Raw genomic sequence first — 57,671 nt, forward strand, 5'->3', positions numbered from 1 at the left:
ACGCCGAATTCGGCGAAATGAAGTATGTCTTCGCCTTCTTCACCAATGAATCCAAGCAAAAAGGGGCCTATAATGATGCCGGCTAACAGAAAACCCAATACGGAACTAAGGCCAAGCTTTTTGGCCAGGGGAACGCAAATAATCGCTGCGGTGAGGTAAATAACGGCTTCTAATAAGATGGATTCACTCATGATTGATCTTGTTAGGTAGTTTCCGTCATGTCATTTAGGAATTGTAGATCGCTGACATTAATCTGCGATAAGTCCTTATTCGAAAGCCAATGCAACACTTTACTATATTCTTTTTCACAAAAGCCAACTTCCCGCGTCTTGAGTTGATTAGCACTGGTTATGGCAAATGGAGGTAAATAGTGCATACCGCAAAGACTTGCTGTTTGCTCAAAGGGACGCAAAAACTCATTGATGGTGTACTTATTTTTCCCTTCTGGTCCATAGATCTCGCGTGAACCTCCTGCTGTGATGGCGTTGAGGCAGACCTTGCCATTTAAGGCAAAGCCATAGGGACCATAAGCCCAATTGTATTGAAGGACCATGTCGATCCATTGTTTGAGTAAGGGCGGGCAGCTGTACCAGTATAAGGGATGTTGCCATATGACGATGTCGTGCCCGAATAACGTCTCCTGCTCATGGACTACGTCTATGTTAAAATCCGGATATAACTCATACAGGTCATGAACGGTAACATTAGAAAAGTTCTTAGCCGTTTGAATAAGGCGTTTATTCAACCGTGACGATTCAAAATTAGGATGAGCAAATAGGATGAGCAAATAGGATGAGGATGTTGTTCACATGCAATGGTCTATCGCATAAAAATAGAAAAACACCTCATTGAAAGAGACTTTATGTACTAAATCTTCTCTTGCTTTTAGGCCCAAAGTTTCTGATACTCCCCTTTGGGGTCGTACATCCCTTTTTGCCTTTCGATGTTAAATTCTCTTCCTCCTCTTGGGTCGTTGCCCACACCGGCAATGTAGATCCAGTTTCCATAGTTTGAGCAAGGATCATAGTCGATCAGCATTTTTTCAAAATACGCTGCACCAAGTCTCCAATCGATTTTCATCGTATGCATCAAGTAAGAGGCAACGTTCTGTCTTCCTCGATTGCTCATAAAGCCGGTTTGATTCAGCTCTCTCATGTTGGCATCAACAAAGGGTTCTTTGGTTTTGGCATCTCTCCATAAATGAAACAATTTATCCGACCGCCAGGTGATTTTTTCCTCTCCGCTAATTCCTGAGCGTTGGTAGATCCTCGCTCCGTACTTCAGCGCTACAAAGTGAAAATAGTCTCTCCAGATCAATTCAAAAATGAGCCAGTAGGTTGAGCTATTCTTTTTAATGTACCGTTCGAATTTCTTCACCTGCCAATAGACTTGTCGTGGAGAAATGCAGCCCAGTGCCAACCAAGGCGAGAATTTACTGGAGTAATCACCGCCGATAAGTCCATTTCTAGTTTGCTTATAGTTAGCCAGAAGTTCGGATCTCCAGAGATAGTAGTCCAGACGATCAGATCCGGCTTGTGCACCTCCTTTAAATTGGATCACCGTTCGTTCGTCGAGTGTCGGGTGTTCAAAACCTAGCTCATCTAGGGAAGGTATTTCCGTTCCGAAATCTGCAGGACTATTTAGATGAACCGGCGCCTCGAATGCCTCTCGTACGGCAGATTTCTTTTCAACTAATTTCCGAAATGTGGTAAAAGTATCGGGTAGCTCCGCTAAGCTGATGGGTAGATCTTGTAGATGATATAGCGTTTCGCCCCAGATGAAATGGACGTTGAGCTGCTTGGCGAGTTCTTCTTCCAAAGAGGTCTCCTCATAAGCACTTGCGGCTTGAGCATATAGTGTATCGCAAGAGAAGTCTTTGCTTACTCGTAGAATTTCCTCTTTGGGATCTCCAATGCAAAAATGAAGGTCTGATCCTATTTGAATAAGGGATTTTTTCAGTTCGGTTAGCGATTCGAGCAGGAACTGAAGTCGAAAGGCTCCCATACGCTCAATACCCAATTGTTTTCCATGAAGTAATGTTTCGTCAAGGACATACATGGGAACAACTTCTTCGGTTGCCGCTGCTGCTTTCAACAGTGCTTCATTGTCCTCTAGGCGTATGTCGTTTCGAAACCAATAGATCGATCTGCTCATAATGTTGCTATTCTTTCAAGATAATGAGCTGCCTGTTCAATCAATTGGTTTTTGGACTCAGGAGAATTTTTATCCCAAACACGATAGATCATGCTCATGCGCTGATTTTTTTCCAGTTTTTCCCTATGCTCCTCAATGAAATTCCAGTAAAGGCTATTGAATGGACAAGCCTTATCGCCAATTTTCTTCTTATGATCGTAGGTACATTGGGTGCAATAATGACTCATCTTGTGCATGTAATTGGCGGAAGACACATAAGGTTTTGTCGCCACAATCCCGCCATCTGCAAATTGGCTCATGCCCCGCGTATTGGTGATCTCTACCCATTCGATCGCATCGATATAAATGCCCAGGTACCATCGGTCAACTTCATCTGGATCAATTCCTGCCAGAAGGGCAAAGTTACCGGTGACCATCAGGCGCTGGATGTGATGGGCATAGGCATGATCCAGTGACTGTCCGATGGAGTGAGAAAGGCACTTCATATCGGTTTCCCCAGTCCAAAACCAGTTGGGTAGTTTTCGATTATGATCAAAAAAGTTTTTATCCGCATAGTCCGGCATGTGCATCCAGTAAACGCCCCTCATGTACTCTCTCCAACCTAGGATTTGTCTGATAAATCCTTCAATGGCCGATAAGGGAGCGTGTTCAGGTCTGGTGTCATATACTTCTTCTATTTTGCGAATGACCTCTAGCGGGCTGATCAATTTGGCATTCAAGGCGAAGGAAATCCTGGAGTGAAATAAAGACCAGCCTTGAGTAGTCATGGCATCCTGGTAGGCTCCGAATTGTGGCAGGCACTCTTCGATGAAAAAGTCCAGTTGGGCGAGCGCATTTTGACGACTGGTGGGCCAAACGAAATTTTTTTGGTCAATATGTCCAATCGTTTCAATTCCCTTTTTTCGGATGAGTTCAACCAAGTGCGTAACATCCGTATGAAAAGAATTGACTGGAGGAAGTGATGTGCCTTTCGGCATTTTCTTCCGGTTCTCATGATCATAGTTCCATTGGTCACCAACAGGTTTTGTTCCATCCATCAGCACGTCATGTTTCTTTCGCATATGGCGATAGAAGTTCTCCATGATCAATTGCTTTTTGCCTTTAAAAAAATCTCTGAGCTCATGTCGCTCGGTAAGAAAATGCTCGGTATCAACCTCTTGGTAAGAGATGGCTAACGACTCGCAATACTCCTTTAATTGTCGATCTAGTCTGTATTCGTCCGGTAATTGATATTCGAACCGTTCAATCCCATGGGTTTCTATGATCCAGCTAAGGTTTTCGGTCAGAGATTGTTTGTTTCGTTCATCGTCTAAGGGGAGGTAAAGCACCTGATGCCCATTTGTTTTGAGGTGCTCAGCGAAGGTGCGCATGGCGGCAAAAAAAGCCACTACTTTTTGGATATGGTGAGTCACATAGCTTAACTCTTGTTCCATTTCCATGATCACATAGAGCACCTCTTCTGAGCTTTGATCATACCAGCTGTGGGTATGATTCAGTTGGTCACCTAGTATGAGTCTTAATTTTTTCATGAGGGTATTTGTGATTGGTAGCTCGCGAGAGGATCAGTTCAAGCTGATTTTTTATTTCTTCTACATCTCTCGCTACAGTAGACGACTTCTTCCCAACAGCTTTTCCATTTTTTCCGCCATTCAAAAGGACGATGACAGACTGGGCAAGTTTTGGTCGGTAGTTGACCTTTTTTCATGATAAATTAACCATAACATGAGCCCAATGTTTGCCTCATTGCATTCTCCTACCTGGAAGGGTATGCCTGGAGAGAATTCTATAGTTTTCTTTTCTCACTTCAGGATGCTTCTTATGTGTCCAAAGCGATTTTCTAGCCTTTTCTGATGCTTTTTTTACATCGACAATGGGTTGTAGTTCTTCAGGATTTAGGCCTAATAGGCGAAGGTCAATAGGGGGCATGAGCCAAGGTTCATGAATGTACTCCTTTGGGACTTCACGAAGTTCAGGCACCCATTTTTTAATGAAGGTTCCATCAGGATCATGTTCTTGACTTTGCTTGATCGGATTATAGATACGGATGGTGTTGATGCCGGTCATGCCTGCTTGCATTTGAAACTGCGGGTAGTGAATGCCTGGTTCAAAATCAAGGAATTGTGACGCAAGGTAAACGGCTCCTTCCTTCCAATGTTGCCATAAATGATGGGTCAAAAAACTGACAAGCATGGCACGCATACGAAAGTTAATGTAACCCGTTTCATGAAGGCAGCGCATACAGGCATCGACCAAGGGGATTCCGGTCTTTCCGTTTTTCCAGGCATCCAGTAAGTCTTGCTGAGGTGTTTTTTGCAATAGGTCGTAACCCCGGTTGATGTTTTCGAACTCATAGCGTTCTTCCATTTCAAACTTCTGGACAAAATGATCGTGCCATTGTAATCTAGAACCGAAACTTGATGACTGTTTTTTGAAGCCAAATCTTTCTTTGGCGTTTAGACGTACCTGGTACACTTCTCGAATACTCAAATTGCCCCAGGCCAGGTAAGGTGAGAGTCTGCTGCAGCCTTTTCGACTCGCTTCAGGTTTAGATATAGAGGCAGCATAATGTGCAATACGTTCTGACAGAAAGCTCTTGAGGTATCTTCTACCCGTAGTAGTGCCTCCCTTCTGAAAGTTAGGGTTTGGGATTTGGAACTGTTTTGGGACGGGTTTTCCAAATTGCTGGTGTATGTCATGATCCAATTCAATGGTGCTTAACGCCTTCAAATCTGGATGTTCCATTGAGGCATTCATGAGCCCATGCCAGTGCTTTAGCCAGTGTTGTCTGTTCTTTGCTCCTCTGAGCACCCCATTGTACATGAATTCTTTCCAGACAATGTCCTTTGAAAGACAAAACTGATGCAGCCATTTGTCAAGGTCGTAGGTCACTTGTATTCCCGTTTCTTCATGCGAGTAGATCGTCAGGATATGGTAGTGTTCTGATAGTGTGGCCAGGAGTTGACGAAAAGGAGCAAAAAAGATAGTCAGTTGATGACCCAATGGCTTAAGCTGCTGATTCATATCCGCTAAGGACTCCCACACAAATCGCCAATGCCTGACGTCATAGTGCGGGTCATTGATGAGCAGCGGATCAAAGCAGTAGAGGAGCAAAAGCCTATCGCCTGATGCAATGGCGGTTTTCAGGGGTTGATGATCTGACAAACGCAGATCTCGCTTAAACCAGACGATAGATAGCTTTGGCTTTTGCACGTAGATTAATCACGTGCAGAAGTGAATTGTTTATCTTTTCTAGCCGGTAATCCCTCTTATTGCTCGTTAAAGAAAAGAAGTGAGGTGTTCCTGTACCCGTTGTTGTCTCCATACCAATCTTTGTAGACTGTACCTGAGCTGATCGACCAATCCACGAATTTGGTATATCCTTGATCGATCCGTGCTCTTTCCACCGGATACCTGAAATTATGTATGATATGAATAGCCCAGGGTAGGTTATTCTTGGTCTGATACGTTTTGCCCGCATTAAAATCAGTGTCATCTTCGAGTGTACCGAATAATGCGTTGTTCGCGAGTTGAGTGGGTTGTTTTCCGGCAAGATGAATTTCCTTACCTCGCTCGGTGCTCTTGAAAATAAAAGGGTTGAACGGCGCTTCTCCTAGCAGCGTGGGGTCAATGGGTTGAGTGAATTCAATAATGATTTCAAAAGGGACGTTGGGAATCACAGATTCAGTAGGTTCTGTATTGACAAATCGCTCCCCAGCAGCCGGTTGCACATGATTGTATGAGTCGTTAAAGACGATTATTGTTGCTTTATTCTGTCCACTTTCAAGTCCTTTTTCATTGATTGTGGTATTATTTCCCAGCGTACTAAAGCCGCTGACTGAAGCAATGAGGGCAGGATCAACATCAAGTTCAATACCAAAACCACTGCGTTCCCCAGCGCCAACGGCTTTCAGCACAAAATTCATTTTCAATCGCACGCTTTGATTTGCACTATTCAAAACGTTCGTAAATCGATAGCTTACCACCATGTCGTTGAAATCGTAGTCTCCAAGCTTTGGCCAAAGATCTTCAAATGCAAAAGAGCCCATTCCCAGAGCAGAAGGTGTATACACATCGGCAGCTGCCTCAGGATCGTTCGGATAGTCGTCTAATTCGTCAATGACCCCGTCATTGTCGGAATCGACTTGGCCTAAATCTTCTGCTGCACATTTCCAGGCAGTCAGGTCATTGATCTTTTTATCAAAGGTTTTGACAATGCTGTAAGCGCCATCTTCTTTACTGATCTGGATGAGATTGGAGTTGGCATCATTCGTTCCCACAAAAATTCGATCTTGGCGATCAATGGCCATGGAGGTCAATTGAAAAGGGAAGTTTTCCGCACTTATTCTGACGATCTCAGCAGTGCCGTTTTCGTCATTGATTTCCGTGAACTTATAAAGTCCCGAAAAGCAGGCAAGGTAAAGTTCTCCGTTCGAGTCAAAAGCCAGGTCACCGCCACCACTGTTATTGATAAAACCATTAATATCGTATGACGCGACAACCTCATTGGTTTCGGCAAGCACTTTATACATCTTGGTGTTGTTCGACATGTAAAAATGACCTTGATAAAACTCCAGTCTTGGGTAGCTTCCGTTGAACGGATTTGATGTATGCTTGATGTTGAATTCTTGCGTTGCGATATCATAGGCATAGAGCGTTTTTCCCACATTGATGTAAACCATGTTGTTTGCTTGGTCTAATGCATTGGCTATCGATCCTCCGGGTAAAGTGGGTAAGGCCACTTCGTTGAAATCATTGGTGCTCACATCTATGGAAAAGAACTGAGCATTGTTATTGACGGCATACAAATGGTCATAACAATTGGCTGAAGCAGCCTCTGAGGCATAGGAAAAAATGTCTAGGCGAGCAGTGGTGCCCAAGATGTCAATTGGAAAAACTTGCGAAGCATTCGCTTCAATTTTAATGACTTTGATCTTTGTGGTGCTTGTGGGAACGGTAAACTGGACATCAAGTCCATTTGGCTGCTTGACATAATTACCGATCGACTGCTCAAGCCCCTCAAGTTCATAGGTTAAGGCGTATTTTGCTGAAGAACTCCCTTTATCGTTGATTAGCAGTTGGACCGTTTTACTCGTTTCAAAGGTGAAATCTTCAGGAAAAACAATCTCCTGTATAGCATTCGCATCTTCTTGAATGATCTCTGGTTCTTGAATACATCCAACCAAAAAAAGTACGGCTAGACCAAGGATAAATTTCTTCATATAGCAAAAGTCCTGGAAATTCCTTGAAGAATAGCAGAGGTTCGATAACTCGACAGATTTCATCGATTAATCGCATATTTCATCGATAAATGATTTTGTAAAAAGTGTCTCTATTGAGTCAAATGCTTATTCGATCGGATCTTTTGAGAAGTTCGGCGACTCTTTTTGCTGCCTCGACCGCTCCATCCATGTAGCCGGGAAAGGAAGGTGCTGTTTCACTACCCGCTTGAAGCAGTTTTCCTTCAAAAAGTGGCTCTGCTAAAAGGGGGTTGCCATTATTTTGATGAGGCATAACTGGAGTTGGGTATGCCTTAAACGTAAAAGGCTCAGTTGACCAGTCCATCTCTGCATAATCACATGTAGCGATCTTTTCTTTTTCGAAAAATCGGGATAGCTGATTTCTAACGGCTTGCTCCCGAATCGTAGCAGGCTGTTGCGCCCATTGCTCATGGACAAAACCTTTTAGGGCGTAGCCTTTTTCGTTGGAGTGATCATACATTTCTGTAACAGGTCCTTTCTGGGAGTAAATAGTGCCTACTTTCATGTGCTGCCAGAACGGGTCTTTTGAGAATAAACCTACTTTGATGGATTCACCCATCCAAGTATGTGTAGTTCCAAACAGCTTTACTGATGCTGAGGGTAATTCGGGAATACACTTGATGGTCTCGGCAAAAAGATGGGGTGGAAGGGTATTGACGACAGTTTGAGTTGTGAATGACCCTTTGTTGGTTTCAATGTTGACTTGTGTGTCTTGAAAGCGTAAACTGAGTACCTGATGATCGAATGCAATTTGGTCTTTTGAAAGCATGCTCTGCAACGCTTGGATCAATTGGGCCGTACCTCCCTTGATGCGGTAACTTGTTTCTGTTTGATTCGGCAATTCGTATAATTGGGCATGTCCATCTGGCTGCTCATAGACGGCATATTGACCATAGTCTTGCTCGACTATCCCAATACCCAGTTCTTGGATAAGGTTGATGAGATGCTGGTGTTTGTCAGCAAACCAAGTGGCTCCAAGTTCTAGCGTGGTTCCACTTTTGTTTAGTGTATGAATTCTACCACCAGACCGGTCTCTCGCTTCTAATATGAGGGCTTCAGTTCCACTCTTCTTTAATTCATAAGCCAATGTGAGCCCTGCTAGTCCTGCACCCAGTATGATGATTTTGTTGTCGCTCTTTTCCACCTTGGTTTAACCCCTTATGGCATAAATTGATTCAACTATCTACACTTTTTCCAGCGTTCTGATCGCATAGATACATGCGAGAGTTTATGTTCAATGTAGTTTGATGAGTAGCAAATTCCTGATTAATTTCAGGCAATGCAGCTTGAATCGAAACTCCCTGAGGTAGGCGTGACCATCTTCACCAAGATGTCACAAATGGCAACACAGTATAATGCGATCAATCTTTCACAGGGTTTCCCTGACTTCCCAGTGGATCCTCAGTTGATCGAGTTGGTCAATCATTACATGCAAAAGGGACACAATCAGTATGCGCCCATGCCGGGCCATCACGCCTTAAGAATGGCGATCGCCACCAAAACCGCGAATTGCTCAGGATGGAAACCTTCTGTTGAGGAGAACATCACCGTCACTTGTGGCGCAATCGAGGCGATCCATTCTACCATTGCCGCATTAATTGGACATGGCGATGAGGTGATCATTTTGGAGCCAGCCTACGATGCTTACGAACCCATCATCAACCTGCATGGTGGCGTGGCTGTTGGCGTTCCTTTACGGTCATCTGATTATTCCATTGATTGGGAATTGGTTTGGGATGCGATCAATGAACAAACCAAGCTATTGATCATTAACTCACCGCACAATCCTAGTGGGGCTATCTTGACTCAGGAGGGCCTTGAATCCTTGGAAGGTATCATTGAAGAGACAGGGTTGTGGCTACTTTCAGACGAAGTATATGAACACATTGTCTTTGATAAGGCCGAGCATTTGTCGGTTTTGAGATCTGAAATCTTGCGAAAACATGCCGTAGTCGTTAGTTCTTTCGGGAAAACGTTTCATGCCACAGGCTGGCGACTTGGTTACTTTGTAGCACCTGATCTTTTAACCAGAGAAATCAGAAAGGTGCATCAGTACAACACCTTCACCATTCATACACCTTCACAGTTGGCCTTGGCCGAGTACCTAAAAGAGTCTGAACGCTACCTCGGGGTATATCGACTGTATGAAGAAAAGCGTGACTTCTTTTTATCGGCTATGAAAGGATCGAAATTCAAGCCTATTCCCTCATCGGGTACTTATTTTCAGTTAATGAATTACGCTGATCTTAGTGATGAACATGACGTAGACTTCGCAGAACGGCTCACCAAAGAAGTGGGTGTGGCTTCGATACCGACCTCTGTCTTTTATCAAGATAAGCAAGACAATAAGGTGCTTCGCTTCTGTTTTGCAAAAAATGAAGAGACCTTAACAGCGGCCGCCGAAAAATTATCCATGCTCTGATATTGCTGTGCAAAGACATATAGAGCGGGTCTTCTCCTTATATTTGTTTATGCAGCAACTCAAACTTGCACTCATTCAATCCGAAATACACTGGCATGAGATCAATGCGAACTTAGCCATGTACGAAGAAAAGATATGGCAGCTCAATGAGCAGGTGGATGTGATTGTTCTTCCTGAAATGTTCCAGACCGGCTTTACCAAGGAAACGAGTCTTGCCGAACCGATGAACCTGACCACCTTCAAGTGGATGAAGCAAATGGCGGCCCAGACGAAAGCCGCAGTGACGGGTTCTTACATGGTCAAGGAGAATGGAAAGGTATTCAATCGCCTTTTATGGATGCAGCCAAATGGGCATTACGTGAGTTACGATAAGGCGCACCTCTTTCGCATGTCAGGCGAAGATCAATACTTTGATGAAGGCAATGAACGTCTTATCGTGGAGTGGAAAGGCTGGAAGATCTGTCCAATGATCTGTTACGATCTAAGGTTTCCTGTGTGGTCTCGCAATACAAATTTGGAATATGACCTGCTGCTCTATGTTGCCAACTGGCCGGCTGTGCGCATAAGCGCTTGGGATGCCCTCTTGAAGGCGCGGGCAATAGAAAATTTAAGCTATGCTGTGGGCGTAAATCGAGTAGGGGATGACGGGAATGCCATTGCTTACAATGGCCACTCCGCTGCGTTTGATCCAAAGGGGGATGTGATGGTTTTTTCTGAACAGGATGAACTACTAATTCTTACCTTGAACAAACTGGATTTGGTAACCTACCGTGAAAAATTTCCAGCACAACTGGATGCTGATGCTTTTACTCTATCGTCAAAAAGTTTTTGATCAATTCAAGATCTCCCTCCTGATGAATTTCTGTGTCGAACAGGCTGAGCATCTTTGCTAAAACCGGATGCTCTCCGTCAAATATTGTCATTATCGGTTGTTCTTTTTTGCGTAAAGCTTCGAATAGTCCTGCCAAGACACCTATCCTGACTTCTTTATTGCCTTCGATCCAAAGGACAACTTTTTTGGCTTCTTTGATCAGGTCTTTGCCAATAGCCAATTGGTATTGATCGGAGGCTTGATCGGCTTCGAATAGGGTTAGTCCGGGAAAGTTTTTCTTTAGCTCATTACGAAGCGGATGAGTATAATGAATCTCCTCTATGGGTTTTGCCTGAAGGTAAATGAAGAGCTGCATTATTGAATGATCACTTTGGTGCTTTGTGTTTGTCCATCTTCATTAACGACACGGAAAATGTAAAGACCACTGGCCAATCCATTGGTCGCTAGGCTTACTTCATTGCCGGGAGTGATGGGGAGGCCTTCAATTATCCTTTGCCCGTGCATATTGACAACCTCTAAAACACCGTTTGCATTGGTCAGAACCTTGATCTCCGTTTCTGCAGGATTTGGCCTCACCCTCAAGAGAATGGTTTCTTGATTGCCATTATTTTCACTGATGTTGTCCAGCATCAGCAATCCGCCTTTGATAGAGCCTAATACCAAAATAGGTAACCCTTTCCCGAAGATATCGGCTGAGGTCATGGCCTGTTGTATTCCCAAGGAAGAGCTACGCGTTCTTTCATTGTCAAAATAAATGCTCGAGATAGGATTTGTTGCCAAAAAATCTAGATCGATTGGCCCTCTATACGCTCTTAGTTCACCGCTTAGGTCAGTCGTAAGCAAGTCGTCGATACCGTTTCCATCAATATCAGTGACCAATACATTTAAATTGAGTCGTTCGAAATCATCAATGATCCCGGCAAAGGCTCTTTGCTCAGGACTGAAAGTAAAATTTCCTTCATTGATAAAAAGAGAAAGTGAACCGAACTGTTTGCCCAACAGCAGGTCAGGATCTTGGTCTCCATCGATGTCATACCAGAGGGCGTGGTCGTTGGCGGCAATGTTGATGGATAGGCTAAGGGCAGGGGCAAAATTTTGGTTACCTGTGTTTTGACGAAAGTAAATGGCTGAGTTGCCTAACGGATCCGTGCCTTGATAACATAAGTCCAGATCGCCGTCTAAGTCTAGGTCAACAAACCGGGGTTTGATGAAGGTCAATTCTTCACCCAGCAGGCTCAAGTAATTCTCATCCACCAGCTCAAATTGAGGAGCTACAGGGTTGCCTACATTTTCTAAAAGCAGCAGCTTGGCGAAAAAGCCGGAAGACTCCAGTCGTCCTTTATTCCCAATGATCAAGTCCTGATCTCCATCCTGATCGATATCAACAAATTCTGGGTAGGCGTATTCACCGAAATCGAGCATTTCATTTTGAAGGAAGGGTTGTGCGTTTTGATAGTCAGGAATTAGCGCATTGCCTACGTTCGGAAAAACGTTGACATGAGCGGCCAATTCAATTTGATTGCCAATGTTTTCATCGGCATTCGTTGATATCAATAGATCCAACAGTCCGTCTTCGTCAATATCTTCCAAGAAGGCACTTGGAAAGAAAGGAAAACCCACTGGATCGTTCGCTGGAAATCTTTGAATACGGGTCATCAGGGCATTGTTGGCATCCCCTTCATTTTCTATGAAATAGAGTGTTTCACAGGTTTCGTCAGAGGTGATCAGGTCTTGGTCACCGTCATTGTCTGCATCGAAAAGTAGGATGGTTTTACCGCCGATATGGGCAATGGCTTCGCTCTCATTCTGCTCTTGGATACTCATGCTTACGTTGCTGGTCGGACAGGCTTGCCCAAAGACAAAGTCATTGCACCCGCATTCCTCAAAATTCCCCCATCGCCGTTCACTGCGCGTGAACTCTAAACTCCCGCAGGTTCCGGTGTTCAGGTAAAGGTCAATGGAGTTGGCATTGCCAAACCGGAAAGTGAGGATGTCAAGCGCCCCATCGCCGTTGACATCGGCAATACCAGGGATATCGGTTGGTGCCATTTGTATGTTGGCACCATTGTCAAAGGTGAGGAAGTTTTTGGCCAAGGCCCAAGAGATCGCATCGCTAGTGCTGGTGTTGCGGTACACTTTGATGCCTAAAGAAGTTGTGGTAAACAGGTCTTTTTTGCCGTCACAATCAAAGTCTTTTAAAAGGAGTAAGGAACGAGTATCTGCTGGGAAGACATTGTCGAATTGAGGAGAGCGCACGTATCCCTCCGTTGTTCGTAAGTAGGTGGTGATGTCACGCGAGATGCGATGATAGATGACCAGGTCTTGAACGTTGTCTCCATTGAGGTCAAGTGTTTGAAATTGGGCTGCGTTCAATCCTCCTTCCCAAGCCCGAGATAAGGGGATTCCATTTGCTCGAACCGGTACATCAAATTTGGGCTGAAACCGGAATTGTCCGATCATGGAACCGCTACAAAAGAGAAGGAACAAAAAGATGAGTACTTTGCTCATTGCCTGCAATCTAAGCTGAAAACTTTCTCCATTCAAGGTACTATAACGCAGTTTTTTGCATTAGTGTATTAACTTTGATCGAACCTTTCCAATATGATCGAATCACTCTATCAAGCCTATCTTTCGAGTAGTGGAATCTCTACCGATACCCGTACAATTGAAAAAGACAACATTTGGTTCGCCCTGAAAGGACCAAATTTTAATGCCAACAAATTTGCAGCGCATGCCCTTGACAAAGGCGCCTCCCTTGTGGTGGTCGATGATGCTGCTTATCAAAAGGATGAACGATATTTTCTCGTTGATGACGGGTTAAAGGCACTGCAAGTCTTGGCGATGCACCATCGTCAGCAGCTTAATATCCCCATTTTAGCCATCACGGGGTCTAATGGAAAAACCACGACCAAGGAATTGGTTCGAGATGTGTTGGCGAAGAAATACAAGGTGTTGGCAACGGTGGGTAATCTCAATAACCACATTGGTGTTCCGCTTACCTTATTGCAGATCGATGATGCCGTTGAATTTGCGGTGGTCGAAATGGGGGCTAACGCCCAACAGGAGATTGCCATGCTATGTCAGATCGCAAAACCAGATTATGGCTTGATCACGAATATTGGTAAGGCCCATTTAGAAGGGTTTGGAGGTGTGGAAGGCGTCTTTAAGGGAAAGACAGAAATGTATGATTTTTTGGCAGCCTCTGGCTGTTGTGTCTTCGTGAATACCAATTTCCCGCGCTTGGTTGAAAAGCTTCAAGTCTTAGGTATTGAACATACTTCTTACCCCAATCCAGGGAATGATTTGGAAGTAGAACTCGTCTCCGAAAAGCCGGCATTAGAGATCAAGGTGTATGATCAATTAGTGACCACCACATTAACCGGGGGCTACAACGTAGATAATATTGCTGCCGCACTGTGTGTAGGGCAATATTTTGGCGTAGCAAAAGAAGATGCACTAACAGCAGTGCGCACCTATGACCCTGACAACAACCGATCACAGGTTATGCAGAAGGGTAGCAATCTCATTGTGCTTGATGCCTATAATGCGAACCCTTCTTCCATGCGCGAGGCCTTAGTCAGTTTTGACAAGAGAGATGCAGAGCACAAAGTCGTTATTTTGGGTGATATGCTTGAATTAGGAGAAGCATCCGAAGAAGAGCATGAGGCTATCGGTCGACTCACCACAAGTTTGAAGAAGACAGAGGTCCATTTTTGTGGTAAAGAGATGCGAACGGCATTGATTGGTAATCCTGCTGCACATTATTGGCCTACGAAAGAAGCGCTCTCGGACTACTTAAAGGCCCATCCTTATGAAGAAGTTCAGGTATTGATCAAAGGTTCGCGTGGAATGGCCTTGGAAACCCTACTCGAGGTGCTATAAAAAAAGAGGGATGGCACCACCCATCCCTCAACCTCAACCTAAGAATTGGCGACCTGGTTAACTAACCAGTTTGTTTGTCACCTATTTTCTCACCTTATTTTCTCGTGAATCTGATGGTTTTTCCATCTTCAGAGATTTCGGCATCTATACTTTTTATCAACTTCAATAACTTGATCGCTGCATTAAGATCGTCAGTTGGCAATGTTGCCGTTAGCGGTTCTTCAAGCGTTGTTTTATCAAAGTCGTTGGTAATGACAATGTTGTATTGTCTTTCTAATTCCTTGAATACGGCACTCAGTGACATGCTTTCAAAGTCAAATTCTTTATTGCGCCAAGAAGCAACACGGTTAGGATTGATTTCAATCACATCGCTAAATTCCCCTTTCGTAATGGCTACCATTTCCCCAGGTGTGATGGCGACCGTTTCTTGACCATTGATTTTGTTTACAGCTACCTTACCCGTTTTACAGGCTACATTCAGCTCTCCTTCTCTTTCTCTTACATTAAAACTCGTGCCAAGGACGGTTACCGTACCGAGACTCGTTTGCACAGAGAATTGACTTCCTGGTTTTACTTCGAAAAAGGCCTCTCCCTCAAGTTGGACTAGCCTGTTTTCTTCCCATTCTTGTGGTGAAAAGGAAATAGAGCTCACCGCATTTAGGTGAACAGTAGAACCGTCTGGCAACATGACCGTACGGTTTTCAGCCAAACTGGTCGTAAAGACTGAGGATTCATTACTCAGATTTTCGTTTGACGGAAGCAGAAAAAAAGCACCTAAAGCTAAGATGAAAGAGGCCGCTACTCCGATCAACCAATTTCTTCTCGAAATGGAGATCACTTTAGGTGAATGTTGGGTTTGAGAGATTTTCTTTTCCAGTTCTTGCCAAGCGATTTGTTTGGATTTGTTCGACGGAACCTCCAGCTGCTTAGCACCTTCAACGAATTTCTCAAAAGCATCAAAATCGTCAACAGCAGCTTTCTCAGCAGCCTCTTTACTAGAGATCTTGCCTTCTAACCACTGCTGCTCCCAATTGATATGGTGCTTTTTTTCTTCCATTATGCTTTATTTACCCGCACTAACATACATACCCTACCCAAATTAGAAATATAAATTCAAAAATATTGAAGGGGTTAAGTCAAGCAATACCAAGTCCCGATAAAGTTCATCAGGGACCGTCGCTCCAGCCACCCCATTCAGCACATCTTCCAAGGCATCGGTTTTTAGTCTTCTGCTTTGCACGTTGATGCGGTTATATGCATTCAATACCGATAAACCGAATTCTCCTTTGAGGTGTTTGTTGCCAAACTTCAGTGCAGCCGATAGATCCAATCGATGGTATGCAGGAAGTCGCTCTGCAGTTTTATTGGTGTTAATGATCTCATAGTTAATCACATTTCCCTGGTTGTCAGAAATGAAATTGATCTCAGGAGCTAAGAACGGACGACCACTACCGTATATCCAGGACGCCGATAGTTTCCACTTGGGTAGATCAAGTAGATGCACGAATTTCAGTTCGTGCCGTTGATCAAGTCTAGCGGCAATTTCTGCTCCGCTGTTGATATTATCCAGCCTGTTAAAGGCACGTCCATAACTGTAGGCTAACCAACCCGTGTAGTTGCCTTTTGATTGTTGGATCAAAAAGTCAATGCCATTGATGTAACCATTTCCTCTAGCAAAGGTCAATTCGGGAGAGCGTTCATTGGTCAATGGGTCAACTAAGTGAGAAACCAGAAATTCATTGATCCCATCATTTTCCTTTCTGAAATATTCCAGATCCAAGATGAGCTGATCCTTTTTGTATTGCATGCCGACAATGTAGTGGTCTGATGTCATGACATCGATATCGAAGCCATTGGTTCTGGAGGCATTTTCAGCACTTAGGAACGAACCGTTTTGAACATTTGAAAAAGGATCATCAAAAATGACTTCTTGTAAGAGCTGAACATATTTGCCATAGGCAGCTTTTAGACCAAAGTTTGGAAGGAATTGATAATTGAATGAAATTCTTGGTGTCAAATAATTTTGCGTACTGATGTCGTTCACATTATACCGTAGCCCGGCTTTTAGCTGGAGTTTATCACCTATGTTAAAATTGTCTTCAAGGTAAAAGGACATGGTATTTCCTTGATCGGTCGGGTTGGGGTTTGTCTGCCCTCTACTTCGTTCTTCTTCAATGATCGATCTGTTTTCGATCTGTAGATTAGAAAAGTTGATACCTGCTGCTAAACGATGTTTTTTAAAGGAGTTGATTTCATTGTGAAAATTAACCTGTAGGTCTTTGACGTCATTATTTCTGACTAAGCGGTAAAGGCGCGTTTGGTCTCCGATGCTGTTGAATTCTTCGTCTTCAAAGAAGTAGTTGAAGTAATGATCCGATTCGGCAATTTGAAGGCTCGAGTAGTAGTTTGTGCTCCAGTTCCTGGACCAATTCAGTCCTAGTCCTCGATTACCCCATTCGGCTATTTCTGTGAAGGTGTTGACACTAAGGATGTCATTGGGGTCGTCAGGCGCTCTATCGATAATGTCGTAACTCGTATCTAAATTGTCTTTGCCATTGTATAAGCTAAAGCTTAGGAGGTCCCGTTGCGTTAGTTTATAGGAGGCCTTGAGGTTAAGGTCATAAAATGAAAAATCCGGACGGATAAAATCATCAGAGGTTTGGTCTTGAAGTTGATTTGACTGTTCCCTGTAATTGGCATAAAGCTTCTCAAATAAGTTACCTCTGATGATATCAGTGTAGGCTCTTCTGACATTGAAATGCAAAGCTCCTCTTCCAGCTGGCAAGCGGTACATTGGCATTGAATTTTGCACTAAGGAGATTGATCCCGAGGCTGTAATTAGGCTCGAGGTAAGAGCCGGTGTTTCCTGTCATGTCTACAACACCTGAGATTCTATTGCCATATTTTGCGCCAAAGCCCCCTTTATAAACCTGGATATCTCGAATGGCATCCGAATTCATTGCACTAAAGACACCAAAGAAATGATCTAATCGGTAAATGGTGAAGCCATCGAACAAGACCAGGTTGTGGGATGAAGGGCTGTTTCGGATGGACAATGCCGATGAGGTTTCATTGGTAGCACTAATGCCGGGCAAGAGCTGCAAGGCCCAAAAAACGTCAAGCTCGCCCAGACTCGGTAAAGAAGCCAAGGACTTTGGGTTGATGGTCATTTGAGAGATGGCATCACCATAGCTCACGGAATTAGGAACGGTTTCAACAACTTCGAATTCAGATAATTCCATGGTGGATTCCACCATCAAGATCTGTACAGTTTGGCGTGCTTTTCCTGGACTAAGCTTTACTTTTGAATCTTGATAACCCACATAGCGCACTTCAATCGTACTGGTGTCGGTAGGGATCGAAGGCAGCTTGAAAAAGCCATCCCTATTGGAGATGGTTCCTTGATTTCCGCCTTCAATTCGAATCAATGCATTGGGTAGACTTTCACCGGTCATGGCATCACGAACTACACCAAAAAGGGTGATGTCAAATAAACTAGGCGTATTGACATCTACACTGATTCTTTTTGGGACCAAAATGATGTTCTTGCCAACGATTTGGTAGTCAATTCCCGCGTTTTTGAAAATGCCGTTCAAAAATTCAGTCAGCGGAGTGTTGGCAAAGTTACCACTAACATTTACTCCCAAGATCAAGGCATCATCGTAGGACACATTGATGTCGTATTTGTTCTTAAGCGTCCTGATCACCTTGCTCAGCGCAGTGTTGTCGAAAACCTCATTAATGCGCGTAGCCTCTATGTTCTGACCAAACAAGGTAGTCGTCATGAATAAGAAACCGATGGCAACTAAAATTCGCACAGTGTAATGATGAGGGTTCTTTGGCGTAGTTCATACGGACAACGGCGAATCTCAGCAGATTTAGATCTTGTGCCCGAGATGCTGACGTATATGATTCAAGGCGCCGTGCATGCGTTTTTCTATGGCTTTAACGCTCAACTCCAGTCGCTCGGCAATTTCTTGATAGGTCATTTCATCAATGCGGTTCATCAGAAAAACTTCTCGCTGTTTTTCCGGCATTTCTCCGATCACCAGATCCAATTTGGCTTTGAATTCCTTCTCTTCAAGTTGGTATTCGGGAGATTCTTCTTCTTGTTGGATTTGGTGCTGTTCGGCAAAATTCATTTTCACCTTTTCATGCCGAATCTTGTTCAATAGCATGTTGTTGGCAATGGTGTAGAGGTAGCTCTTGACGGTTTCACTTTTTACTTGATCACGTTTATCCCAAAGTTTCATGAATACGTCTTGGCAGAGGTCTTCACTTTGGTCCATATCACCACATTTATAATAGAGGAAATTCCGAATGGGATCGTAATAAGTGTCAAAGAGTGCTTTGAATTCGTTGACCTCCATGAATTCGTGAATAGTAGCGTTAATGCAATTTAAATAAATCTGAATGAGTAGAAAGGCTTGGGGAGATTATTCGTTTGTTAAGAAATAAATGAAAATTATTTGAGAAGGTTGTTTGCAATAATAAAAACGAAAATTACCTTTGCAGACCCAAACAGAAAGATGGGTGTCAAATGGCACAATAAATCTTGAAAGTTGGTTCCCAAAAAAAGTTTGGGCGCTTAGCTCAGTTGGTTCAGAGCACCTCGTTTACACCGAGGGGGTCGGGGGTTCGAATCCCTCAGCGCCCACATCAAATACAAAGCTGCATCGAGAGATGCAGCTTTTTTCGTTTCTAGACCAATAGAAGCTTGCTTCGTTTTGGGCTGGAAACGAAAAAAGGCAAAAGCATAGCTTTTGTAGCTTTGATTTGCAGGAGTGGTTTCGCTCAGGGATCACCGCAGGTAATCCCGTTCATTATGTTTGTTGGTGACAACACCAAAAAGGGCAGAAAAAAGGAGAGCAGCAGAACTGCGTACTTTTGTATTTGTGGGAGTGGTTTCGCTCAGGGATAACCGCAGGTAATCCTATTTATTATGCTTGTTGCTGACAACACCAACAAGGGCAGAAAAAAGGAGAGCAGCAGAGCTGCGTACTTTTGTATTTGCAGGAGTGGTCTCGCTTGGGGATCACTGAAAGTAACCCCTCACAATATGCTTGTTGGTGACGACACCTACAATAGCTGGTTTTTGAACACCGCCCCATTTGACTGCCATCCGCAAGCCGTTGTGCTTTCATAAAAACCACACGATTCGTCTATGGGGCTCATTAGTGGATAACATCAATGGCCTGGACATTTAATTATGCTATTGGAGGAGTGAGAGCCGGAACTAATGGCAATTATGTGGTGACCTTTTTGAAGTTATAGTCAGTGATTAGTGAACCCAGTGAGTTAAGCTTACTAGAAATTGGAAAAGAACCACTGATCAAAATTGGGCGATGATCTCATCAACAAAAGGTCCCGCTTGGTTTTCCATCATGTCTCCAACATTGTTAAAGTTTGAGTGTAAATACTTGAGTTGTTTTTCATACCATTCAAACTCAGTTTTCATCGAACCATCCTTAATGAAAAGATCTCCCCATTGTAAGCCATAAAGCTTGTTTATCGCTAGTTGGTTATAATTATGTGTCATTGTTTCCAGCGATTGGACATAGTCATAACCTCCTATTAAACTTGCGGCCAAATCTGGGCTTAACTGAACGAAAACATCGGCGTTGAGCCCTGCTTGGGTAATGAGCAATGATTCATTGAACACTAGGTTGACTGGATAAAAACCTTCTTTTCTTTTAGAATCATCAAAGCTTTCTATCTCTGCCAATTCTTTCTCGATGGATCGCTCCACTTGTCTAACGCTGGCAATGAGCTTATTCAACTCTGACCGGAACGTGATGAAGTACTTCTCTCTGATTTCGTTTTCCCTTTGTACTTGCTGATAACGATTTAATTCAAAAGCACCATAAACACCGATGAAGACAATGATCAACTCGAAAATAAAACGACCAATCGTAAGTTTTTTCTCTGTTCTCAAGAGTTAGCTATTTTCACTGTTTACGCAATTTCCTGAAATGAGTTATTGATCAGCAATGGATACACCGACAAAAGAATCTGCCGTACCATAATAAAGCAACCATTGGTTCTTAAATGGCACCAGGGCTTCCAGGAAAGTTGTCCCTGCCTTGTATTGCCCCGTTACCTCATGCGTCAAAGTCGGGCAGATAAAGGGCTCATCAAGCCTGCTGATGAATTTGGATGGGTCAGATAAGTCAAACAATGCTTGACCTCCACAATATGTGCCTTTTGGGATGTTGTCAGCTGCAAGATCACCCTCGTCATTTTTGCCATTGTAGATGAGTAAAATGCCTTGATCAGTGACGAGAGCGGGAGGGCCGGGTTCGGTCAAGAAACTGTCGAAATATCCTTCCCTGGTTTCCATCACAATGGCCAATTCATCGCCATTGGTCAGAGGGGTCCAATCCAGAAGATCATCCGACCAAGCAAGGTTTACACCTCTTTCGCCAAAGTACATCCAGTATTTGCCATTGATTTTTGTCGCGATCAATTCATCGCCTTCCCTTCGGCAAACGATAGAACCCGATTTGCTCCACGTATCTAAGAATTGACCATCAAAAGCAGCTTCTAATGCTGGTCCCTCTTTTTGCCAAGTATACAGGTCATTACTGCGCGCAATGGAAAGTCTGGCGACATCTTGATTCCAGGAGGTATAAGTCATGATATAGCTTCCGTCCTCTGCTTTGACCACTCTCGGGTCTTCGCAACCTCCAGGGTAGTCGAATGCCAAATGGCGCGTTGAATCGGGGTAAAGGACAGGCTTTTCGAATTTGTTGAAGTTTAACCCATCCGTACTCCATGCCAGGCCAATACGAGAAGTTCTTCCTCCTAAGTATGCCTTTGGATTGTCTTCGGCTCGAAAGAACATGAAAATGGTATCGTTGCGATTGATAGCAGCAGGGTTAAAGATGTCTGCTTTTTGCCAAGCCACTAAGGTATCCGTGATTGGGTCGATGAACCTGTAGCTAGCATCTGCACGCATGATGGGGTTTTGCTCAGGTTTTTCAAAGCCTTGGAGCCATGGGCTTTTCTCCTGACATGCGAGAAGTGTGATGAATAAAAGGGGAAGTAATCGTCTCATGACAAAATTTAGTCAAATTTAGGCTAGGACTACGGTCTGAAATCATTATTCATTTCGTAAATAGAAATATGACGATCAGCGTGATCATTCCGACCTTAAATGAGGCAGCCCTAATTGCGGACCAAATTGTCTCTATTCGCGAGAAGGCTTTAGCGCATAAGATCGAAATCATTGTCGTGGATGCAGAAAGTGAAGATGGTACCGCATTGTTGGCTAAAAAGGCAGGGGCTAAAGTCATTTCGATTCAGCGGAGTTGCCGGGCAATTCAAATGAATGAAGGCGCCAAGGTAGCGAAAGGAGATGTTTATTTCTTTCTCCATGCTGACCTGACCTTGCCTCATGGTTTTGCCGAGGACATTAGGCAGGGTGTAAATGCAGGAAGGTACTATGGATGCTATCAAGTACGGTTTGATACAGAAAATAAAGGATTGGCATTCAATAGTCGACTTTCGAAATTTCAGGGAATTTTCTTTCGAGGAGGTGATCAAACACTCTATTTGACCAAAGCCTTTTTTGAGTTGATCGGCGGCTTTAATGATGAGATCGTCATCATGGAAGATTATGAGATTCTGCTGCGGGCAAGGAAATATCAAAAGATCAACATCATGCCGAAACACGTGATCATTTCATCAAGAAAGGTCCAAGAGAATACCTATCTCAGAGCAAATCTGACCAACCTCTTAGTTTTTGTCATGTTCTTTCTGGGCTTTTCTCAGAAGACCTTGGTGAAGGTGTATCGGCGCTTTGTAAAAGGAACGAAATACAGTATCAAATAAAAAAAGCAGCCATCACTGACTACCTCCTTTATCATGATATGTTCTATGCTTAATTCAATGCAGCAAGCTTTTCTTCCAGCGTTTTGATCTTTGCTTCCGCATCGGCCTGCTTTTTCTTTTCATTGGCGACCACTTGCTCCGGTGCATTATTCACAAAGCGCTCATTGCTCAGTTTCTTCGCGACTGAATTCAAGAATCCTTTTGCATAGGCCAGTTCTTTTTCCATTTCTGCTTTTTCTGCTTCCACATCAATGGCGCCTTCCGTCATCGGGATAAAGAATTCGTCCGAAAGAATAACAAAGCTGAGGGCATGGTCCACTTTTTCTTCCGTAAATCGAATTTCTCCTACATTAGCCAGTTTTTTAATGGTACCCGCAAAAGTGTTGTAGGTGGACTTGTCAACTGTTTTGATGGCTAGGTCTAAGGTGTCCTTTGGCGAGATTCCCTTGCTGCTTCGCGTATTTCTGATCTGAGAAACCAGTTCAAAAACCTTTTCCGCATGCTTGATCATTTCATCTTCGACTTCGCTGACTACAGGCCAGGTTGAAACGATGATGTCTTGCCCTTCTCCACGTTCCCTCAATTCAGACCAAACCTCCTCTGATAAGAAGGGCATGAACGGATGCAATACCTTCATGATCTTCTCGAAGATATTGATCGTTACTTCTAATGTCGCGCGATCTATCGGTTCACCATAAGCCGGCTTGATCATTTCCAGGTACCAGGAACAGAAGTCGTTCCAGATCAATTTGTAGGTGGTCATTAAGGCATCGGAAATCCTGAACTTGGAGAAATGGTCCTCAATTTCAGTAAGGGCTGCATTGAAACGTGCGTCGAACCATTGAACGGCCACTCGATTCTCTTCTGGCATGGTCGTACCGCCAACCTCCCAACCCTGGATCAATCGGAAAGCATTCCAGATCTTGTTGGCAAAATTTCTACCCTGCTCAACCAACTTTTCATCATAGAGCAAGTCATTTCCCGCTGGAGAGGAAAAGAGCATACCTGTTCTGACGGCATCAGCGCCAAAGTCCTTAATGAGGTCTAAAGGATCAGGTGAATTGCCGAGCGACTTAGACATTTTTCTTCGTTGCTTATCGCGAACGATGCCCGTTAAATAAACATGCTTAAAGGGTTTGTCATCCATGTACTCATATCCTGCAATGATCATGCGCGCCACCCAGAAGAATAAAATCTCTGGGGCGGTGACCAGAACGGAGGTAGGATAGAAGTAATCCAACTCTTCATTCTTTCCTTTGATGATCTTACCTGTTGTTGTGTCGAAACAATTGTCGTTGAAGCCATCAAAAACAGCTTGAGGAAAGATCCAAGAGGAGGCCCAGGTATCGAGGACATCTTCATCTTGTTTCAGGTCTTTTGCGGTGAGGTCTTGCGTACCAGATTTTTCGCGAGCGAGGACCACAGCTTCCTCTAAGGATTCAGCCACGACAAAATCGTCTTCTCCGTCGCCATAAAAATAGGCGGGTATTCTATGGCCCCACCAAAGTTGTCGTGAGATACACCAATCACGGACATTTTCCATCCAGTGGTTATAGGTGTTCTTGAATTTGGCGGGCACCAATTCAATTTCATCGTCCATCACTACTTGATGGGCAGTTTTGGAAATTTCTTTCATGTTGATGAACCACTGCAAAGAAAGCTTCGGTTCGATCACAGAATTCGTGCGCTCTGAGCGGCCGATCTTGGTGGTGAATTGCTCTTCACCGACTAAATAACCTGCTTCATCCAGGTCTTTGACGATCTGCTTTTTTACTGCAAAACGGTCCATGCCGATGTACTTTTCTATCTCGCAGGCCTCGTTGAGTGTACCATCCAAATTGATGGTGTCGATGATTTCAAGGTTATGTCGCTGTCCGATCTCGTAGTCATTGGGATCGTGGGCCGGGGTTACCTTTAGGCATCCGGTACCAAACTCAATTTCCACATAATCGTCGCCAATAATTGGTATTTCTCTATTAATGAAAGGCACCAATGCTTTTTTGCCGATCAAATGCTTGAATCGATCATCTTTTGGGTTCACAGCAATTCCTGTATCCCCCATGATGGTTTCAGGACGCTGTGTAGCGATGATCACTTTTTCATCTGACCCAACAATGCTGTATTGCACCTTGAATAAAGTAGCCGTTTGTTCCTTGTCGTCATAAATGACCTCTTCATTCGAAACGGTGGTTTGTGCTTCTACATCCCAATTGACCATGCGCTTGCCCCTGTAGATATAGCCTTTTTTGTAAAGGTCTACAAAGACTCGGATCACGGCTTTGTAGTAGCCTTCATCCATGGTGAAAGCTGTTCTGTCCCAATCACAAGAAGCCCCTAATTTTTTCAGCTGCTCAAGGATGATACCCCCATATTTTTCTTTCCATTCCCATGCATGCTCCATGAACTCGTCGCGGGAGAGATCAGCTTTTTTGATGCCTTTTTCGCGCAGCATACGCACCACTTTGGCTTCAGTGGCAATAGAAGCATGGTCTGTCCCTGGTACCCAAAGGGCTTCCTTTCCCTCCATGCGCGCTTTTCGGATGAGCACATCTTGAATGGTGTTGTTGAGCATATGACCCATGTGCAAAACACCTGTCACGTTTGGTGGCGGAATGACAATGGTAAAGGGCTCCTTTTGTGGGTTGGGCTTGGCTTTAAAGTAGCCTTTGTCCATCCAGTGTTTGTACCACTTTTCTTCAATTTCGTTGGGGCTGTATTTCGTAGAAAGTGACATAAAATGTGCTTGCGTTAAATCAGTCCGCAAAAATAGGGGATTATGTCGGAAGTCGGAAGCGTACCTTTGGTTAAAACCTGAGCGTATACATGCATCAAGTTAAAGTCAATGCCTTGCGCTACCCTTAATTCCTAAAGGGATCCAACGCTTTATTCCTCACCCTTTAGGGCTGGGGTAGGATTTGAATTCTGAATATAGATAAGTCAATGCCTATCGCCACCCTTTATCTCTAAAGTGAGCTGACGCCCGATTCCCTCACCCTTTAGGGCTGGGGTAGGATATAGATTCTATTTAGAGAGAAGTTAATAACCAAAGCTCACCCTTAATCCCTAAAGGGAAACGTGGCTGGGTTTCTTCACACTTGAGTGCTGGGCTACAATTTAAACGCGGTGCTATGGATATTCTCTGAGAGTACAAATGAGCTTTGCACCTGACCTAAGTTGGTAATAGTGGAAAGCTTGGTTAGAATGAAGCTTTCATAATCTTTCATTCCCTTGACAACGATTTTTAAAAGGAAATCAAAGTTTCCTGCGATATGATAGCATTCCATCACCTCCTTGTATGCACTGATCTCTTTGATGAATTTCTCCAGCTGTGAGCGCGAATGTTTGGTGAGGCTAATGGAAATAAATACGGTCAAGTTGAGTTCAAGGCGCTTCGGATTCAGCAAAGCAACATATTGTTTGATGATGCCTTCTTTTTCGAGTCTTTTCACCCGCTCAAATACTGGTGTGGTGGTCAAATGAAGTTCATCGGCCATCGCCTTGATGGTCTTTCTTCCGTCGACCTGCAATTGCTCTAAAATTTTTATATCTGTTTCGTCCAGCTTGACCATAGAATAATATTCTTAAATGAGGCGTATTTTGAGATTGAAATATACGAATAGACTAATAGATTTAATAATTATAGAATGAAACACTGTTTTTAGTAAAAAAGATAGTTGATAAGTCTTTTATAGTGTCTTACTGCGTAGATTTGTTAAACAGGTGAGCACAATCCTGCTCGTCAATTTGACCTATGAAAGATTTACTTGAAAAGTTTGAGAATAAACGCCCTGAGATCGTATTCGAATGGAAGGATCCTGAGACTGATGCAGAAGGCTGGGTGGTGATCAATTCATTACGTGGCGGGGCTGCCGGAGGTGGAACCCGGATGCGTAAAGGGTTGAACAAAAGAGAGGTCGAATCTTTGGCGAAAACCATGGAGGTGAAATTTACGGTGTCAGGACCTCCCATAGGCGGAGCGAAGTCAGGAATTAATTTTGATCCGAAAGATCCACGAAAGGAAGGGGTGTTAAAACGTTGGTTTGCGGCAGTGAGTCCACTGCTCAAGTTTTATTACGGAACAGGTGGTGATTTGAATGTGGACGAAGTCCATGAGGTCATTTCCATGACAGAAGAAGCGGGTATCTGGCATCCGCAAGAAGGCGTGTTCAACGGGCATTTTAAGCCGAATGAGGCCTCTAAGATCAATCGGATCGGACAATTGAGAAATGGAGTGGTGAAGGTGATAGAGAATCCTAATTTTTCTCCAGACGTTACCCGCAAGTACAAGATCGCCGATATGATCACTGGCTATGGTGTAGCCGAGGCCGTTCATCATTACTATGCCATTTGGGGTGGTCAGTGTCAGGGCAAACGCGTGGTGATTCAAGGTTGGGGAAATGTTGGTGCGGCTGCTGGTTTCTACTTGGCACAAATGGGCGTAAAGGTCGTGGGTATCATTGATCGGGAAGGAGGAATCTACAGACAGGAAGGCTACACTTTAGAGGAAATTCGGAGCTTACACCTTGATCGAAACGGCAATCAGTTGAGTAGCCCATCCATGATTCCTTACGAGCGCATCAATGAGGAGATCTGGGACTTGGATTTTGAGATTTTTATACCAGCCGCAGCCAGCCGTTTGATCACCAAAGATCAGGTCGATCGCATGATCAATACCAAACTCGAGGTGGTTTCTTGTGGGGCGAACGTGCCATTCAACGATCCGGAGATCTTTTTCGGGGAGACTGGTCTTTACGCCGATGAAAATTTGTCGGTTATTCCGGATTTTATAGCCAATTGTGGAATGGCGCGCGTTTTTGCGTATCTTATGCAAAGGGGAGTAGCCCTTACGGATGAAGCTATTTTTGAGGATACATCGAATGTGATCAGACAAGCTTTGCAGCATGTTTATGAGATGTCACCCGCGAAAACAGGCATCTCCAAAAGAGGATTAGAATATTCATTAAGTCAACTGGTTTAATTATGCCTTTTTATCATCAGCTCGGAAAGATACCGCACAAGCGACATACCACATTTAAGAAACCGGACGGAGGCTATTATTACGAGCAACTGTTTGGTACCATCGGCTTCGATGGTATGTCTTCTTTGCTTTATCACGTTCATCGGCCTACTCAGGTGAAAGAAGTGCTGAGGTCATATGACGTAACGCCTAAGATCGCGGTAGAAAAGAACATGTTGTCCTTAGGTTTGAAAGGCTTTAGCGTACAGCCGAAAAAGGATTTCTTGGACAGTAGGGTAGCTGTTCTGGTGAATACAGATTGTGAAATTGTATTGGCCTCACCGCAAGAATCTATGCAGGATTATTTCTACAAGAATGCCGACTGTGATGAAATGATCTTTGTGCACGAAGGCAAAGGGAAATTGAAAACACTCGTTGGAAATCTCGAATTTGAAAATGGCGACTACCTGATGATCCCAAGAGGGATGATCTATCAAATGACCTTCGAAACAGAAGCGAATCGTTTGTTCATTGTGGAATCGCATCGTCCCATGTATACACCAAAACGCTATCGCAATTGGTTTGGGCAGCTCTTGGAACACTCTCCGTATTGTGAAAGAGACCTTCGACGACCAAGTGAATTGGAAACGCACGACGAGCACGGTGATTTCCTGATCAAGGTGAAGAAACAAGGGATGATCCATGAATACGTTTATGCAACGCATCCATTCGACGTGGTGGGGTGGGACGGATACAATTTCCCCTATGCGTTCTCGATCAAAGATTTCGAACCCATTACAGGCCGTGTACATCAGCCACCACCGGTACATCAAACATTTGAGACCGATGCCTTTGTGGTTTGCTCATTTGTACCGCGTTTGTATGATTACCATCCACAAGCCGTACCTGCACCCTATAATCATAGCAATATTGATTCCGACGAAGTGCTGTATTATGTGGAGGGTGATTTCATGAGCAGAAATAACATCGAAAGAGGAATGATCACCTTGCATCCGGCGGGTATACCACATGGTCCTCACCCAGGAGCCATGGAGCGCAGTTTGGGCGCTAAGTCAACTGAAGAGTATGCTGTAATGGTCGACACGTTTAAACCCTTAAAGGTGACAGAAGCAGCAATGGATATCGTATTGGAAGACTATCATAAGTCTTGGTTAGAGCATTAATAAAACAGAACTATGGCAACTGAGAACATCACGTATTCAGGAGAAAAGATTTTTAAAGAGGCAAAGGATTTTTTGCCGATCAACGGGACAGACTATGTGGAATTGTATGTGGGCAATGCCAAGCAATCCGCCCATTTCTACAAAACGGCTTTTGGTTTTCAGTCAGTTGCCTATGCTGGTCTGGAAACAGGCATGAAAGACCGAGTCTCCTATGTCTTGCAACAAGATAAGATCAGGTTGGTGCTAACCTCTCCGCTGCATGAAGGCGGCGAAATCAATGCACATATTAACAAGCACGGTGATGGCGTAAAAGTCATTGCGTTATGGGTGGATGACGCAACAAAGGCATGGGAAGAAACCACAAGTCGTGGTGCCAAATCCTATTTTAAACCTCGTCAAGAAGAAGATAAGGAAGGCGTTATTGTGCGTTCAGGGATCCATACTTATGGGGAAACGGTTCATGTTTTTGTAGAGCGTAAGGACTACCACGGTGCCTTTATGCCTGGGTACATGAAATGGGATTCAGACTATAATCCAACTGAAGTAGGCCTGCGTTACATTGATCATATGGTGGGTAATGTAGGCTGGGGAGAAATGAACAAATGGTGTGAGTTTTATGCCAAGGTGATGGGATTCGCCCAACTGGTGTCATTTGATGATAAGGACATTTCTACCGAGTACACGGCCCTAATGAGTAAGGTGATGAGTAATGGTTCGGGTCGAATCAAATTTCCGATCAATGAACCAGCGGAGGGAAGAAAAAAGTCGCAGATAGAAGAATACATAGATTTTTACAATGGTGCCGGTGTTCAACACATTGCTGTCGCAACGAACAACATCATAGAGACAGTCAGGCAACTCAGGGAAAGAGGAGTGGAGTTTTTGAGGGTTCCTGATATCTACTACGAGGATGTACTGGACCGTGTAGGGGAAATTGATGAAGACCTTGAACCACTGAAGGCCATGAATATTCTAATTGATAGAGACGATGAGGGCTATTTGTTGCAGATCTTCACCAAGCCTGTCTTAGATCGTCCGACCATGTTTTTTGAGATCATCCAACGTAAAGGTGCACAGTCCTTTGGAAAAGGGAATTTCAAAGCGCTTTTTGAAGCGATTGAAAGAGAACAAGAATTAAGAAACACATTGTAAAAATGATCAAAGCAAACGATCCAAATAGAACTTCTTGGGTGCAAGTAGCACCTGATTCAGATTTTTCTATTCAAAATATACCTTTCGGTATATTTAAAAAGGATGCCATCCCACCAAAAGCTGCTACGGCGATTGGTGATTATGTGGTTGATCTTGATCAATTGCACCGCAGCGGTTTATTCGATGAGTTGGTTTTGCCTCATGGCGTTTTTGATCAACCGGTTTTAAACGACTTCATTGCCTTAGGCAAAGAGAAGACCAGAGCTGTTCGTGACCGATTAGCCGATCTTTTCGATGCCACCAATGCTTTACTGAGAGACAATGAATTGTTAAAAGCTGCTGCATTTCATCTCCATTCGGATGTTGAAATGCAACTTCCAGTTCAGGTGCCTAACTACACAGATTTCTATTCCTCAGAGCAGCATGCTTTTAATGTAGGTACTATGTTCCGAGGACCTGAAAACGCCTTAATGCCCAATTGGAAACATATTCCGGTGGGCTATCACGGCCGTGCGTCATCGATTGTTATTTCAGGCACTCCCTTTCATCGTCCAAAAGGTCAGACCAAAGCCGATGATGCGGAAAACCCTTCCTTTGGACCTTGTCGCTTATTGGATTTCGAACTAGAAATGGCCTTTATTACGGGTAAGGAAAACCCTTTAGGGCAACCCGTTTCTACTTCTGAGGCTGAGGAGTACATCTTTGGCTTCGTCATTTTAAATGATTGGTCGGCTAGGGATATTCAAAAATGGGAGTATGTTCCCCTAGGGCCTTTCTTGGCAAAGAATTTTGCCTCTCATGTGTCTCCATGGATCGTAACGATGGATGCACTTGCTCCCTTTGCAGTATCAGGTCCCACCCAATCCCCAGAGGTCCTGCCTTATTTGAACTATGAAGGAGATGCTCATTTTGATGTCAAACTGACGGTTGGAATTCAACCGGCCGGGCAAGAAGAAACGATAGTGTCAACCTCAAACATGAAGTATCTCTATTGGAATGTGAAGCAGCAATTGGCTCATCATACGGTCAATGGGTGTAACATGAAAGTGGGTGATATGTACGGGTCGGGCACCATTTCGGGTCCTGAGCCGCACAAATATGGATCAATGCTTGAGTTGGCTTGGAGAGGCACAAAACCCATAGCCCTTAAAGGAGGCGGTGAACGTAAATTTATTGAGGATGGTGACACAGTCATTATGAGAGCACATGCCGAGAAGAACGGCGTTCGGATTGGTTTTGGAGAAGTTACAGCTAACGTGTTGCCAGCCAAATGATCATTGACCCTAAAAAACTATCTCAACCTCAGTTGCATAACTATTTGCTTGGCGTCATTGCTCCTCGCCCGATCGCCTGGGCAAGTACGGTAGATAAAGAAGGCAACGTGAATTTAGCTCCTTACAGTTTTTTTAACGTGTTCAGCTCCAACCCACCGCTACTGATCTTGTCTCCTGCGCTTCCAAGATCGGGTGAGCTTAAGCATACCTTGACCAACGTGCAGGAAACAGGTGAATTGGTGGTAAACATTGTCAGCTATTCAGTGGTGGAGCAGATGTCATTGTCTAGTACTGCCTACCCAAAAGGGGTAAATGAATTCATTAAATCAGGTCTGACCGAAGAGCAAAGTGAAAAAGTGAGTCCACCAAGAGTAAAAGAATCAGTTGCCTCCTTTGAATGCAAATTGAAGCAAGTGATTTCCTTGGGCGATCAACCGGGTGCCGGTAATTTGATTCTTTGTGAAGTGGTTTATGGGCACATAAGCGATCACATCCTGGACGATAATGGCCAACCGGATCCGGTGAAAGCAGATCTTGTTGGTCGGATGGGAGGCGACTGGTATTGTAGAGCACAGGGCGAATCCTTGTTCAAGGTGCCAAAACCGAATCGCAATTTGGGTATTGGTATTGATCAAATTCCTGCTGTCATCCGCAATAGTTCGGTGCTCACCGGCAACAATTTGGGTAGATTAGGAAATATTGAAAATTTGCCCGATTCTAGTAAGGTAAAGGAATACAGCGAGTCGAATGAAATGAAAGAGATAAAAGCACGTTTTATCAATGACCAAGACTCTTTTTTAGATCATATGCACGCAATGGCTCAAAAATATATTGACGTTAATGATATAGAGAAGGCCTGGCTATTACTTTTGCAAGAACTATAAAACTCATAACATGAAAAGAATCATTTTTGCTTTAACGCTATTGACCATGGGATTTGGTGCAATGGCTCAGATCGATTTCGGTCCAAGAGTTAATCTTACTTCAACTAACTTAAGTTTAAGTGAGAACGTACAAGCGGTAGAAGAAGGAGATGCTGCATTTGGGTACCAATTGGGTGCTTTTTTGAGAGTACAAGTGCCGATTGTTGGTATTTACATCCAACCCGAGGTATTATTCTCTAACCCAAACTCTACTCTCAACGTGAATTCAGAGAAACTTGAATACGATTTCAACCAAATCGATGTTCCAGTGATGATTGGGTTTAAGTTGGGGCCAGTAAGACTAAATGCAGGTCCGTCTTTTCGCTTTTTGACCAGTGCTGAAATTACTAATGCAATGGGTGCAGTTGAGGATGTCAAAGAGAACTACAAGAACTCAACAGTTGGCTACCAGGCAGGCGCTGGTATTGATATCTGGAAATTCGTCTTTGATTTGAAGTATGAAGGTTCCTTGAGCGATATCAATGAAGATATCGCACTTCCTCCCAACCATGGTAATGTTGTGATTGACAAGCGAATCAACCAATGGGTATTTGGTGTTGGATTCAAAATCTTCTAGAATCATCTACGCATAGAAAAAGAAAAGGAAGTCCTAAAGGGCTTCCTTTCTTTTTTTATTGGCCTTTTTTGTGGCTTCTACGTTTTTGTCTATGCGATGGCCTGGTCGGCTCCATTTGATCTTATCGCCTTCTTGTGGGGTCATTTCCTCAGGAGCCAGCGGAGTAGGCTTAGCTCCTTTCGCGTAAGGCTTCATCGGGGTGATCCCTAATAGCTTGAATAATTCCATGTCCTCGTTGACATCAGGATTTGGCGTGGTCAACAGTTTGTCTCCTGCAAAAATTGAACCTGCTCCGGCTAAGAAACAGAAGGCTTGCCCTTCTTTGCTCATTTCTGTTCTGCCGGCAGAAAGCCTCACCGTAGTCATCGGTAGTACGATTCGGGTAGTTGCTACCATTCGAATCATATCCCAGATTGAAACAACTTCTTGTTCTTCAAGCGGAGTACCTTCAACCGAAACTAATGCGTTGATAGGAACAGATTCAGGTTGTGGACTTAGGGAAGCCAAGGCGATCAACATACCGGCTCTGTCCTCGATGGATTCACCCATACCGATGATTCCTCCCGAGCAAACCGTGACATTGGTTTTTCGCACATTCTTCAATGTCTCTAGGCGATCTTCCCAACCACGAGTAGAAATGATCTCTTTGTAATACTCTTCTGAGCTGTCGAGGTTATGGTTATAGGCATACAAACCTGCTTCAGCCAACCGCTGCGCCTGATTCTCGGTTAACATGCCCAAGGTGCAGCAAACCTCCATATCCAGTGAATTGATGGTACGCACCATATCCAGCACTTGGTCGAACTCAGGGCCATCTTCCACGTTTCTCCACGCGGCACCCATGCACACCCTTGATGATCCGGATGATTTGGCTCGGAGCGCTTGTGCTTTCACTTGGTCAACAGTCATCAGGTCATTGGTCTCAATGTCTGTATGGTAGCGAGCAGCTTGAGGACAATAGGCACAGTCTTCTGGACACCCTCCGGTTTTGATCGATAACAAGGTGCTCACCTGTACCTCGTTCGGATTGTGGTATTTTCGATGAACCGTTGCCGCCTCATAAACCAATTCTAAAAGGGGTTTATTATAGAGGGCAACAATTTCATCCTTTGTCCAATCGTGTCTAATCTCACTCATAAGTTTGTCTTCGTAGTGGCAAAATAGGTAGGGCAATGTTCAACTCCAATAACTAATGCTATATTTGGTCTCATGACAGATATTTACCTTTTACTCGGGACGAATCTTGGCAACAAACCCGCCAACATCCAACGCGCAAAAGAACTATTGACCTCTCATAACATCATTGTTAAAAAGGAATCTCGGATCTACGAAACCCAAGCCTGGGGGATTGAAGATCAACCGAGCTTTCTCAACCAGGTGATCATTGTTGATTCAAATAAATCACCTCAACGAATTCTGGCTATCTGTCAGTTGATAGAGAATGAAATGGGCAGGGTAAGGCATGAAAAATGGGGCGAGCGCCTGATCGATATCGATATCTTGTATTTTGGTGAACATCAATTGACCAAGGAGGGATTAGAAATACCGCATCCCGGGATCCCAGAAAGAAGGTTCACGTTGATGCCTCTCGTGGAGATCTCACCCGAATTGAACCACCCAACGCTAGAAAAAACCCAAGCCCAATTACTAGCGGCTTGTCAAGATCCCTTGTCAGTGGAGATCTTTGAAGAACCCTGGTAGCAGTTCATCCTAGATTATTTTCACTTCATCGAAAGGCAGGATCACTGGTTATTTCCTTGACTAACTTTGTGCATTAAGCATAAGATCATGAAGGAGGACCAAAAAATTGTCGCGCTTTTCAAGAAATATAAAGCGCTAAAAGAGATCAAAGATCGCTCGCCACTCAGTCAACGAGCCTTTTTTCAGAAAAGACTTGATGCGCTCAATTTGCTTTTTGATAGCTATTATGGCCATCAGATGAAGGAGGAGCTATTCAATGTGTACGACGACCTTTGTCCTGATGACGAAATGCGAGACATCCTTGATTACATCTGTATTAAGGAGGATGGAAGTGGTGTAATTGTGTCAGCCTACGACATCCCTGGCGTTCAAGCGGAAGTCAATATCAGGTTTTTCCCGGCCAGAATTGAGCTCATCGGTTTGAATGCAGACTACAAGTATACCTTCTGGCAGGCGGCCTAATGAATCAACGATTCAATTCGTAGGCGTAAAGTTGTCTTCCTAATTCGGCCATGAAGGGTATTCCCAAGGAATCGTATTCATAAACTCCATCATTAAAGATCTGATTGGCATTCACCTGTATCGTGGCGGCAAGCATGAACTCCACGTGGTTGAGGCTATCTTGAACATATGCGACTTCAGTCAATGTGCCATAGGCATTACCTACCTTATTATGCACCCGGATGTGTTTTGGGACAGGACCCCGTTCATCTCCAAATAGAAAGAATTTTACATAGCTATCGAAGTAATCGGGGGAGCGATAATTAGGGTAATCACTTTCAAAAGTGGTTCGGCTCATCCAAAAAGTTAAGAATTCATAGTCATGATCGAATAGCTCAAACTGGGCTTCTTGTGGCAGGCTCTCCGGAAAGACAATGGCCAATAAAATTCGATTCAGACTCCTTAGGGAAAAGAAGTTCTTTTCACTAAAATCGAAAGGCTCACGATAGAGCTTGCCGTCGTTGTCGGTGTAGCCAATGCCTTTTTTCATCCCTTTTAATGGCAGGTCATGCTTTTCTATTTTTGAGGTGATGGAAGGTTGTGCATAAGTCAGTTCGTCTCTGTCGTTGTAAAATGCGTAGGTCCAGGTATGTTGATTATCAGCACCATAAAGGAATTTGTGATTAAGATGAGATGGTGTCATTCCTTTTTTTGATAATTCCTCATTGACATAGTCACGGCCGAGAAAATCGAATAAGTAATTGTAGGCCTCATTATCGCTCACCAGAAAGATCTTTTTGATCATGTGACCAATGCTTGGATAGCCTGTTTTGGACGTACTGTCCTTTTCTATAATGAGCGCGCCTGAACTATCTTTTATCACAAAGCGATGATCGAGCGAAATGTCAATCCCTTCTTTTTGAAGTGATCTGATTTTTTGCAATGCCAAGATGGCCACAGGGAGTTTTGCTGTACTGGCAGGATAGAAATAAAAGGTATCGTCTAGTTGAAACTCAAATTCTTTAAAACTAGGCCGATTAGTAATATTCCTCTCAATTTGCGTGTAAAGAATTTGCACTTCATGCGCTGCCAATTGGTCAGCAATGGCCTTGATCTTTGGTTCTTCGCTAGCCATGATTTGTTCTAGCGGATTTACTGGTGACGATTGACAACCCAACATAAGAAGGAAATAAAGAGGAATACAAACGCGCTGAAAAGGATTTTTCATAAAAAAAGGAATCCTCTAAAATGAGAATTCCTTTGGTAGTCTTCAAGAGTTTTCGGCTAGATGCTCGATACTTCAGCTTCTCGATGGATCTTCTTGACCAATCCTTGCAATACCTTACCGGGCCCAGATTCAATGAAGTGGTTGGCACCGTCTGCCACCATCGCCTGAACGGACTGTGTCCAGCGAACAGGTGCCGTTAACTGTGTCTTCAAATTAGCTTTGATGGTCTCGAGGTCTGTCTCTGCTTTTGCACTGACGTTCTGGTAAACGGGGCATGATCCTGCATGGAAAACGGTCGCATCGATAGCAGCTTCCAGTTCTAAACGAGCAGGTTCCATCAATGGAGAGTGGAAGGCGCCGCCAACAGGTAATGGTAAAGCCCTTCTAGCGCCTGCTTCCGTCGCTGCTTGGCAAGCCAATTCAATTCCTTTATGACTTCCAGAGATCACTAACTGACCGGGGCAATTATAATTAGCGGCTACTACGACTTCATCAATGTTAGCGCAAAGCGATTCAACCACTTCGTCTTCCAGACCTAAAATCGCTGCCATGGTGGATGGATTGATCTCACAAGCTTTTTGCATGGCTTGTGCTCGCTGGCTCACCAACTTGAGCCCATCTTCAAAGGCCAAGGTGCCGTTGGCTACTAAGGCGGAGAACTCACCTAGCGAATGACCTGCCACCATGTCGGGGGTGAAGCTGTCAGAAATTTTAGCCAAAACCACCGAATGGAGGAAAATGGCCGGTTGAGTCACTTTTGTTTCTTTGAGCTCGTCAGCAGTGCCATTGAACATGATGTCCGTGATCCTAAAGCCCAGAATATCATTAGCCGACTCCAATAAAGCCTTGGCATCCGCCGAGTTGTCATAAAGGTCTTTGGCCATACCCGGGAATTGTGCTCCCTGGCCAGGAAAAACGTATGCTTTCATAGGTTAAGTATTTTGCGGCAGCAAAACTAAGTAAAAACTCTTAAGCATCTACAAATCGAGAACGAAGCTCTGGCGTGGGCATCCGGCAACTATCTCTTTTGCCAAACCATCGGTAGCGGTTTCTGGCGATCAAGTCGTAGACCGCATCTCTAAGAAAAGGAGGAATGATGATGAACAAATAGAGCAATGGATAAAGCCCATTCAAGCGGTTTGCGATACGCAATGCCGCTGTACTTTTTTTGAACACCTTGCCTTTACTCAACAAGACCAAACTGTCGAAATCCTTTTGGTCGTACCCAAGGTCAGCTAGTGTTTTTTGGCCAAAGTCAGACTGTAGGGCGGCAAATTGAAAATGCCCTTTTGGATCGTGATCAATGATAAAGTTAACGGCTCCATTACAGAGGTTGCATACTCCATCAAAAAGCAAGATGTCTTTAGTTAACGAATGATCTTTACCCAATTTTTAAACTCCTGTTCGCGGTTTCGTTTATCCAATACATCGAAGGTAACAATGGCTGAATAGTAGTAAGTTCCCGAGGGCAGGTCGTTGCCATTTTTGTCTCTACCGTCCCAGTCAATGAAGAAATTAGGTTCGGCTTCACCCTCCGTTGTGTATCGGAATAATTCATTCCCTCCCCATCGGTTGTATACCACAAAGGTGACAGCCTCTATAAATCTTGGACATTTAGAATTGGGCTGATCGAAAGCGCGGAATGTATCATTCGCCCCATCCTCATTTGGTGTAAAGGTGTTGGGCAATTCATAATACGGACAATTGTCGAAACAGATCGGTGAGCTCAATGAGCTTTCATTATTCGAACGATCCAATGCGCTGATTCGGTAGCAGCCTTTAAATGAGCTAAGGTCTGAATGTGTATAAGTTACGTCTCTCGTATTATCGATCAATTCAAAGCTGCCCTCTGCGCCAGATGCTGAGAAATAAATATTGTAACTGGCGATATCCTCGGTGTTCCCTGCTGGATTCCAGGTGATCGTATTGTTGAAGTTGGCAAAGCCACAAGGTTCAAATTGAAGCCTTTCGCAATTAGGATTATCTACGATCACCAATGGACCATCGGGTCCTTCTACCGTAGTTGTATCTCCCGGTACTTCAATTTCTGGCTCATCGGGTGGAATCTCATCATTAGGTTGTATACAAATGCGCTGCGATTTATTGATGAATGGTTCTTTTAGCAATGGGTTGCCATAGGCTCCTTTTGTTTCCACATAGTAACAATAGTCCCTATCATCAAACAGGGGAATACCATTAAACTGTCCTTCATCAACATATTTGAATCCATCTGCAGTTACCAAGGTGGAGTCGATCAATAGGAATGTATTCGTGTCATTGCCTGCTGCATCCGCTCTGTTCCGGTATATATAGTGGTAAGGTGAATCTTGCACTCGATTAGACCAAGGGACATCGGCTTCCCATGTCAATTCTACGGCTTGAACCAAGCCCAAGGCCTCCAAACGCACACTAGATGCAGTAGCTGAGCTATCGATCAGGTTGTCGGCTGCGTCATAAAAGCGTACCGCGTAATGAAAAGGCAAGTCCTCTGTATTCATACCAAGGTCTACAAAGGTGGTGTCTGTCGTTTTACTCACCACTTCAATTCCGCCCGTAGAGCCATTAAATCCGCTGTAGCGAATCACATCGTAGGTAAACGGCGGTGGGAAGAGTGTTTCATCGATCTCAAGAGGAGAGGTCCATTTTACAAAGATCTCCCCAGAAGTTTCGCTCGTATTTTCGATGCTCACATTGGTGATGACCGGAACATCTAAAGGTATCCGAGTGCATGACTCAGCAGAAGCATAGCTCAACCCTCCACTAGGCGGTGGAAATTTAACGACAAGACGATAGCAGTAATTCACACCCGGTCGAATGCCTTCATCATCAGTGTAGTTGGTTTGGTCTATGGGTATTTCATCAATCAATTCGTATCCGGATTGGGCAGGTATACCGACAAGACAATTTTCTGGAGTAAAGTCATAACTGTCAACCCTCCTGTAGATCTGCATGACCGGAGCAAAATTTGCCCCCTCATATGCATCCCAGCTGAGGTTAATGGCATTCGATGAGGCGATACTTGTGGTAAGCCCTGTAGGCGCAGGTGCCACCACTGTGACATTCCAGGTTTCAAATTCGACCAGGGAAGGCGCATCCGGATCAAACGGTTGATCCGATACCTTAAACTGTACTTCATACGGTCTGGCCCGCACATGGTTGATATTCGTTTGCCACTTGAATAAAGAACTGGCGGGCTGGCTTCTGAACTCGGGGACAGGGTTCAGGTTTGGCAAGCTCAAAAACTCAGCCGGGGAATTGTTGAGTTCATAGACTCCACCAAAAGATTCCAACAATACATTGTTATTATCCGGATCTGTAGCTGTGATCACTGCTTCGAGTAAGGTGCCGGCCTCTACGCAGGTATCAGCAGGGATTTCCAACTCCGGGCGTTCATTATCACACTCTTCGACAATGATTTGCATGTCGCGTGTCACATAACCCAATTGTTCGTAGCGGCCAGTTAGTGTCGAGAAACGCCATTCCTCAACGATTAAAGCGACATTGTATTCTCCAGCGAATTGAGGAGCATCCCACACCAAATCACCGGTTATTGGGTCGATATCAAATACTGAAGGCGAACCACCATCCTCTCTTAAGGTGGTAATGCTTGGATCATTCAGCGGTAAATAAGTGGTTACATCGATACCTCGGTTTTGCATCGGCGTCACAATTTTATAAGCAAGGCTATCCCCATCAGGATCATAGGCACCTGCATTATGGATAAAGCGCGCGCCAACGCAGGCTCTGTCAATGGGAGGAATTGTCAGTTGGGGTGTACCATTCGCGCCGAAAAGGGGGTCGATACAAATGACAGTTTCGATATGAAAAGGAATGTCTTCCGATGCAGCACCACCCATATTAATGATGCCACCGTTTCTATTTTGCTCTGTGTAGCTGATCACGTAGCAACCCGGGCCATCGAAAGTATGGTCGAATTGAATGACAGAGATGAGGGTCTCGTTACCAATATTTGTTTCTATAAAACGCCCATCTACTGACTCTCCAGAAAGAACATCCCTGCCAGGGCCAATAACGCGTCCTTGACCAAAATTGAAAATACCCCCTTCGCCTACTTCTACATTTGACCCGGTGTCTTTGTAGAGCACCAAGGTGAATCGATAACGCAAACTGGATTGAGAAATCCGGACGGCGGTGATTTCTCCTGCACGGATATGTGTCGCCCAGATGTCGTTGCTGATGAACAACAGAAAACAAACGTAGAAAAGTGTTTTTAACCTGTCCATTGTGAATCCCTTTAAGGACATAACGCAATATCATTATTTAGTTATACTTTCAAACAACTTTTCTCGACATTCTGTTGGGTGAGAAATTGTGTTATTTAGAATTGTTCCAGCTCCAAATACCTTTGTTCGGTAACGTTTGCAGACTAAATTTGGAGCGATTTATAAAAGAAGACCATCAATGAGTTGGATGAAACAAACATTCAGTAGTTCCATAGGTAGAAAGGTTGCCATGGCGCTATCGGCACTATTTTTACTAATCTTTTTGCTACAGCATTTTCTGATCAATTTTACATCCGTTTTTGCACCAGATATCTTCAATGAGGTTTCTCATTTTATGGGGACAAACCCGTTGGTGCAATTTGCTTTGCAGCCGGTGTTGATCTTTGCCGTGGTGTATCACTTTGTGGCTGGTTTTGTGCTTGAGGCGCAAAATAGAAGAGCACGAGGAGTGAATAAATACGCGATGCAAAAGGGCTCAGCGAATGCCAGTTGGATGTCGAGAAACATGATCATCAGTGGAGCGGTGGTGTTGGCCTTTTTAGCCCTGCACTTTTATGATTTCTGGGTGCCAGAGATCAATACCAAATATATCCAAGGTGATATGAGTGGAATGACGGTTGACGGCGAATACCGGTATTACGAAGAATTGGCTCATAAATTTGAAGATCCGGTACGCGTTGGTTTTTATTCATTAGCCTTTGTACTACTTTCTTTGCATTTATTGCATGGGTTTCAGTCGGCCTTTCAATCCATCGGTGCCAACCACAGGAAGTATACCCCTTTCATACAAAAACTTGGAAAGGTTTATGCGATCGCAATTCCTCTGGGATTTATTTTCATTGCACTGTTTCACCACCTTAACGGACACTAAGCCATGAGTATATTAGATTCAAAAATTCCTGAAGGTCCTATTGCGGATAAGTGGACCAAACATAAGAACGACATTAGACTAGTAAACCCTGCAAATAAACGATTGATCGACGTCATCGTGGTAGGGACTGGATTGGCGGGTGGCTCCGCAGCCGCAACCTTGGCGGAGTTAGGCTATAATGTTAAAGCATTCTGCTACCAGGATTCGCCACGAAGAGCGCACTCAATTGCGGCTCAGGGCGGAATCAATGCAGCCAAGAACTACCAAGGCGATGGCGATTCGACCTATCGCTTATTCTACGATACGGTAAAAGGAGGAGACTACCGCTCGCGTGAGGCAAACGTTCACCGTTTGGCTGAAGTGTCGACAAACATCATTGACCAATGTGTAGCGCAAGGCGTCCCTTTCGCCAGAGATTATGGCGGCTTATTGGATAACCGCTCCTTTGGTGGTGTTCAGGTGTCTCGTACGTTCTACGCGAAAGGGCAAACAGGTCAGCAGCTTTTGTTGGGATGTTATTCTGCTATGTCTCGTCAGATCGGAAAAGGCAAGATAAAGATGTACAACCGTCATGAAATGATGGATTTGGTGCTTGTTGATGGGAAAGCAAGAGGAATTATTGCCCGCAACTTGGTGACCGGAGAAATTGAAAGACACTCTGCGCATGCGGTTGTCATTGCTTCAGGCGGGTATGGAAACGTGTTTTTCCTTTCCACCAATGCCATGGGATCGAACGTGTCTGCAGCCTGGAAAATTCACAAAAAAGGAGCCTTTTTTGCGAATCCATGTTTCACGCAGATTCACCCGACCTGTATTCCGCAGCATGGCGATCAACAGTCTAAACTGACCTTGATGTCTGAGTCATTGCGAAATGATGGTAGAATTTGGGTGCCTGCCAAAAAAGAGGATGCACAAGCGGTAAGAGAAGGGAAGTTAGACCCAACGAAAATTCCCGAGGAGGATCGAGATTATTACCTGGAACGAAGATATCCTTCTTTTGGTAACCTTGTCCCTCGTGATGTGGCCTCTCGGGCTGCGAAAGAAAGATGTGATGAAGGTTATGGAGTAGGGACCAACGAAACCGGAGAAGCGGTATTCTTAGATTTTTCTGCTGCGATCATGCGCTATGGCCAAGAAGCAGCGAATGTACAAGGAATTCACAATGCCTCTGAAGAGCAAATCCGCCAATTGGGAGAAGATGTGGTTTCGAAAAAGTACGGTAACCTGTTCCAAATGTACGAGAAGATCACGGCGGACAACCCGTACAAAAAGCCAATGAAAATTTATCCTGCTGTGCATTACACCATGGGGGGTGTTTGGGTTGATTATAACCTGATGACGACCATCCCGGGTTGCTATGCCTTGGGAGAAGCCAACTTCTCAGACCATGGGGCGAACCGTCTAGGAGCCTCAGCCTTGATGCAGGGACTAGCAGATGGTTATTTTGTATTACCATACACCATTGGAGATTATTTGGCCGACGACATACGAACAGGGCCAATCCCAACAGATAGTCCGGAATTTGAAGAGGCAGAGAAGAATGTCCAAAAAACCATTGACTTCTTCTTGAACAATAACGGCACCAAATCGGTGGATTATTTCCACAAACGTCTCGGAAAGATCATGTGGAACCAAGTAGGAATGGCAAGAAATGAAGCCGGTCTTAAGGATGCGATCGCACAGATCAAAGCCTTGAGGGAAGAGTTCTGGAAAGAAGTGAGAGTTCCTGGCGAGTCGGAAAACATCAACCAAGAACTGGAGAAGGCTGGTCGAGTAGCCGATTTCCTTGAGTTAGGCGAACTCTTCGCTAGAGATGCCTTAGAGCGAAACGAATCTTGTGGAGGACACTTCAGAGAAGAGTACCAAACGGAAGAAGGTGAAGCGGTGAGAGATGATGAGAACTTTACTTTTGTTTCCGCATGGGAGTATAAGGGTGAACCATCCGATGCGGTGATGCACAAGGAACCGCTCATCTACGAGAATATTGAATTGAAGACAAGATCATACAAATAAGAAATTAAGATATGTCAGCAAATAATGGAATGAATCTTACGCTAAAGGTCTGGAGACAACAGAGCCAAAATGCGAAAGGAAACATGGAGACCTATCAGGTAGCTGATATCTCACCTGATAGCTCTTTTTTGGAAATGATGGACATTCTCAACGAACAGTTGATCGAAGAGGGCAAAGAGCCCGTGGCTTTCGATCATGATTGTCGCGAAGGAATTTGCGGATCTTGTTCCATGTTCATCAACGGAGAAGCACATGGACCGGGTAAGGAGATCACAACCTGCCAGCTTCACATGAGAGAATTTAAAGATGGAGATACCATTTACATCGAACCGTGGAGAGCGAAAGCCTTTCCGGTGATCAAGGATTTGGTTGTCGATCGTTCTGCCTTTGATCGCGTTATGGCGGCTGGAGGTTTCGTGTCTGTGAACACGTCAGGAAATACGGTGGATGCAAATGCCATCCCTATCGAGAAGGCAGATGCCGATTCAGCATTTGACGCAGCGACTTGTATAGGTTGTGGCGCCTGTGTGGCGACGTGTAAAAATGCTTCTGCCATGCTTTTTGTGTCGGCTAAAGTATCGCAGTTTGCTTTACTTCCTCAAGGACAAGTAGAGGCGAAGGACCGTGTGAAGAACATGGTAAAGGTGATGGATGAAGAAGGCTTTGGTAACTGTACAAATACAGGAGCTTGTGAAGTGGAATGTCCGAAAGGGATTTCAATTGAAAACATTGCACGAATGAATAGAGAATACTTGAAAGCCACCATCAACGGGGATAACTAGACACTCCATTCAATGAAATAGCATAAAAAAAGGCAACAATCGGTTGCCTTTTTTTATGCGCAAAGGTTATGAGTACTGGGTGCATCATGGCATATTGGAACTGATTTCCAAATGATATGGCTTCTCAGCATCGACGTAAACTTTTTGAACGAATTCACCTGCGCTACGAAGTAAAAAGGGCTTACCTAAAAGCCTTTGATTACTTTCCTCGTCCGATCATCACCAAGCATTTTTGGATGTTTTTGGGGAGCCTGGCTATTTCTACAGTTGCTACATTTCTTTTATTAGAACAGCAGAAGCAAGAAATTGCCTTTATGCTCGGGATCTTCCTGTTGGCCGCATTGCTGTGGGTGACAGAAGCCCTGCCCTTGTTCGCGACTGCTTTATTGGTTATTGGGCTCGAGATCATCTTATTGGCTAACCCCGGTGAATGGAAAGGTGTCGGTTTTTCACTGGGCGCCAACCCCAGTTACCGCGAGATATTGTCCCCCTTTGCCGATCCTATCCTGATTCTATTTCTAGGGGGCTTCATCCTAGCGCGGGCTGCCGTTAAAGAAGGGGTTGACAAAGCGCTGGCCAGCACCATCTTGAAAGTATTTGGTGACAAACCGAACATGGTCATTTTAGGAATGATGTTGATCACAGCCGGTTTTTCAATGTTCATGAGCAATACAGCAACCACTGCCATGATGATCACCTTGGTCTCTCCACTTTTTCTGAATCTTCAGGAGGACGATCCATTGCGTAAAGGATTAGTGCTCAGTGTTCCGGTAGCAGCGAACATTGGAGGGATGGGAACTCCCATTGGTTCTCCTCCTAATGCTGTCGCCATTGGGTTTTTAAGAACAGAAGGCATCGATATCAGTTTTCTCAATTGGATGATCATAGGAGTTCCTCTAGTGTTCATCCTTTTGTTCATTGCCTGGATATTGATCACGCGAATGTTTCGTTCTCCGGACCTTACCGTGCGACTCCAGACAAAAAAACGTCAAATCAAAGGAAGAGGATGGTTTGTCATCACCATTTTCAGCATGACCATTTTGCTTTGGATGACGGATTCGCTACATGGTTTGCCATCGGCTGTCACCGCTCTTTTTCCTGTCATTGTGTTTACATCTACCAGTATTATCGACAGGCAAGACTATAACAATCTAGAATGGCACATACTCGCCTTAATAGCTGGAGGTATCGCGCTGGGTTTAGGAATGAAGCTCAGTGGCTTGGATGTCATGATCGTTCAGTTAATTCCTACTGAATCGTCTTTCATCTTTGTCTTATTGGTCTTGGCGACTGTGCTGTTGAGTATTTTCATGTCGAACACTGCAGCAGCCAATTTGTTGATTCCCTTGGGAATTACCTTGGCCACATTGGCCTTTGGAATAGGGGAAGTACAGGTTGTGTATTACGGTTTAAGCATTGCCTTGGCCTCAAGCGCCGCCATGGCCTTACCGATCAGTACGCCACCAAATGCCATTGCCTATGCCCAAGGGACATTGGTCTCGAAAGACTTCATTCGAGTGGGAGGGTTGATCAGTTTAGCAGCCGTGCTATTGATCGGACTCTTTGGTCCGCAAGTCATAGAGTTTTGGGCAGTTTACTTGAAGTAGTGCCCATTGTAGCGGTCATGGGCAGCACGCGCCAAAGCCTCACGGTGTTTCGGATGAGCCACATTGATCAATGCTTGGGTCCGTTGTTTTAAACTCTTTCCATACAGATCGGCAATACCATATTCTGTGACCACATAATGCACGTGGGCTCGAGTAGTCACCACACCAGCACCTGGCTTTAAGGTAGCGACGATCTTTGAATCACCACTTCTGGTGGTAGACGACAGGGCAATAATGGGTTTGCCGCCTTCAGATAATGAAGCGCCACGAATGAAGTCCATTTGGCCTCCAACACCAGAATACATTCTCGTACCGATGGAATCTGCACACACCTGACCGGTCAGGTCAACTTCGATCGCACTATTGATGCTGGTCATTTTGGGCATTCTTCTGATGACCGCAGTATCATTCACATATTGGATATCGAGCATCCTGATCATGGGGTTGTCATCTACGAAATCATAGAGTTCCCTAGAGCCGATCATGAAGCCTGAGACGAGTACGTCCTTGTGCTTTGTTTTGTATCGGTTATTGATCACCCCACTTTTCAATAAGGGAATAACACCATCAGAAAACATTTCAGTATGCACTCCAAGGTCTTTGTGATTCCCAAGACAAGCCAGTACGGCATCCGGAATAGCACCAATCCCAAGTTGTAAAGTTGCTCGGTCTTCTATCATTCCGGCGATGTGCATGCCTATTTTTTGTTCCTCTTCTGTTAAAGGGTGTTTCGGATGTTCAGCAATGGGTTCATCAATTTCAACATAGGTGGTGAATTTGCTCATATGAATCAGACCATCACCATGGGTACGGGGCATTTGCGGATTGACTTGAGCGATCACGATATCGGCTTTGTCAACAGCGGCTTTTGTTGCATCGACAGAGACCCCTAGAGAACAATAACCATGGTTATCAGGCGTAGAAACGGTGATCATGGCGACATCCACCGGGATGACACCTGAACGAATCATGACCGGAACTTCGCTCAAAAAGGAGGGGATGAAATTGGCCCTTCCTTCTTTGTGTGCTTGACGTACATTGCCCCCAATAAACATGGAGTTAATGGTAAAAACATCCTGCATTTCAGAAGCAGCATAGGGAGCCGGTCCTTCGGTGTGCAATTGATACAGCTTGATGTCATACAATTCGCTTGCTCGGTCTGTCATGGCTTTCACCAACGATACGGGCGTAGCGGCGGCAGTGTGTAAATAGATATTATGTCCGGGTTTGATGACCTTTACGGCCTCTGCTGCTGAATTAACTTTCATCTGTTTTTCTTTGTGGCAAATATGGATTTTAAAGTAGCCACAAAAGATGACAAAGGTCAGGTCGAGACATTAAAATGAGACAATTTTTGAAGCTTCTTCTGTTGAGCAAAAGGACAATCGTTTGCACGCAAGTTTTTGGGAGGAGGCATTCATAAGCCGAACGCATCCACTACATTTACCATCCGCAAAACCAATCGATATGAAATTCAAACACCCATATAAATTTGGGAAAGGTTACGAAAAGCCGGTAGCCTATTTTTCAATGGAATTCGCCATTGATCAACCCTTAAAGATCTACTCAGGCGGTCTTGGCTTCCTGGCCGGTTCACATATGAGAAGCGCATACGACCTTAAGCAAAATGTGATAGGCATCGGAATGCTATGGAAATACGGTTACTACGACCAAACCAGAAAGCACAATAACGAGCTAGACGTGCTCTGGCAAGAAAGACACTATAATTTTTTGGAAGACACAGGCATTGTGCTCGACGTTTCAGTCGACAGCCATCCGGTTAAAGTAAAGGTATTCTACTTGGCTCCCGAGGTCTTTGGATCAGCTCCGATCTTTTTACTGTCGACGGATCATACTGAGAACGATTACTTGGCGCAGACAACAACGCACAAGTTGTATGACAATAACATTGCGACCAGGATCGCCCAGTATATCATTTTAGGTATTGGAGGGGCTAAGTTGTTGGAAGAACTTGGTCATGAGGTTGATCTCTACCATTTCAATGAAGCCCATGCTCTTCCGGCAGCGTTTCGATTAATGGAAAAGTTGGGTGATCTCAACAAGCTGAAAGAAAAGTTGGTCTTCACGACTCATACTCCGGTTAAAGCAGGAAATGAAGTCAATGACCCAAATCTCTTGCACAAGCTAGGTTTCTTCAATGGATTTTCAATCCGTGAAGTAGAGGACATGGTCGGCTTTGAGAACGGCATGTTCAACCATACCTTGGCAGCACTTAGAATGTCAAAGATCTCAAACGCCGTTTCAAAAAAGCATTGTGAAGTCTCTAAACAGATGTGGGGAGCCTTTGACGGGATCTGTGATATCATTCCAATTACAAACGCCCAAAATGCAGCTTATTGGACCGATAAAGAGTTGGATAAGGCCCATGAAAAGCGCAATAACAAGAAGTTTGTCAGCCGTAAGAAGGAGATGAAGCAAGAGTTGTTCGATCTAGTGGCCGATCAAACGGGTAAAATCTTTGACCCGAATGTGCTGACCATTGTTTGGGCAAGGCGATTTGCAGGCTATAAAAGAGCGGACCTGATCGCTCGCGATGCAGAGCGTTTTGAGCGTTTGTTGAACAATAAGGATTTCCCTGTTCAGATCATATGGGCAGGAAAGCCCTATCCGTTGGACCATTCGGCTGTGAGTACGTTCAACTGGTTGGTGCATTTCACAAGAAAGTATCATAATGCGACCATATTAACGGGTTATGAATTATCGCTTTCCGCATTGATGAAGAAAGGTTCTGATGTTTGGTTGAACAACCCAAGGATTCCACTGGAGGCTTCTGGAACATCGGGCATGACAGCTGCGATGAATGGATCTTTGAACTTCTCTACCAACGATGGTTGGATTTTGGAATTTGGTGAACATGGAAAGAATGGGTTCGTTATTCCGGAAGTAGACACTTCCTTACCCGAAGGAGAACAAGACGAGCAAGACGCACTGCACATGATGGAGATCTTAGAAAATGAGATCGTGCCCATGTATTACAACGACCACGATGCCTGGGTAGAAATGAACTATCAAAGCATGGACGATGTCGATAAATACTTTAGGGCATCAAGAATGGCAGATGAGTACTACAAAAAACTCTATAACCATTGAAACCCATCGCAGAGATTTATTAATATTGCAAGGCCGTTGAGAGACGGCCTTTTCTTGGGGTATTAGCTCAGTTGGTTTAGAGCGCTGCCTTGACAGGGCAGAGGTCACTGGTTCGAATCCAGTATATCCCACTAAAAATCTCAATTGTCAAGCATCAATACCCAATAGGATTTTGGTCTTTGATCATTGAGATTTCCTTTTTCGGGATGTGGCGCAGTCCGGTAGCGTACTCGTCTGGGGGGCGAGTGGTCGCAGGTTCAAATCCTGTCATCCCGACAACCCATTCAAAGTCTGCTTTTGCAGACTTTTTCATTTCAGGACAATTCAAACTTGTTTGAAATTGTCAGTGAAATGAGAAAGCAGTTACAGAGTAATTGGACTTTGAATGGGTTGTATCTCCCCACCAATGGATCAGCGAAGCTAATCCTGTAAGACGTAAATTATGAATTGTTGTAAATCCCTAACCCAGAAGCAGCTATGTTAATCCTGCCGTCCCGACGATTTAGGGTTTTTATTTTCTATCAAACCTTGATCACGATCTTTTTACGGTAAAGTACATAGCCGAGTAGGTAGCACACCAAGAGGTGGGCCAGTGCCATCAAAAAGGAACCAAATTTTAAATGGTTCGGTGCGACTTGACTGAACACTTCGGTCCATAACCAGCCGTAGGCATTGACCGTTTCACCAGATGCGTTCGTCCATTGCAACACCACATACATAGTGTTCACGAGTAGCCCTGAAAAAATGTAAATGATGAGCGGGTTCAATCCGAAAACCTGAAAGGGCTTTACCCAGAATGTATACTTTCTGTTATCGATCAATTCGATCAACACGCCCAAGACGAGAATGGCAATGCCTCCAGTGTAGAGTACGTAAGAACTCGTCCAAAGAGATTTGTTGATCGGGAAGAGGGTTCCCCAAGCCAATCCAATAAAAATATCGACAACACCTACCAACAGCATATTCTTAACCAAGCGATGTCGATCTGTACTATTTTTGATCAAAGCACCGATTAAATATCCCATGACAATGCTGATGGCGGCTGGAAGAGTGCTTAGTAAGCTTTCAGGATCAAAGGCAATACCAAGCCCATTATATAGGTGGTTTTCACCCAAAAGCATGAGGTCAAGCTGTCGTGCAAAATTATGTTCTAGACTAAATGGGTCTTCCTTTTGGCCAATGAGTAGAATGACCCAATAAGCGACTAAAATAGCCAATGCGGGCTTCCAGATCTTCCAAAGATCTGAACCCAGACATAAGAATGCTGCAATGATATAAGCCAAACCGATCCGTTGCAAAACCCCTAAAAACCTCAGCTCGCTAAACGGCAAATGATAAAATGGAAACCAATTCAGTCCAACACCGATCAAGAGTATAACAGCCCCTCTTCTCAGAACCTTTTTAGCAACAGGCGTAGTCAGTTGATGGTTGAATTTATCACCAGACAAATAAAGAGAGACACCAATGATGAACATGAAGAAAGGAAAAACAAGATCAGTCGGTGTTAGGCCATGCCACTTGGCATGCAACAGTGGAGGGTATACATGTGACCATGAACCGGGGTTGTTGACCAAGATCATCAAGGCAATGGTCATGCCTCTAAAGACATCCAAGGAAAGTAATCGGTTTTGCTGTTCCATAGGCTTATCGCAACTTAAGATATACTATACGTGAAATAGATTGCACTCTTGTACAAAAAATGTTTACAGCTAAAAAAAGCCACAAGTGAACGACCTGTGGCTTTTCTTTTGCTCGGCAAGAAATTAATTGCCGTCCTTTTTGAACTTATCGAAACGTGAATCTCCTTTTTTACTTGGAGGAAACACATTGTTCTCCACATTCACGTCTGCCAATTGCTTGTAAGGATCGAAGACCACATTGGCGACTTCTTTGTCCTTGACAAAAATATGGTTGACTTGGCTTTCGTTGTATCGCCAGATCTCCGCTGGGAGTTTTTCAATCTCTTTTGAACCGTCTTTGTACGTCCATTCCACAACGATAGGGGTAGGTAGACCACCATTGTTTTTGAAGGTTACCTGGTAAACATTTTTACCCGCTAAACGCTCCTTGATCGCATCATTAGGAACGGTTCCTCTGTATTCGCCCCTCATTTGAGCGTCTGTCAGGCTGATCTCTTGGGGTTGACCATAGAAAGGGTTGTTGTCTGCATCGCCGCCCAGGCTACCTTCTTGAGCTTTTACATCACCTTCAATGTTTTGCTCTTCGCCTTTGATTCGCATCCATTTGACATTGGCAACTTCTACGTCAACATTATCGGTCGAATAGAACCAACCTCTCCAGAACCAGTCCAGGTCTACCGCTGAGGCGTCTTCCATGGTGCGGAAAAAATCAGCGGGTTTTGGGTGTTTGAATGCCCATCGCTCGGCATACTCCTTGAATGCCTGATCGAATAGCTCAGGTCCCATCACTTGCTCTCTCAATACCACCAAGGCCGCAGAGGGTTTTGAATAAGCCTCAGGCCCAAGTTGTAAGGATTGCTCTGGATTGGTCATGATCGGACGCATAAAATCTTTGCTTCCCTTCATGTAAGGTACAATGGCCTCCGGTGAATTGGAGTTGTATGGAAGATCAGGATAAAAACGCTTCATGGTCATGTATTCCAAGAACGAATCGAGCCCTTCATCCATCCATGCCCATTGACGTTCATCAGAGTTGATGATCATTGGGAAATAATTATGCCCCACTTCATGGACAATTACATAAACCATTCGGGTTTTGATGAAGTCGTCGTAGGTACCATCAGGTCTTGGTCGTCCAAAATTGAAACAGATCATGGGATATTCCATTCCAATACTGGCAGCATGTACAGAAATGGCTACCGGATATGGGTAATCGATCGTCATTTCTGAATAATTGATCAGCGTATTTTTAACGGCTTTGGTCGATTCTCTTTCCCAAAGAGGATTACCCTCTTTTGGATAATAGGACATGGCTAAAGGCGTCTTTTCACCCACTTCAACTGCCATGGCATCCCAGATGAATTTTCGAGAGGAAGCGAAGGCAAAGTCTCTGACATTCTCGGCATGATACACCCAGGTTGATTTTTTAGTCGATCGCTTTTTTTCTTTTGCTTCGGCTTCGGCTTGGGTTACGATGATCACAGGCTCGTCATAGGTATTCTTTGCCTTTTCGAATCGGTCCAATTCTTTTTTCGACAACACATCTTTTGGGTTTTGTAACTCACCAGTTGAAGCAACAATGTGGTCCGATGGTACGGTGATCTCCACTTCAAAATCGCCGAAGGTTAAAGCAAATTCACCAGAACCAATGAACTGCTTGTTTTGCCAGCCATTGAAGTCGTCATAAACGGCCATGCGAGGATAGAACTGGGCAATAGTGTAGAGGTAATTGTCGTCTTCCGCAAAATATTCATAACCCGATCGACCACCGATCAATCCACGATCGTTCACGTTATACCACCAATCGATATTAAAAGAATAGCTTTCACCACTTTCGAGGGCTTCAGGCAAATGGATCTTCATCATGGTGAAGTTGATCGTGTACTCCAGGTCATTGCCGTTGGCATCTTTCACAGCCATCAACTTAAATCCTCCATCGAACCCATTATCACCTAAGGTACTTTGCGCTTGTGTGGTCGACAAGGAACTCGTATTGTCTGGAATGTTGCCAAAGCCATTTGAAAGAGCGCTTAGATTACCTTGCTCTCGTACGTTTTGATCGAGCTGCACCCAGAGGTATTTCAAAGCGTTTGGGGAATTGTTGAAGTAGGTGATGGTCTCTGAACCCGTGATCTTCTGGTTCTCATCGTCCAATTCAACTTTGATCTGATAATCAGCTTTTTGTTGCCAATAAGCAGGGCCGGGTTCACCGCTTCCGGTTCGGTATTGATTCGGTGTGGGCAGCATATTGTCAAGTTGCTCAAACTTGCCTTGCCATTGGTTTTGAGCAAAAAGTGCTACTGAAAAGCAACTCAAAAGGAATGCATATAGGATTTTCATCGTGTATCTAGAAATTTTTGGGTAACAATAATAGTCAATTCATATCTGAATAACATGAACTATTTATCTTACCCAAAATTATGCCATGAAGAAATTTCTCATACTCTTATTTTGCTTCTTGACAGGCACACTTGCAGCGCAAGACCTGGCTTCTGATAACATACTAGAAACCATTGCCATTGGATCATGCAATCGGCAAGAACTGCCGCAGCACATCTGGACGCATATTGCCAAGCACCAACCGGATCTATGGATATGGCTAGGGGATAATATTTATGGGGATACGGACGACATGGCGGTGATGAAGGCGAAGTACGATCAACAGAAAAATGGCAAGGAATATCGTGCATTCAGAAATAAAGTGGAGCTCATTGGTATTTGGGATGACCATGATTTTGGTAAAAATGATGCAGGCAGTGAATACGCCTTTAAAGACGAAAGCCGGGATTTGATGTTCGACTTTTTAGATGTACCCAAAGAAAGTCCCGCCTGGCAAAGAAAAGGAGGGTATCAATCCTATTCCTATGGATCAGCAGATCAAAAGATCAAAGTGATCCTGCTCGACGCCCGTTATTTCAGAGATACCTTGGATCGACAGCAGGGGGTGTATCAAAAGAATTGGGAAGGCCAAGTATTGGGTGAAGCCCAATGGAAGTGGCTGGAGGAAGAGCTTACCAACAGCGACGCAGCCATTCATCTGATTTCAAGTGGTATCCAGTTCATTGCGACAGAGCATCGTTTTGAGAAATGGGACAACTTCCCAAAAGAAAGGCAGCGCATGTTGGATCTTTTGGTAAAAACACAAGCAAAGAATGCTGTGTTTTTGAGCGGAGATCGACACATTTCTGAAGTGGCGGCACTTCATGTGCCCGGTTATGGCATGACTTATGATTTCACCTCCAGCGGCATGACCCACAGTTACACGGCAAGCACCGAGTATAACTCCTACAGATTGAGTAAATTGGTGACGCAAAAGAGTTTTGGACTCATCCATGTGGATTGGAGTGGAAAAGAACCGAAAATGAGTTTTAGCATTCGTCGAGATGATGACGAATTGATTGACGGCCCCATCGCCATACTTCGCTAGGAGCAAACAAACCCTAAATGAACGACCTATGAAAAGAATTTCACTCCTTTTACTTTTACTCTCTATTCTTCAGACCAATGTTATGGGGCAAACAACTGTTTTGGATATTCAAGGACATCGAGGAGCCAGGGGACTTGTACCCGAAAATACGATTCCGGCGTTCAAACGAGCCATTGACGAGGGAGTGACAACACTGGAGTTGGATGTTGTCATTACAAAAGATAAGCAGGTCGTGGTTTCGCATGAACCCTACATGTCTTCTTCCATTTGTGTAAAGCCGAATGGTGAACCTGTCGGAAAGGGTGAGGAGTTCAATATCTATCAAATGACTTATGCAGAAGTAGCGACCTTTGATTGCGGTTCAAGAGGCAATGCCAGATTTGCAGAACAAGCGAAAATGGTTGTTCAAAAGCCCCTTTTATCGGATATGATCCAGGCAGCGGAAGCCTATGCAAAAGAAAAAGGGGTGTCGCCTCTTAACTACAACATTGAAATCAAAAGTTCGCCAAAGGGAGATGGTGTTGATCATCCTGAAGTGGAGGAGTTTTCGAGTCTTGTATTTGAAACCATAGAAGCCTTTTTGCCTCGTTCGCGGTATACGCTTCAAAGTTTTGATTTCCGTGTACTTCAGTACTGGCATCAACAATATCCTGAGGTAAGTTTGGTCGCGCTGATCGAAAACACCAGATCCATAGAAAAGAACCTAGAGGAATTAGGCTTCACTCCGGACGTCTACAGTCCTTATTACAAGCTGCTCAGTGCTAAAAAGATAGCCAAGGCCCATGAATTGGGAATGAAAGTAGTGCCTTGGACAGTGAATTCGGTCAAAGAAATGCAGGCCTTGGTCGATCTTGGCGTCGACGGGATCATCACGGATTACCCCAATCTGGCAAAGTCCTTGAATTGATACGAACTCACCTTTTTAAATCCTCTTAAAGTCCCTAATTTTAGCGCTTTGATATCTCTATGAATCTGATAGAAGTAAAAGATAAAAGCACTGAGAAGGCTTTTATTGAATTGCCCGTAAGGCTTTATAAGAACGAAAAAAATTGGATTCGTCCGCTGGACAAAGACATCAAAGCGGTCTTTGATCGAGCCAAGAACAAAAACTACAGAAATGGTGAGGCCATAAGATGGATACTTGAACGAGAAGGTCAGGTAGTGGGTCGCATAGCTGCTTTCTATGATAAGAAAACGGCGGCAAAAAACGAACAGCCAACGGGAGGCATTGGTTTTTTCGAATCTATCGACGATCAAGAAGTGGCCAACACCTTATTTGATGCTGGAAAGCACTGGCTCATCGAAAAAGGGATGGAAGCGATGGATGGACCCATTAATTTCGGCGACCGAAACAGTTGGTGGGGCTTGCTGGTGGATGGCTTTCATGAGCCGAACTATCAGATGCCGTATAACTTTCCTTACTACCAGGCCCTATTCGAAAATTATGGCTGGCAACTGTATTTCAATCAGTATACGTATCAACGACCCATGGGGTCAGAGGTGGGGTTGACAGACCGAATGAAGGAAAAAGCCTCTTTGAATATCGATAATCCAGAATACGAGTTTAGGTGCATCACCAAAAAGGAATACGACAAAGGGCCGGAATATTTTAGAACAGTATACAACAAGGCATGGGCTGGTCATGGAGGAGTAAAAGAAATGCCTTTGAGGCAAGCTCAGACCATATTTAAAAGCATGAAACCGGTGGCTGATGTTAGACTCATCTGGTTTGCTTTTTACAAGGGTGAACCTGTTGCATTCTTCATTTCACTTCCAGAATTAAATCAGATCTATAAGCAGCTAAATGGTCAATGGAACCTTTTCACTAAACTCAAATTCCTGTATCTCCTCAAAACGGGAGCAATAAAAAAAGCATTAGGAATCGTGTTTGGAGTGGTTCCTGATCACCAGCGAAAAGGAATTGAAGCCGCACTTATCGTCTCCTATACAAAAATGGCATGGCAGAAGGGGTTCCAATACAATGATCTAGAGATGAACTGGATCGGTGATTTCAATCCAAAAATGATGCGTGTTGTGGAGCAGATCGGAGGAGAGGTTTTCAAAACACATATTACCTACAGATACTTATTCGATAGAACAAAAGAATTTAAACGGGCAAAAAAGATATGAGCATGAGAAAAAGTTTTGACGTCTATGGCATTGGAAATGCCTTGGTAGATTTAGAGATCAAAGTGGACGATGAGTTCTTGTATGATCATAAGGTGAAGAAGGGTTTAATGACGCTCGTGGATGAAGACACACAGTTCCGCTTGATCGGAGCAGTTGAAGATCAGCAATATGAAAGAAAATCAGGCGGGTCGGCTGCGAATACAGTGATTGCAGTTAGTCAGTTTGGCGGTAAAGCCTACTATTCATGCAAAGTAGCCAATGATGAATTTGGTGACTTCTACCTAATGGACATGAATGAAGCAGGCATAAAAACCAATTTAGATGAAGCCGAAAGAGAAGCAGGCATAACAGGGAAATGCTTGGTGATGGTAACCCCTGATGCTGATCGTACAATGAATACTTTCCTCGGTGCTACGACCAATTTGTCGACCGATGAGGTAGATGAAGAGGCCATTAAGGCAGCAAAATACGTTTATTTGGAGGGTTATTTGACCACTTCAGCCACAGGCATTGAAGCCATGAAGTTAACCAAGAAGATCGCTGAGAAGAATGGGGTCAAGACCTCGATCACACTATCTGATCCTTCCATCGTACAGGCGTTCAAAGCCAACTTTGAAGACGTAATTGGTGCTTCTGTCGATCTGCTCTTTTGTAATGAAGAGGAAGCCATGGCTTATACCGGTACCAGCGATCTACTTGAAGCAAGAGAGGCTCTGAAAAAGGAGGCAAAGCAGTTTGTCATTACCTTAGGTTCTAACGGTGCCATGATCTTTGATGGCGATACCTTCATTGATATTGAACCGTATAAAGTAAAAGCCCTCGACACCAATGGGGCTGGAGATATGTTCGCCGGAGCCTTCTTGTATGGCATTACCAATGGCATGTCAATGGCGGCAGCTGGTAAACTCGCGAGTTTAGCCAGTTCGAAAGTGGTCTTACAATATGGGCCTAGGCTATCGGCGGAGGAGACTAGAAAATTGCTAAAGGAAGTTTCTTGAGAAGAATCTTCAGACGGTTATCCGAATAAACATCCGCTTATCATTTGACGTTATGGGATAATTAGTCTCAACTCTACATTAGAAGCGTTAAAACTTGAATAGAACTATGTTAAGAAAATTAAGTCTTTTTTTAATATTAAGCTGTTTGGCGATTGTTGCCGCGCAGGCTCAGAATATTGAATTCGAAGAGTACGATCTTGATAATGGACTGCATGTCATTCTCCATCAAGATAATTCTACTCCTATTGTTACGGTATCAGTGCTATACCATGTGGGTTCTAAAAATGAACCTCCAGGTAGAACTGGTTTTGCCCATTTCTTTGAACACCTGATGTTTGAAGGTTCTCCAAATATTGGAAGGGGTGAGTATTTCAAGATCATTCAAGCTGCTGGCGGTTCATTGAATGCCAACACCTCTAATGACCGCACGTACTATTTTCAAACGTTGCCTTCTAATCAGTTAGAGCTTGGTTTATACATGGAGTCAGAACGCATGCTTCATGCTGTCATTGATTCTACTGGTATTGCCACACAAAAGGAAGTGGTTAAAGAAGAAAAGCGATTGAGAATTGACAATCAACCGTACATGTCATTCCAAGCTGAAATGTTCTCTAAGGCATTTGAAGGAACCAACTATGCTTGGACACCTATCGGTAGCTTTGAGGATATCGATGCAGCAACTGACCAAGACTTCGTTGATTTCTACGAGACATTCTACGTACCCAATAATGCGACGCTTTCCATTGCTGGCGACTTCGATAAAAAGGAAGTGAAGGAGCTGGTAGAGGCTTACTTTGGCGAAATAAAAAGAGGAACCAAGGATATTCCTAGACCTGAAGTAAACATACCACAATTCACAGAAGCCCAGGAGGCAACCGTTTTTGACAACGTGCAAATTCCAGCTGTGTTTGAAGGCTATCGAATTCCTGCACAAGGAACAGACGATTATTACGCCATTCAATTCTTGACACGCTTGTTGTCAGGAGGTGCTTCTTCTAGGTACCAGAAAGTACTAGTTGATGAGAAACGC

The 57,671-nt window shown here is 44.2% G+C and carries 48 protein-coding genes and 3 tRNA genes (2 of these 51 running past the window's edge); 25 read left to right on the plus strand and 26 right to left on the minus strand.

Going from position 1 to position 57,671, the window contains the following annotated elements; genetic code table 11:
* The 8 genes from AC2D6U_RS14475 to AC2D6U_RS14510 all read right to left on the minus strand — a co-directional run.
* Positions 1-191: the 5' portion of a monovalent cation:proton antiporter-2 (CPA2) family protein gene (locus tag AC2D6U_RS14475; protein WP_484721704.1), read on the minus strand. The gene continues 1,714 nt to the left of window position 1, outside the view; 191 of the gene's 1,905 nt are visible here — the first part of the coding sequence; it begins with the start codon at positions 189-191; its stop codon lies beyond the left edge, outside the window.
* Positions 192-202: 11 nt separating this feature from the next.
* Complete coding sequence (kefF, locus tag AC2D6U_RS14480; protein ID WP_484721705.1) at positions 203-787, minus strand: glutathione-regulated potassium-efflux system oxidoreductase KefF; 585 nt, start codon at positions 785-787, stop codon at positions 203-205.
* A 98-nt stretch (positions 788-885) separates the two neighbouring features.
* The gene (locus tag AC2D6U_RS14485) at positions 886-2,154 is read right to left on the minus strand and encodes a DASH family cryptochrome (protein WP_484721706.1); all 1,269 of its coding nucleotides are present in this window, start codon (positions 2,152-2,154) and stop codon (positions 886-888) included.
* On the minus strand, positions 2,151-3,683 hold the full coding sequence (locus AC2D6U_RS14490; protein ID WP_484721707.1) for a cryptochrome/photolyase family protein: 1,533 nt from the start codon (positions 3,681-3,683) through the stop codon (positions 2,151-2,153). The genes AC2D6U_RS14485 and AC2D6U_RS14490 overlap by 4 nt, the downstream gene beginning before the upstream one ends.
* Positions 3,684-3,721: 38 nt before the next feature.
* Positions 3,722-3,859 carry a DUF2256 domain-containing protein gene (locus AC2D6U_RS14495; RefSeq protein ID WP_484721708.1) on the minus strand — a complete coding sequence of 46 codons (138 nt, stop codon included), beginning with the start codon at positions 3,857-3,859 and terminating at the stop codon, positions 3,722-3,724.
* A gap of 35 nt (positions 3,860-3,894) precedes the next feature.
* Positions 3,895-5,364: an FAD-binding domain-containing protein gene (locus AC2D6U_RS14500; protein ID WP_484721709.1), complete on the minus strand. Its 1,470-nt coding sequence runs from the start codon at positions 5,362-5,364 to the stop codon at positions 3,895-3,897.
* 56 nt (positions 5,365-5,420) lie between these two features.
* Complete coding sequence (locus AC2D6U_RS14505) at positions 5,421-7,373, minus strand: LruC domain-containing protein (RefSeq protein ID WP_484721710.1); 1,953 nt, start codon at positions 7,371-7,373, stop codon at positions 5,421-5,423.
* Positions 7,374-7,491: 118 nt separating this feature from the next.
* Positions 7,492-8,556, minus strand: a complete 1,065-nt coding sequence (locus AC2D6U_RS14510; protein ID WP_484721711.1) for a flavin monoamine oxidase family protein — start codon at positions 8,554-8,556, stop codon at positions 7,492-7,494.
* A gap of 135 nt (positions 8,557-8,691) precedes the next feature.
* On the opposite strand from AC2D6U_RS14510, the gene AC2D6U_RS14515 reads away from it, so the two are divergent.
* The gene (locus AC2D6U_RS14515) at positions 8,692-9,834 is read left to right on the plus strand and encodes a methionine aminotransferase (RefSeq protein ID WP_484721712.1); all 1,143 of its coding nucleotides are present in this window, start codon (positions 8,692-8,694) and stop codon (positions 9,832-9,834) included.
* Positions 9,835-9,883: 49 nt separating this feature from the next.
* Positions 9,884-10,666: an amidohydrolase gene (locus AC2D6U_RS14520; protein WP_484721713.1), complete on the plus strand. Its 783-nt coding sequence runs from the start codon at positions 9,884-9,886 to the stop codon at positions 10,664-10,666.
* Here the strand turns inward: AC2D6U_RS14520 and AC2D6U_RS14525 are convergent.
* Both AC2D6U_RS14525 and AC2D6U_RS14530 read right to left on the minus strand, forming a co-directional pair.
* The gene (locus AC2D6U_RS14525) at positions 10,641-11,021 is read right to left on the minus strand and encodes a hypothetical protein (protein WP_484721714.1); all 381 of its coding nucleotides are present in this window, start codon (positions 11,019-11,021) and stop codon (positions 10,641-10,643) included. The two genes, AC2D6U_RS14520 and AC2D6U_RS14525, sit on opposite strands and share 26 nt — an antisense overlap.
* On the minus strand, positions 11,021-13,174 hold the full coding sequence (locus AC2D6U_RS14530) for a T9SS type A sorting domain-containing protein (RefSeq protein WP_484721715.1): 2,154 nt from the start codon (positions 13,172-13,174) through the stop codon (positions 11,021-11,023). The genes AC2D6U_RS14525 and AC2D6U_RS14530 overlap by 1 nt, the downstream gene beginning before the upstream one ends.
* A gap of 93 nt (positions 13,175-13,267) precedes the next feature.
* Between AC2D6U_RS14530 and AC2D6U_RS14535 the strand changes: the two genes are divergently transcribed.
* On the plus strand, positions 13,268-14,548 hold the full coding sequence (locus AC2D6U_RS14535) for a UDP-N-acetylmuramoyl-tripeptide--D-alanyl-D-alanine ligase (RefSeq protein ID WP_484721716.1): 1,281 nt from the start codon (positions 13,268-13,270) through the stop codon (positions 14,546-14,548).
* A 94-nt stretch (positions 14,549-14,642) separates the two neighbouring features.
* Here the strand turns inward: AC2D6U_RS14535 and AC2D6U_RS14540 are convergent, their stop codons facing one another.
* Genes AC2D6U_RS14540 through AC2D6U_RS14555 form a run of 4 tightly spaced genes read right to left on the minus strand, consistent with a single transcriptional unit; the run spans position 14,643 to position 18,918 of the window.
* On the minus strand, positions 14,643-15,605 hold the full coding sequence (locus AC2D6U_RS14540; RefSeq protein ID WP_484721717.1) for a FecR family protein: 963 nt from the start codon (positions 15,603-15,605) through the stop codon (positions 14,643-14,645).
* A 42-nt stretch (positions 15,606-15,647) separates the two neighbouring features.
* A complete protein-coding gene (locus tag AC2D6U_RS14545) occupies positions 15,648-17,342 on the minus strand; it encodes a TonB-dependent receptor plug domain-containing protein (RefSeq protein ID WP_484721718.1) in 1,695 nt (564 codons plus the stop codon).
* Complete coding sequence (locus AC2D6U_RS14550) at positions 17,281-18,366, minus strand: carboxypeptidase-like regulatory domain-containing protein (protein WP_484721719.1); 1,086 nt, start codon at positions 18,364-18,366, stop codon at positions 17,281-17,283. Before AC2D6U_RS14550 ends, AC2D6U_RS14545 begins: the two co-directional genes overlap by 62 nt.
* 60 nt (positions 18,367-18,426) lie before the next feature.
* Positions 18,427-18,918, minus strand: a complete 492-nt coding sequence (locus AC2D6U_RS14555) for an RNA polymerase sigma factor (protein ID WP_484721720.1) — start codon at positions 18,916-18,918, stop codon at positions 18,427-18,429.
* A gap of 212 nt (positions 18,919-19,130) precedes the next feature.
* Between AC2D6U_RS14555 and AC2D6U_RS14560 the strand changes: the two genes are divergently transcribed.
* A tRNA-Val gene (locus AC2D6U_RS14560) sits at positions 19,131-19,205 on the plus strand.
* Positions 19,206-19,880: 675 nt separating this feature from the next.
* On the opposite strand, the gene AC2D6U_RS14565 is transcribed toward AC2D6U_RS14560, so the two are convergent.
* Both AC2D6U_RS14565 and AC2D6U_RS14570 read right to left on the minus strand, forming a co-directional pair.
* Positions 19,881-20,483, minus strand: a complete 603-nt coding sequence (locus AC2D6U_RS14565; protein ID WP_484721721.1) for a hypothetical protein — start codon at positions 20,481-20,483, stop codon at positions 19,881-19,883.
* 42 nt (positions 20,484-20,525) lie between these two features.
* Positions 20,526-21,605: a glycoside hydrolase family 130 protein gene (locus AC2D6U_RS14570; protein WP_484721722.1), complete on the minus strand. Its 1,080-nt coding sequence runs from the start codon at positions 21,603-21,605 to the stop codon at positions 20,526-20,528.
* A gap of 68 nt (positions 21,606-21,673) precedes the next feature.
* On the opposite strand from AC2D6U_RS14570, the gene AC2D6U_RS14575 reads away from it, so the two are divergent.
* Positions 21,674-22,381, plus strand: coding sequence for a TIGR04283 family arsenosugar biosynthesis glycosyltransferase (locus AC2D6U_RS14575; protein WP_484721723.1), 708 nt, complete (start codon positions 21,674-21,676; stop codon positions 22,379-22,381).
* 49 nt (positions 22,382-22,430) lie between these two features.
* On the opposite strand, the gene AC2D6U_RS14580 is transcribed toward AC2D6U_RS14575, so the two are convergent.
* The gene (locus tag AC2D6U_RS14580; protein ID WP_484721724.1) at positions 22,431-25,115 is read right to left on the minus strand and encodes a valine--tRNA ligase; all 2,685 of its coding nucleotides are present in this window, start codon (positions 25,113-25,115) and stop codon (positions 22,431-22,433) included.
* A gap of 373 nt (positions 25,116-25,488) precedes the next feature.
* Positions 25,489-25,950 (minus strand): Lrp/AsnC family transcriptional regulator, encoded by a 462-nt coding sequence (locus tag AC2D6U_RS14585; protein WP_484721725.1) that lies wholly within the window; start codon positions 25,948-25,950, stop codon positions 25,489-25,491.
* Positions 25,951-26,132: 182 nt separating this feature from the next.
* On the opposite strand from AC2D6U_RS14585, the gene AC2D6U_RS14590 reads away from it, so the two are divergent.
* Genes AC2D6U_RS14590 through AC2D6U_RS14615 form a run of 6 tightly spaced genes read left to right on the plus strand, consistent with a single transcriptional unit; the run spans position 26,133 to position 32,448 of the window.
* On the plus strand, positions 26,133-27,359 hold the full coding sequence (locus tag AC2D6U_RS14590) for a Glu/Leu/Phe/Val dehydrogenase dimerization domain-containing protein (RefSeq protein ID WP_484721726.1): 1,227 nt from the start codon (positions 26,133-26,135) through the stop codon (positions 27,357-27,359).
* A 2-nt stretch (positions 27,360-27,361) separates the two neighbouring features.
* Positions 27,362-28,522 carry a homogentisate 1,2-dioxygenase gene (locus tag AC2D6U_RS14595; RefSeq protein WP_484721727.1) on the plus strand — a complete coding sequence of 387 codons (1,161 nt, stop codon included), beginning with the start codon at positions 27,362-27,364 and terminating at the stop codon, positions 28,520-28,522.
* 12 nt (positions 28,523-28,534) lie between these two features.
* Positions 28,535-29,674 carry a 4-hydroxyphenylpyruvate dioxygenase gene (hppD, locus tag AC2D6U_RS14600; RefSeq protein ID WP_484721728.1) on the plus strand — a complete coding sequence of 380 codons (1,140 nt, stop codon included), beginning with the start codon at positions 28,535-28,537 and terminating at the stop codon, positions 29,672-29,674.
* Positions 29,675-29,676: 2 nt separating this feature from the next.
* Positions 29,677-30,948, plus strand: coding sequence for a fumarylacetoacetase (gene fahA / locus AC2D6U_RS14605; protein ID WP_484721729.1), 1,272 nt, complete (start codon positions 29,677-29,679; stop codon positions 30,946-30,948).
* Positions 30,945-31,832, plus strand: coding sequence for a flavin reductase family protein (locus AC2D6U_RS14610; protein WP_484721730.1), 888 nt, complete (start codon positions 30,945-30,947; stop codon positions 31,830-31,832). The genes fahA and AC2D6U_RS14610 overlap by 4 nt, the downstream gene beginning before the upstream one ends.
* A gap of 10 nt (positions 31,833-31,842) precedes the next feature.
* Positions 31,843-32,448 (plus strand): porin family protein, encoded by a 606-nt coding sequence (locus AC2D6U_RS14615; protein WP_484721731.1) that lies wholly within the window; start codon positions 31,843-31,845, stop codon positions 32,446-32,448.
* A gap of 33 nt (positions 32,449-32,481) precedes the next feature.
* On the opposite strand, the gene bioB is transcribed toward AC2D6U_RS14615, so the two are convergent.
* Positions 32,482-33,585: a biotin synthase BioB gene (gene bioB, locus AC2D6U_RS14620; RefSeq protein ID WP_484721732.1), complete on the minus strand. Its 1,104-nt coding sequence runs from the start codon at positions 33,583-33,585 to the stop codon at positions 32,482-32,484.
* Positions 33,586-33,657: 72 nt separating this feature from the next.
* Here bioB and folK point away from each other — a divergent pair, with 72 nt between their 5' ends.
* Together folK and AC2D6U_RS14630 are read left to right on the plus strand one after the other, a co-directional pair.
* Positions 33,658-34,149 (plus strand): 2-amino-4-hydroxy-6-hydroxymethyldihydropteridine diphosphokinase, encoded by a 492-nt coding sequence (folK, locus tag AC2D6U_RS14625; protein ID WP_484721733.1) that lies wholly within the window; start codon positions 33,658-33,660, stop codon positions 34,147-34,149.
* A gap of 87 nt (positions 34,150-34,236) precedes the next feature.
* On the plus strand, positions 34,237-34,611 hold the full coding sequence (locus AC2D6U_RS14630; RefSeq protein ID WP_484721734.1) for a hypothetical protein: 375 nt from the start codon (positions 34,237-34,239) through the stop codon (positions 34,609-34,611).
* A 4-nt stretch (positions 34,612-34,615) separates the two neighbouring features.
* On the opposite strand, the gene AC2D6U_RS14635 is transcribed toward AC2D6U_RS14630, so the two are convergent.
* From AC2D6U_RS14635 to AC2D6U_RS14650, 4 genes are read right to left on the minus strand one after another with little or no spacing between them, the layout of a single operon-like run.
* On the minus strand, positions 34,616-35,818 hold the full coding sequence (locus AC2D6U_RS14635) for a serine hydrolase (protein WP_484721735.1): 1,203 nt from the start codon (positions 35,816-35,818) through the stop codon (positions 34,616-34,618).
* A gap of 56 nt (positions 35,819-35,874) precedes the next feature.
* On the minus strand, positions 35,875-36,747 hold the full coding sequence (fabD, locus tag AC2D6U_RS14640) for an ACP S-malonyltransferase (RefSeq protein WP_484721736.1): 873 nt from the start codon (positions 36,745-36,747) through the stop codon (positions 35,875-35,877).
* Between the two features lie 40 nt (positions 36,748-36,787).
* Complete coding sequence (locus AC2D6U_RS14645) at positions 36,788-37,207, minus strand: thiol-disulfide oxidoreductase DCC family protein (RefSeq protein ID WP_484721737.1); 420 nt, start codon at positions 37,205-37,207, stop codon at positions 36,788-36,790.
* Positions 37,186-40,062: a T9SS type B sorting domain-containing protein gene (locus AC2D6U_RS14650; RefSeq protein WP_484721738.1), complete on the minus strand. Its 2,877-nt coding sequence runs from the start codon at positions 40,060-40,062 to the stop codon at positions 37,186-37,188. Before AC2D6U_RS14650 ends, AC2D6U_RS14645 begins: the two co-directional genes overlap by 22 nt.
* A gap of 187 nt (positions 40,063-40,249) precedes the next feature.
* Between AC2D6U_RS14650 and AC2D6U_RS14655 the strand changes: the two genes are divergently transcribed.
* The 4 genes from AC2D6U_RS14655 to AC2D6U_RS14670 all read left to right on the plus strand — a co-directional run bounded on the left by AC2D6U_RS14655 (position 40,250) and on the right by AC2D6U_RS14670 (position 45,335).
* Complete coding sequence (locus tag AC2D6U_RS14655; RefSeq protein ID WP_484721739.1) at positions 40,250-40,933, plus strand: succinate dehydrogenase cytochrome b subunit; 684 nt, start codon at positions 40,250-40,252, stop codon at positions 40,931-40,933.
* Positions 40,934-40,936: 3 nt separating this feature from the next.
* Positions 40,937-42,946: a fumarate reductase/succinate dehydrogenase flavoprotein subunit gene (locus AC2D6U_RS14660; protein WP_484721740.1), complete on the plus strand. Its 2,010-nt coding sequence runs from the start codon at positions 40,937-40,939 to the stop codon at positions 42,944-42,946.
* 29 nt (positions 42,947-42,975) lie between these two features.
* Entirely contained in the window at positions 42,976-43,728 is a 753-nt protein-coding gene (locus tag AC2D6U_RS14665) for a succinate dehydrogenase/fumarate reductase iron-sulfur subunit (protein WP_484721779.1), read from the plus strand.
* A gap of 116 nt (positions 43,729-43,844) precedes the next feature.
* A complete protein-coding gene (locus AC2D6U_RS14670) occupies positions 43,845-45,335 on the plus strand; it encodes an SLC13 family permease (RefSeq protein ID WP_484721741.1) in 1,491 nt (496 codons plus the stop codon).
* Here AC2D6U_RS14670 and AC2D6U_RS14675 read toward each other — a convergent pair.
* On the minus strand, positions 45,323-46,603 hold the full coding sequence (locus AC2D6U_RS14675) for an acetyl-CoA hydrolase/transferase family protein (RefSeq protein ID WP_484721742.1): 1,281 nt from the start codon (positions 46,601-46,603) through the stop codon (positions 45,323-45,325). The genes AC2D6U_RS14670 and AC2D6U_RS14675 overlap by 13 nt on opposite strands.
* Positions 46,604-46,802: 199 nt before the next feature.
* Between AC2D6U_RS14675 and glgP the strand changes: the two genes are divergently transcribed.
* The 3 genes from glgP (at position 46,803) to AC2D6U_RS14690 (ending at position 48,722) form a co-directional block, all read left to right on the plus strand.
* Positions 46,803-48,446, plus strand: a complete 1,644-nt coding sequence (glgP, locus tag AC2D6U_RS14680; protein ID WP_484721743.1) for an alpha-glucan family phosphorylase — start codon at positions 46,803-46,805, stop codon at positions 48,444-48,446.
* A 56-nt stretch (positions 48,447-48,502) separates the two neighbouring features.
* Positions 48,503-48,577: transfer RNA gene (locus tag AC2D6U_RS14685), tRNA-Val, on the plus strand.
* Positions 48,578-48,648: 71 nt separating this feature from the next.
* Positions 48,649-48,722 (plus strand) — tRNA-Pro (locus AC2D6U_RS14690).
* A 245-nt stretch (positions 48,723-48,967) separates the two neighbouring features.
* Here the strand turns inward: AC2D6U_RS14690 and AC2D6U_RS14695 are convergent.
* Positions 48,968-50,086 (minus strand): acyltransferase family protein, encoded by a 1,119-nt coding sequence (locus AC2D6U_RS14695; RefSeq protein WP_484721744.1) that lies wholly within the window; start codon positions 50,084-50,086, stop codon positions 48,968-48,970.
* 123 nt (positions 50,087-50,209) lie between these two features.
* Positions 50,210-52,426 (minus strand): M1 family metallopeptidase, encoded by a 2,217-nt coding sequence (locus tag AC2D6U_RS14700; RefSeq protein ID WP_484721745.1) that lies wholly within the window; start codon positions 52,424-52,426, stop codon positions 50,210-50,212.
* An 85-nt stretch (positions 52,427-52,511) separates the two neighbouring features.
* Here AC2D6U_RS14700 and AC2D6U_RS14705 point away from each other — a divergent pair, with 85 nt between their 5' ends.
* The 5 genes from AC2D6U_RS14705 to AC2D6U_RS14725 form a co-directional block, all read left to right on the plus strand.
* Complete coding sequence (locus AC2D6U_RS14705; protein WP_484721746.1) at positions 52,512-53,513, plus strand: alkaline phosphatase D family protein; 1,002 nt, start codon at positions 52,512-52,514, stop codon at positions 53,511-53,513.
* A gap of 28 nt (positions 53,514-53,541) precedes the next feature.
* Positions 53,542-54,420 carry a glycerophosphodiester phosphodiesterase gene (locus tag AC2D6U_RS14710; protein WP_484721747.1) on the plus strand — a complete coding sequence of 293 codons (879 nt, stop codon included), beginning with the start codon at positions 53,542-53,544 and terminating at the stop codon, positions 54,418-54,420.
* Positions 54,421-54,479: 59 nt separating this feature from the next.
* Entirely contained in the window at positions 54,480-55,643 is a 1,164-nt protein-coding gene (locus tag AC2D6U_RS14715; RefSeq protein WP_484721748.1) for a hypothetical protein, read from the plus strand.
* A 2-nt stretch (positions 55,644-55,645) separates the two neighbouring features.
* On the plus strand, positions 55,646-56,641 hold the full coding sequence (locus AC2D6U_RS14720) for an adenosine kinase (RefSeq protein ID WP_484721749.1): 996 nt from the start codon (positions 55,646-55,648) through the stop codon (positions 56,639-56,641).
* 145 nt (positions 56,642-56,786) lie between these two features.
* Positions 56,787-57,671, plus strand: the 5' portion of a protein-coding gene (locus AC2D6U_RS14725) for a M16 family metallopeptidase (RefSeq protein WP_484721750.1). It continues 441 nt past the right edge of the window; the window shows 885 of its 1,326 coding nt (coding positions 1-885); the start codon lies at positions 56,787-56,789; its stop codon lies off the right edge, out of view.

It is taken from the genome of Roseivirga sp. YIW32, assembly GCF_057219245.1.

Coding starts and splice junctions, on each gene's coding strand:
- AC2D6U_RS14590 (WP_484721726.1), top strand. CDS start 26,133: ATGAAAGATTTACTTGAAAAGTTTGAGAATAAACGCCCTGAGATCGTA.
- AC2D6U_RS14515 (WP_484721712.1), top strand. CDS start 8,692: ATGCAGCTTGAATCGAAACTCCCTGAGGTAGGCGTGACCATCTTCACC.
- glgP (WP_484721743.1), top strand. CDS start 46,803: ATGAAATTCAAACACCCATATAAATTTGGGAAAGGTTACGAAAAGCCG.
- AC2D6U_RS14575 (WP_484721723.1), top strand. CDS start 21,674: ATGACGATCAGCGTGATCATTCCGACCTTAAATGAGGCAGCCCTAATT.
- AC2D6U_RS14525 (WP_484721714.1), bottom strand. CDS start 11,021: ATGCAGCTCTTCATTTACCTTCAGGCAAAACCCATAGAGGAGATTCAT.
- AC2D6U_RS14670 (WP_484721741.1), top strand. CDS start 43,845: ATGGCTTCTCAGCATCGACGTAAACTTTTTGAACGAATTCACCTGCGC.
- AC2D6U_RS14505 (WP_484721710.1), bottom strand. CDS start 7,373: ATGAAGAAATTTATCCTTGGTCTAGCCGTACTTTTTTTGGTTGGATGT.
- AC2D6U_RS14570 (WP_484721722.1), bottom strand. CDS start 21,605: ATGAGACGATTACTTCCCCTTTTATTCATCACACTTCTCGCATGTCAG.
- folK (WP_484721733.1), top strand. CDS start 33,658: ATGACAGATATTTACCTTTTACTCGGGACGAATCTTGGCAACAAACCC.
- fabD (WP_484721736.1), bottom strand. CDS start 36,747: ATGAAAGCATACGTTTTTCCTGGCCAGGGAGCACAATTCCCGGGTATG.
- AC2D6U_RS14615 (WP_484721731.1), top strand. CDS start 31,843: ATGAAAAGAATCATTTTTGCTTTAACGCTATTGACCATGGGATTTGGT.
- AC2D6U_RS14720 (WP_484721749.1), top strand. CDS start 55,646: ATGAGAAAAAGTTTTGACGTCTATGGCATTGGAAATGCCTTGGTAGAT.
- AC2D6U_RS14710 (WP_484721747.1), top strand. CDS start 53,542: ATGAAAAGAATTTCACTCCTTTTACTTTTACTCTCTATTCTTCAGACC.
- AC2D6U_RS14705 (WP_484721746.1), top strand. CDS start 52,512: ATGAAGAAATTTCTCATACTCTTATTTTGCTTCTTGACAGGCACACTT.
- AC2D6U_RS14675 (WP_484721742.1), bottom strand. CDS start 46,603: ATGAAAGTTAATTCAGCAGCAGAGGCCGTAAAGGTCATCAAACCCGGA.
- AC2D6U_RS14635 (WP_484721735.1), bottom strand. CDS start 35,818: ATGAAAAATCCTTTTCAGCGCGTTTGTATTCCTCTTTATTTCCTTCTT.
- AC2D6U_RS14485 (WP_484721706.1), bottom strand. CDS start 2,154: ATGAGCAGATCGATCTATTGGTTTCGAAACGACATACGCCTAGAGGAC.
- AC2D6U_RS14695 (WP_484721744.1), bottom strand. CDS start 50,086: ATGGAACAGCAAAACCGATTACTTTCCTTGGATGTCTTTAGAGGCATG.
- fahA (WP_484721729.1), top strand. CDS start 29,677: ATGATCAAAGCAAACGATCCAAATAGAACTTCTTGGGTGCAAGTAGCA.
- AC2D6U_RS14585 (WP_484721725.1), bottom strand. CDS start 25,950: ATGGTCAAGCTGGACGAAACAGATATAAAAATTTTAGAGCAATTGCAG.
- AC2D6U_RS14555 (WP_484721720.1), bottom strand. CDS start 18,918: ATGGAGGTCAACGAATTCAAAGCACTCTTTGACACTTATTACGATCCC.
- AC2D6U_RS14665 (WP_484721779.1), top strand. CDS start 42,976: ATGAATCTTACGCTAAAGGTCTGGAGACAACAGAGCCAAAATGCGAAA.
- AC2D6U_RS14655 (WP_484721739.1), top strand. CDS start 40,250: ATGAAACAAACATTCAGTAGTTCCATAGGTAGAAAGGTTGCCATGGCG.
- AC2D6U_RS14520 (WP_484721713.1), top strand. CDS start 9,884: ATGCAGCAACTCAAACTTGCACTCATTCAATCCGAAATACACTGGCAT.
- AC2D6U_RS14530 (WP_484721715.1), bottom strand. CDS start 13,174: ATGAGCAAAGTACTCATCTTTTTGTTCCTTCTCTTTTGTAGCGGTTCC.
- bioB (WP_484721732.1), bottom strand. CDS start 33,585: ATGAGTGAGATTAGACACGATTGGACAAAGGATGAAATTGTTGCCCTC.
- AC2D6U_RS14490 (WP_484721707.1), bottom strand. CDS start 3,683: ATGAAAAAATTAAGACTCATACTAGGTGACCAACTGAATCATACCCAC.
- AC2D6U_RS14715 (WP_484721748.1), top strand. CDS start 54,480: ATGAATCTGATAGAAGTAAAAGATAAAAGCACTGAGAAGGCTTTTATT.
- AC2D6U_RS14650 (WP_484721738.1), bottom strand. CDS start 40,062: ATGGACAGGTTAAAAACACTTTTCTACGTTTGTTTTCTGTTGTTCATC.
- AC2D6U_RS14540 (WP_484721717.1), bottom strand. CDS start 15,605: ATGGAAGAAAAAAAGCACCATATCAATTGGGAGCAGCAGTGGTTAGAA.
- AC2D6U_RS14580 (WP_484721724.1), bottom strand. CDS start 25,115: ATGTCACTTTCTACGAAATACAGCCCCAACGAAATTGAAGAAAAGTGG.
- AC2D6U_RS14595 (WP_484721727.1), top strand. CDS start 27,362: ATGCCTTTTTATCATCAGCTCGGAAAGATACCGCACAAGCGACATACC.
- AC2D6U_RS14535 (WP_484721716.1), top strand. CDS start 13,268: ATGATCGAATCACTCTATCAAGCCTATCTTTCGAGTAGTGGAATCTCT.
- AC2D6U_RS14700 (WP_484721745.1), bottom strand. CDS start 52,426: ATGAAAATCCTATATGCATTCCTTTTGAGTTGCTTTTCAGTAGCACTT.
- AC2D6U_RS14495 (WP_484721708.1), bottom strand. CDS start 3,859: ATGAAAAAAGGTCAACTACCGACCAAAACTTGCCCAGTCTGTCATCGT.
- hppD (WP_484721728.1), top strand. CDS start 28,535: ATGGCAACTGAGAACATCACGTATTCAGGAGAAAAGATTTTTAAAGAG.
- AC2D6U_RS14610 (WP_484721730.1), top strand. CDS start 30,945: ATGATCATTGACCCTAAAAAACTATCTCAACCTCAGTTGCATAACTAT.
- AC2D6U_RS14545 (WP_484721718.1), bottom strand. CDS start 17,342: ATGTACCGCTTGCCAGCTGGAAGAGGAGCTTTGCATTTCAATGTCAGA.
- AC2D6U_RS14630 (WP_484721734.1), top strand. CDS start 34,237: ATGAAGGAGGACCAAAAAATTGTCGCGCTTTTCAAGAAATATAAAGCG.
- AC2D6U_RS14660 (WP_484721740.1), top strand. CDS start 40,937: ATGAGTATATTAGATTCAAAAATTCCTGAAGGTCCTATTGCGGATAAG.